The sequence below is a fragment of the Streptomyces sp. 147326 genome, assembly GCF_045000215.1.
Taxonomy (GTDB): domain Bacteria; phylum Actinomycetota; class Actinomycetes; order Streptomycetales; family Streptomycetaceae; genus Streptomyces.
Genome location: NZ_CP134201.1, coordinates 1,696,846 through 1,754,516, shown reverse-complemented (window position 1 = coordinate 1,754,516; position 57,671 = coordinate 1,696,846). Strand labels below are relative to the sequence as shown.

General features: G+C 71.1%; 50 protein-coding genes and 1 pseudogene (2 of these 51 only partly in view). 36 read left to right on the top strand and 15 right to left on the bottom strand.

Going from position 1 to position 57,671, the window contains the following annotated elements; genetic code table 11:
* Window positions 1-206 carry the end of a hypothetical protein gene (locus RIU97_RS07985; RefSeq protein ID WP_404954590.1) on the top strand. It extends 778 nt beyond the left edge of the window, so 206 of the gene's 984 nt are visible here — the last part of the coding sequence; its start codon lies beyond the left edge, outside the window; its stop codon occupies window positions 204-206.
* Complete coding sequence (locus tag RIU97_RS07980) at window positions 203-1,219, top strand: dimethylarginine dimethylaminohydrolase family protein (protein WP_404954587.1); 1,017 nt, start codon at window positions 203-205, stop codon at window positions 1,217-1,219. Before RIU97_RS07985 ends, RIU97_RS07980 begins: the two co-directional genes overlap by 4 nt.
* Here the strand turns inward: RIU97_RS07980 and RIU97_RS07975 are convergent, their stop codons facing one another.
* Window positions 1,220-2,377, bottom strand: coding sequence for a sulfatase (locus RIU97_RS07975; protein WP_404954585.1), 1,158 nt, complete (start codon window positions 2,375-2,377; stop codon window positions 1,220-1,222).
* 389 nt (window positions 2,378-2,766) lie between these two features.
* Between RIU97_RS07975 and RIU97_RS07970 the strand changes: the two genes are divergently transcribed.
* From RIU97_RS07970 to RIU97_RS07875, 20 genes are all read left to right on the top strand, one after another.
* A complete protein-coding gene (locus RIU97_RS07970) occupies window positions 2,767-3,699 on the top strand; it encodes a streptomycin biosynthesis protein (protein ID WP_404954583.1) in 933 nt (310 codons plus the stop codon).
* Window positions 3,700-3,801: 102 nt separating this feature from the next.
* On the top strand, window positions 3,802-5,478 hold the full coding sequence (locus RIU97_RS07965) for a B12-binding domain-containing radical SAM protein (protein WP_404954581.1): 1,677 nt from the start codon (window positions 3,802-3,804) through the stop codon (window positions 5,476-5,478).
* Entirely contained in the window at window positions 5,475-6,539 is a 1,065-nt protein-coding gene (locus RIU97_RS07960) for a sulfotransferase family protein (protein WP_404954579.1), read from the top strand. Before RIU97_RS07965 ends, RIU97_RS07960 begins: the two co-directional genes overlap by 4 nt.
* 41 nt (window positions 6,540-6,580) lie before the next feature.
* On the top strand, window positions 6,581-7,327 hold the full coding sequence (locus tag RIU97_RS07955; protein ID WP_404954577.1) for a class I SAM-dependent methyltransferase: 747 nt from the start codon (window positions 6,581-6,583) through the stop codon (window positions 7,325-7,327).
* A 39-nt stretch (window positions 7,328-7,366) separates the two neighbouring features.
* Window positions 7,367-7,840, top strand: coding sequence for a rubrerythrin family protein (locus RIU97_RS07950; RefSeq protein ID WP_404954574.1), 474 nt, complete (start codon window positions 7,367-7,369; stop codon window positions 7,838-7,840).
* On the top strand, window positions 7,833-9,830 hold the full coding sequence (locus tag RIU97_RS07945; RefSeq protein WP_404954572.1) for a methyltransferase domain-containing protein: 1,998 nt from the start codon (window positions 7,833-7,835) through the stop codon (window positions 9,828-9,830). The genes RIU97_RS07950 and RIU97_RS07945 overlap by 8 nt, the downstream gene beginning before the upstream one ends.
* Window positions 9,827-11,173, top strand: a complete 1,347-nt coding sequence (locus tag RIU97_RS07940) for a sulfotransferase (RefSeq protein ID WP_404954570.1) — start codon at window positions 9,827-9,829, stop codon at window positions 11,171-11,173. Before RIU97_RS07945 ends, RIU97_RS07940 begins: the two co-directional genes overlap by 4 nt.
* Window positions 11,170-11,643, top strand: coding sequence for an adenylyl-sulfate kinase (locus tag RIU97_RS07935; RefSeq protein WP_404954568.1), 474 nt, complete (start codon window positions 11,170-11,172; stop codon window positions 11,641-11,643). The genes RIU97_RS07940 and RIU97_RS07935 overlap by 4 nt, the downstream gene beginning before the upstream one ends.
* Window positions 11,643-12,578 carry a sulfate adenylyltransferase subunit CysD gene (gene cysD / locus RIU97_RS07930; RefSeq protein ID WP_404954566.1) on the top strand — a complete coding sequence of 312 codons (936 nt, stop codon included), beginning with the start codon at window positions 11,643-11,645 and terminating at the stop codon, window positions 12,576-12,578. The genes RIU97_RS07935 and cysD overlap by 1 nt, the downstream gene beginning before the upstream one ends.
* Window positions 12,578-13,828, top strand: coding sequence for a sulfate adenylyltransferase subunit 1 (locus tag RIU97_RS07925; protein ID WP_404954564.1), 1,251 nt, complete (start codon window positions 12,578-12,580; stop codon window positions 13,826-13,828). Before cysD ends, RIU97_RS07925 begins: the two co-directional genes overlap by 1 nt.
* A complete protein-coding gene (locus RIU97_RS07920) occupies window positions 13,825-15,243 on the top strand; it encodes an FAD/NAD(P)-binding protein (RefSeq protein WP_404954562.1) in 1,419 nt (472 codons plus the stop codon). The genes RIU97_RS07925 and RIU97_RS07920 overlap by 4 nt, the downstream gene beginning before the upstream one ends.
* Window positions 15,244-15,521: 278 nt before the next feature.
* Complete coding sequence (locus RIU97_RS07915) at window positions 15,522-16,628, top strand: ATP-grasp domain-containing protein (protein ID WP_404954560.1); 1,107 nt, start codon at window positions 15,522-15,524, stop codon at window positions 16,626-16,628.
* A gap of 39 nt (window positions 16,629-16,667) precedes the next feature.
* A complete protein-coding gene (locus RIU97_RS07910) occupies window positions 16,668-18,029 on the top strand; it encodes a sulfatase-like hydrolase/transferase (protein WP_404954557.1) in 1,362 nt (453 codons plus the stop codon).
* A 148-nt stretch (window positions 18,030-18,177) separates the two neighbouring features.
* Entirely contained in the window at window positions 18,178-19,545 is a 1,368-nt protein-coding gene (locus tag RIU97_RS07905) for a DUF6002 family protein (RefSeq protein WP_404954554.1), read from the top strand.
* A gap of 158 nt (window positions 19,546-19,703) precedes the next feature.
* On the top strand, window positions 19,704-20,792 hold the full coding sequence (locus RIU97_RS07900; protein ID WP_404954552.1) for an alpha-hydroxy acid oxidase: 1,089 nt from the start codon (window positions 19,704-19,706) through the stop codon (window positions 20,790-20,792).
* Window positions 20,793-20,873: 81 nt separating this feature from the next.
* Window positions 20,874-21,926, top strand: coding sequence for a beta-ribofuranosylaminobenzene 5'-phosphate synthase family protein (locus RIU97_RS07895; RefSeq protein WP_404954550.1), 1,053 nt, complete (start codon window positions 20,874-20,876; stop codon window positions 21,924-21,926).
* Between the two features lie 30 nt (window positions 21,927-21,956).
* Window positions 21,957-22,934: a phosphoribosylaminoimidazolesuccinocarboxamide synthase gene (locus RIU97_RS07890; protein ID WP_404954549.1), complete on the top strand. Its 978-nt coding sequence runs from the start codon at window positions 21,957-21,959 to the stop codon at window positions 22,932-22,934.
* Between the two features lie 103 nt (window positions 22,935-23,037).
* Window positions 23,038-23,457 carry an aspartate 1-decarboxylase gene (gene panD, locus RIU97_RS07885; RefSeq protein ID WP_404954547.1) on the top strand — a complete coding sequence of 140 codons (420 nt, stop codon included), beginning with the start codon at window positions 23,038-23,040 and terminating at the stop codon, window positions 23,455-23,457.
* Between the two features lie 107 nt (window positions 23,458-23,564).
* Window positions 23,565-24,542 carry a GlxA family transcriptional regulator gene (locus RIU97_RS07880; protein WP_404954545.1) on the top strand — a complete coding sequence of 326 codons (978 nt, stop codon included), beginning with the start codon at window positions 23,565-23,567 and terminating at the stop codon, window positions 24,540-24,542.
* A 111-nt stretch (window positions 24,543-24,653) separates the two neighbouring features.
* The gene (locus RIU97_RS07875) at window positions 24,654-25,406 is read left to right on the top strand and encodes an MBL fold metallo-hydrolase (RefSeq protein ID WP_404954543.1); all 753 of its coding nucleotides are present in this window, start codon (window positions 24,654-24,656) and stop codon (window positions 25,404-25,406) included.
* A gap of 61 nt (window positions 25,407-25,467) precedes the next feature.
* Here the strand turns inward: RIU97_RS07875 and RIU97_RS07870 are convergent, their stop codons facing one another.
* A complete protein-coding gene (locus tag RIU97_RS07870; protein ID WP_404954541.1) occupies window positions 25,468-27,057 on the bottom strand; it encodes a protein kinase domain-containing protein in 1,590 nt (529 codons plus the stop codon).
* A gap of 172 nt (window positions 27,058-27,229) precedes the next feature.
* Here RIU97_RS07870 and RIU97_RS07865 point away from each other — a divergent pair, with 172 nt between their 5' ends.
* From RIU97_RS07865 to RIU97_RS07845, 5 genes are all read left to right on the top strand, one after another.
* Window positions 27,230-29,173 (top strand): FHA domain-containing protein, encoded by a 1,944-nt coding sequence (locus RIU97_RS07865; protein WP_404954539.1) that lies wholly within the window; start codon window positions 27,230-27,232, stop codon window positions 29,171-29,173.
* Between the two features lie 151 nt (window positions 29,174-29,324).
* Window positions 29,325-30,161, top strand: coding sequence for an inositol monophosphatase family protein (locus RIU97_RS07860; RefSeq protein WP_404954537.1), 837 nt, complete (start codon window positions 29,325-29,327; stop codon window positions 30,159-30,161).
* Between the two features lie 71 nt (window positions 30,162-30,232).
* Window positions 30,233-31,651 (top strand): phytoene desaturase family protein, encoded by a 1,419-nt coding sequence (locus RIU97_RS07855; RefSeq protein ID WP_404954535.1) that lies wholly within the window; start codon window positions 30,233-30,235, stop codon window positions 31,649-31,651.
* Between the two features lie 39 nt (window positions 31,652-31,690).
* On the top strand, window positions 31,691-31,885 hold the full coding sequence (locus RIU97_RS07850) for a hypothetical protein (protein ID WP_404954533.1): 195 nt from the start codon (window positions 31,691-31,693) through the stop codon (window positions 31,883-31,885).
* A gap of 64 nt (window positions 31,886-31,949) precedes the next feature.
* Window positions 31,950-32,468: an O-acetyl-ADP-ribose deacetylase gene (locus tag RIU97_RS07845; RefSeq protein ID WP_404954531.1), complete on the top strand. Its 519-nt coding sequence runs from the start codon at window positions 31,950-31,952 to the stop codon at window positions 32,466-32,468.
* Between the two features lie 38 nt (window positions 32,469-32,506).
* Here the strand turns inward: RIU97_RS07845 and rph are convergent, their stop codons facing one another.
* On the bottom strand, window positions 32,507-35,134 hold the full coding sequence (rph, locus tag RIU97_RS07840; protein WP_404954527.1) for a rifamycin-inactivating phosphotransferase: 2,628 nt from the start codon (window positions 35,132-35,134) through the stop codon (window positions 32,507-32,509).
* Window positions 35,135-35,296: 162 nt separating this feature from the next.
* Window positions 35,297-35,779 carry an Lrp/AsnC family transcriptional regulator gene (locus RIU97_RS07835; RefSeq protein ID WP_404954525.1) on the bottom strand — a complete coding sequence of 161 codons (483 nt, stop codon included), beginning with the start codon at window positions 35,777-35,779 and terminating at the stop codon, window positions 35,297-35,299.
* A 141-nt stretch (window positions 35,780-35,920) separates the two neighbouring features.
* Here RIU97_RS07835 and RIU97_RS07830 point away from each other — a divergent pair, with 141 nt between their 5' ends.
* The gene (locus tag RIU97_RS07830) at window positions 35,921-36,931 is read left to right on the top strand and encodes a DMT family transporter (protein ID WP_404954523.1); all 1,011 of its coding nucleotides are present in this window, start codon (window positions 35,921-35,923) and stop codon (window positions 36,929-36,931) included.
* The gene (locus tag RIU97_RS07825; protein ID WP_404954521.1) at window positions 36,924-38,138 is read left to right on the top strand and encodes an aromatic amino acid transaminase; all 1,215 of its coding nucleotides are present in this window, start codon (window positions 36,924-36,926) and stop codon (window positions 38,136-38,138) included. Before RIU97_RS07830 ends, RIU97_RS07825 begins: the two co-directional genes overlap by 8 nt.
* A 71-nt stretch (window positions 38,139-38,209) precedes the next feature.
* Here RIU97_RS07825 and RIU97_RS07820 read toward each other — a convergent pair whose 3' ends face one another.
* A complete protein-coding gene (locus tag RIU97_RS07820) occupies window positions 38,210-40,708 on the bottom strand; it encodes a discoidin domain-containing protein (protein WP_404954519.1) in 2,499 nt (832 codons plus the stop codon).
* Between the two features lie 574 nt (window positions 40,709-41,282).
* On the opposite strand from RIU97_RS07820, the gene RIU97_RS07815 reads away from it, so the two are divergent.
* On the top strand, window positions 41,283-42,422 hold the full coding sequence (locus RIU97_RS07815) for a molybdopterin-dependent oxidoreductase (protein WP_404954517.1): 1,140 nt from the start codon (window positions 41,283-41,285) through the stop codon (window positions 42,420-42,422).
* A gap of 146 nt (window positions 42,423-42,568) precedes the next feature.
* Window positions 42,569-44,635 carry a SpoIIE family protein phosphatase gene (locus tag RIU97_RS07810; RefSeq protein WP_404954515.1) on the top strand — a complete coding sequence of 689 codons (2,067 nt, stop codon included), beginning with the start codon at window positions 42,569-42,571 and terminating at the stop codon, window positions 44,633-44,635.
* 94 nt (window positions 44,636-44,729) lie between these two features.
* Here RIU97_RS07810 and RIU97_RS07805 read toward each other — a convergent pair whose 3' ends face one another.
* Together RIU97_RS07805 and RIU97_RS07800 are read right to left on the bottom strand one after the other, a co-directional pair.
* The gene (locus RIU97_RS07805) at window positions 44,730-47,519 is read right to left on the bottom strand and encodes a SpoIIE family protein phosphatase (RefSeq protein ID WP_404954513.1); all 2,790 of its coding nucleotides are present in this window, start codon (window positions 47,517-47,519) and stop codon (window positions 44,730-44,732) included.
* A complete protein-coding gene (locus RIU97_RS07800) occupies window positions 47,516-48,511 on the bottom strand; it encodes a GlxA family transcriptional regulator (RefSeq protein ID WP_404954511.1) in 996 nt (331 codons plus the stop codon). The genes RIU97_RS07805 and RIU97_RS07800 overlap by 4 nt, the downstream gene beginning before the upstream one ends.
* Window positions 48,512-48,618: 107 nt before the next feature.
* Here RIU97_RS07800 and RIU97_RS07795 point away from each other — a divergent pair, with 107 nt between their 5' ends.
* Window positions 48,619-49,200, top strand: coding sequence for a cysteine hydrolase family protein (locus RIU97_RS07795; RefSeq protein ID WP_404954509.1), 582 nt, complete (start codon window positions 48,619-48,621; stop codon window positions 49,198-49,200).
* A gap of 73 nt (window positions 49,201-49,273) precedes the next feature.
* Here RIU97_RS07795 and RIU97_RS07790 read toward each other — a convergent pair whose 3' ends face one another.
* On the bottom strand, window positions 49,274-50,422 hold the full coding sequence (locus RIU97_RS07790) for a glycerate kinase (protein WP_404954507.1): 1,149 nt from the start codon (window positions 50,420-50,422) through the stop codon (window positions 49,274-49,276).
* A 206-nt stretch (window positions 50,423-50,628) separates the two neighbouring features.
* On the opposite strand from RIU97_RS07790, the pseudogene RIU97_RS07785 reads away from it, so the two are divergent.
* The 4 genes and pseudogenes from RIU97_RS07785 to RIU97_RS07770 all read left to right on the top strand — a co-directional run.
* A pseudogene (locus tag RIU97_RS07785) lies at window positions 50,629-50,808 on the top strand (BCCT family transporter); the annotation flags it as partial.
* Window positions 50,809-50,873: 65 nt separating this feature from the next.
* Window positions 50,874-51,068, top strand: a complete 195-nt coding sequence (locus RIU97_RS07780; RefSeq protein WP_404954505.1) for a hypothetical protein — start codon at window positions 50,874-50,876, stop codon at window positions 51,066-51,068.
* Window positions 51,069-51,086: 18 nt separating this feature from the next.
* The gene (locus tag RIU97_RS07775; RefSeq protein ID WP_404954503.1) at window positions 51,087-51,587 is read left to right on the top strand and encodes an NUDIX domain-containing protein; all 501 of its coding nucleotides are present in this window, start codon (window positions 51,087-51,089) and stop codon (window positions 51,585-51,587) included.
* A 36-nt stretch (window positions 51,588-51,623) separates the two neighbouring features.
* The gene (locus tag RIU97_RS07770; RefSeq protein ID WP_404954501.1) at window positions 51,624-52,052 is read left to right on the top strand and encodes a hypothetical protein; all 429 of its coding nucleotides are present in this window, start codon (window positions 51,624-51,626) and stop codon (window positions 52,050-52,052) included.
* Between the two features lie 15 nt (window positions 52,053-52,067).
* On the opposite strand, the gene RIU97_RS07765 is transcribed toward RIU97_RS07770, so the two are convergent.
* From RIU97_RS07765 to RIU97_RS07735, 7 genes are all read right to left on the bottom strand, one after another.
* Window positions 52,068-52,457: an SHOCT domain-containing protein gene (locus RIU97_RS07765; RefSeq protein ID WP_404954499.1), complete on the bottom strand. Its 390-nt coding sequence runs from the start codon at window positions 52,455-52,457 to the stop codon at window positions 52,068-52,070.
* Between the two features lie 116 nt (window positions 52,458-52,573).
* Window positions 52,574-53,098: a methylated-DNA--[protein]-cysteine S-methyltransferase gene (locus RIU97_RS07760; protein ID WP_404954497.1), complete on the bottom strand. Its 525-nt coding sequence runs from the start codon at window positions 53,096-53,098 to the stop codon at window positions 52,574-52,576.
* Window positions 53,099-53,108: 10 nt separating this feature from the next.
* On the bottom strand, window positions 53,109-54,593 hold the full coding sequence (locus RIU97_RS07755) for an AlkA N-terminal domain-containing protein (RefSeq protein WP_404954495.1): 1,485 nt from the start codon (window positions 54,591-54,593) through the stop codon (window positions 53,109-53,111).
* A 159-nt stretch (window positions 54,594-54,752) separates the two neighbouring features.
* Window positions 54,753-55,613, bottom strand: coding sequence for a CDP-diacylglycerol--serine O-phosphatidyltransferase (gene pssA / locus RIU97_RS07750; protein ID WP_366864076.1), 861 nt, complete (start codon window positions 55,611-55,613; stop codon window positions 54,753-54,755).
* Window positions 55,600-56,256, bottom strand: a complete 657-nt coding sequence (locus tag RIU97_RS07745) for a phosphatidylserine decarboxylase (RefSeq protein ID WP_030010161.1) — start codon at window positions 56,254-56,256, stop codon at window positions 55,600-55,602. Before RIU97_RS07745 ends, pssA begins: the two co-directional genes overlap by 14 nt.
* 186 nt (window positions 56,257-56,442) lie before the next feature.
* Window positions 56,443-57,648: an acyl-CoA dehydrogenase family protein gene (locus RIU97_RS07740; protein WP_327412601.1), complete on the bottom strand. Its 1,206-nt coding sequence runs from the start codon at window positions 57,646-57,648 to the stop codon at window positions 56,443-56,445.
* A gap of 2 nt (window positions 57,649-57,650) precedes the next feature.
* On the bottom strand, window positions 57,651-57,671 hold the 3' portion of the coding sequence (locus RIU97_RS07735; protein WP_326587072.1) for a MaoC family dehydratase. Its footprint extends 492 nt past the window's final position; 21 of the gene's 513 nt are visible here — the last part of the coding sequence; its start codon lies off the right edge, out of view — the gene reads right to left on this strand; it ends in the stop codon at window positions 57,651-57,653.

Here is a 57,671-nt window from a genome sequence, read left to right as displayed (position 1 = left end):
GGAGCTCGCGGGGCGTCCCGGAGCCCGAGTCCGTCCGGACGGAGCGGCTCGACGGGGGCGGAGTGCCGCGGCCCGACCCCGGGGCCGACGCGGCGGACGTCCTGACGATGCTCGACGACCACCGCGGCGCCCTTGCGGCGCCGGGCCAGGTGACGGTCACGGAGGAGATGCGCGTCCAGCTCCGCTCCCAGGGATACTCGGTATGAGTTCCCGTGCGGCGGACGCGTTGCCCAGCACGCTCGGGGGCGTCGGATGGACACCGCGTGAGACCACCCATGCGGCCGAGGTGGACGCCGGCCGGGTGTGGTCCCGCTGTGGATACCGCTCGGAGGTGGCGCCCCTGAGGACAGTGCTGCTCGCATGGCCGCCCGACAGCATCGCCGCGGTGACCGACGCGCGGGAGCAGCTGATGACGACCCCCGTGGACCTGGGGCGACTGCGGGACCAGACGGAGGCGGTGGCCGCGGCATACCGGAGCCACGGGGTGGACGTGCACGTGTTCCGGCCGCCCTCGGGGGCTCCACCGAATGTGATCTTCCAGCGCGACCTGTTCCTCGTCACCCCGCAGGGCGCGGTGGTGGGCAGGACCGCCTCCCGGCAGAGGAGGGGCGAAGAGCGGTACGCGACCACGGCTCTGGCCGGTGCGGGCATCCCGATCCTGCACACCGTCCGGGGCACCGGCACCTTCGAAGGCGCCGATGCCCTGTGGGTCGACGACCAGACCCTTGTCGTCGGTTGCGGGTTCCGCACGAACGGGAGCGGCGCGCGTGCCGTGGCGCAGGTACTGCGAGAGCAGGGGGCGGACGTCGTGCCCGTGCCGTTGGGGCCGGGGGTGCAGCACCTGCTGGGATCCGTCGTGTTCGTCGGCCACCGGCGGGCCGTGCTGCGGGCGTCGGCGGCGACCGAGCCCCTTCGGGAGGTGCTGCGGGCACGGGACTACGAGCTGCTGGAGTTCGAGGACGACGAGGAGGTGGTGTACGGCCGGAGTCTGAACGTGGTGACGCTCCGGCCCGGCAAGGTCCTCATGCCCGACGGCTGTCCACGAACCAGACGCAGGCTGGAGGCGAGGGGGCTGGAGGTGGTCGTCGTCGGGGTCGGTGAGTACGTGAAGGCCGCCGGTGCGCTCGGCTGCCTCACTGGCATTCTCGAACGTGATGACCGGAAGGATGCGACGAGGCAGGAGACCGCCGGTCACTGCCCGCCGAACGGGGAAGCGTAGTCAGCCGGTTCGGGGAGGCTGTGTCAGCGGGGTGCCCTGGTGCTCGTGCGGATCGGCCACGAGGTCGTACAGCTCGACGGTCTCGCTGCCGACGGTCCATATCACCTTCTGCCGTTCGTCGTCCCGGGCCAGTCGTACGGCCTTGAGCGGCAGCAGGTCCGGGTACTCGCCCGAGGCACGGCGTTCCTCGGGGTAGTAGGTCTCGCTGTAGGCCGGCCGTGAGGGGCCGCTGCCGGTGGTGAGGAACTCGCCCAGCGAGGCGCCGTCGGTTTCCTGCTCGGGCAGTTTCAACCGGTCGAGGACGGTGGGAGCGATGTCCACGAGTCTGACCTGGCTGCCGACCTCGGCGCCGCGTGCGATTCCCGGTCCGCTGACGATCAGCGGGACGTGCTGGGTGGTGTCGAACAGCAGGCAGCCGTGTCCTTCTTCATAGGGGTGGCCGAGCTCCCCGGAGTGATCGTTCGGGTACCAGCCGGCCAGGTCCTCACCGTGGTCGGAGAAGAGGACCACCAGTGTGTCCTCCAACGAGTGCCCCAAGTCCTCCATTTTTGACAGGAGTTCCTGGAGGTAGTGGTCGCTGTAGGCCACTTCGCCCTCGTAGGGGTTGTCGACCGGCACACCGAATTCCTCCGGCGGCTCGTAGGGCCAGTGGGCGTCGAAGAAGTGGGCGAACAAGAAGAACTCCTGGCCGGGTCGGAGTCCGGAGAGCCACTCGACGGCCCGGTCGACCACCAGGGGCGCCCGCTTCAGGGCCAGCCCCCGCATCTTCACGTCGCCGACGGTGAGGGGGTCGCTTCCGTCCGGGAGCCGGGGGATCTCGTCGTCGTAGAAGTCGAAGCCGCGGTCCAGGCCGTACCAACGGTTCAGGCCGGGGCAGGAGACCACGGCGCCCGTGGCGTGGCCGGCCTCCTTCAACTGCTGGGCGAGCGTCGGGACGTGCGGCTTCAGCTGCTCCCTGAACAAGTGACGGATGCCGTGCCCGGCGGGCTGAAGTCCGGTGAAGACGCTGGCGTGACTGATCGGCGTGAGGGGGGCCGACGAGATGGCCTGGCGGAATGTCACGCCGCGACGTCGAAGAGCCTCGATTCCCGGCATTCGGCCGGAGTACGCGACATCCGCGCGCACCGTGTCCAGCGAGATCAGCAGAACATTCGTCATGAACTCTTCTTCCAGGTCAGTTGTGGTCCGGTGGCGGTGTGAGCGGGTGTGACGCGGAAGCGCCCCGCGTTCTGGAGTGCGGTCGAGCCGACGGCGCGTCGGGGCGAATCCCGTACCCGCGCCGGAGGGCGGGGCTCCCCCATGCGGAACGGCCGATCAGCTGAGACGGGAGGGACGCCGGGGATAAGACATAGCGGCCATAGGCTTGGTGGCGTAACCTCCCTACCTGCTTCTCTAGTTGGCAGGCCAGCCGCCGTCAGGGCAATCTGGCGATCACCCTTGGCGGTAGCGCGTACTCAGGCAATGGGGACGATCCCGTGTATGTGGGGGACTAAGTGAGTAAAGATGGTGGCAAACTTCCGTGTCCGGACGGCGTCCACATCATTCCCGTGGGCTCCCTGATCACTGCAGACTCGCCGAGACTGTCGGGTGAGAGCCGGGAACACATCGACCTGCTCCTTTCCTCGGATGACGAATTACCGCCGATACTCGTCCACAGGCAGACGATGCGGGTCATCGACGGCGTGCACCGACTGCGTGTCGCCGTCCTGAGGGGCGAACGCGAGGTCCAGGTCCGGTTCTTCGACGGTGGAGACACCGAGGCGTTCATCCTGGCCGTGCAGTGCAACGTCAGACACGGATTGCCGCTCTCGCTGGCCGACAGGACCGCCGCCGCAGCACGGATCGTCACCACCTGTCCGCACTTCTCGAACCGATCGATAGCCTTCTCGACGGGGCTGTCGCCGAAGACCATAGCGGCCATTCGAAGGCGTGCAAATGGTGACCATCCCCAGTTGAACGCGCGTGTGGGCCGGGACGGCCGGATCCGGCCGGTCGACTCCTCCGACGGCCGCCAGCGCGCGGCCCAGGTGCTGGAGGAGGATCCGGACGTCTCGCTGCGGGAGCTCGCCAAAGCCTCCGGCGTTTCCCTGGGTACCGCCCGCGACGTCCGTGAACGGTGGCGGGCCGGTAAGGATCCCGTTCTCGCCGGCACCCGTCGTACGTCTGGCCGCAAGGCGAGCGAGGGGGCGGCCCACGTCGTCGCCGCCGGACGCCGGATGGTCGGACCCGGCTCCGACCCGGACCGGGCGGTTGCCCTGCAGAACCTCAAGAAGGACCCCTCCCTCCGCTTCTCGGACACGGGCCGGATGTTGCTCCGGATGCTTGACGCACAGGCCCCCCATGCGGAGAAACTGAAGGGACTCATCGCCAGTGTTCCGCCCCACCGGGCCGATGTGATCGCACAGTTGGCCCTGGATCTCGCGAAGTCCTGGCATGAGTTCGCAGAGGAATTGCGCAGCCGGGTCGCCGAATCCGCGTGATGTCGGGCGGGCGGCACCGGCCTTTACCCGACTTCGAGTCTGTGTCAGGCTCTCCGGAACCAATCCGCTGCCTGATGCAATTTCATCCGAGAGGGATTGTTCATGGCGCGTAAGTCCCTGGCCCTGGAACTCTATGTAAACGCCGACGACTCCGTCGATCACCGGTACATGCACCAGATGCGGGAACAGGACATCACCCCGGTCTCGACCGATCCGTCCCTTCCGCGCTTCACGCTCGTCGTCGGCCCGTCTCCGTTCACCATGCCGCGCGGCTGGGAGTTCTTCCTGACCTCGCCGTACGAAGGTGCGACATACATCTCCACGGTGCTGCACAACGCCGGCTATCCGGTCCGGATCGTCGACGTGCGGTACGACCTGGACCCGCTCCAGTCCGCGTACGACCAAATCGTCGGTCAGACCGATGTCATGGGGCTGTGCACCTTCGAGGACAACTTCCCCTTCTGTCGCGAGCTGATGGCGAAGGTGAAGGAGGCCGAGCCCGATGTGCCCATCATCTGCGGCGGGTCGCTCGCCACTTCCGTTCCGCACATCTTCATGGAGAGCACCGCTTGCGACGTAGCGGTGATCAGCGAGGGTGAAATCACCATCCTCGAGCTGATGGAGAGCTGGGCCGCGGATCGTTGGGAGATCGACCTTCCGAAGATCAAGGGAATTTGGTACCGGGACGGCGAAGGCAAGCACAAGCGCACTCCCGCCCGCGGGCAGATGATGGACCTCGACTCGCTGCCGCGCATGCGTCTGGACCTGTGGCCGCAGGCCAAGAGCCCGATGGGGCTGCAGCCGCAGATCATTTCCTCGTACAGTCGCGGCTGCAAGATGGACTGCTCGTTCTGCTACCGCACGACGCCGCAGGTCCGAGCCAAGTCGCCGGAGAAGATGGACCGCGACATGGCCTGGCTGAAGGACCAGTACAACATCGACTTCAGCTTCTTCGTCGATCTGACGTTCAGTTCGCACCGCGGCCAGACCCTGGAGATCTGCGACGTCATCAAGGACCACGACATCCGCTGGACCTGTCTGACGCGGTGCGCGGACATGGACGCGCCGAGGGCCACCGCGATGCGGGACGCCGGCTGCGACATCATCCTCTACGGGGTCGAGTCCCTGGGGAAGGACGTGCTGAAGGAAGCGCGGAAGGGCAGCAGTGAGAACCTGACCGTGAGGGCGATGAACACCACCTTCGACGCAGGCATCAGGTTCGGCTCCCTGCTGATCGTCGGGCTGCCCAACGAGAGCGAGGAATCGCTCGGCCACATGGTGGAGTTCGCCGAGACGTACAACCACGTCACCCGGGTCAAGTACCTTTCCGCCATGCCCGGCACCACCGTCTACCAGCAGGCCCTGGCGTCGGGCACGATCCGCTCGGAAATCGACCACCTGAACTGGCTCTCGGTCGAACAGGCCCTGCACGAGGACGAATTCCTCAACGTCAGCGGTCTGGCCGAGAAGTCCTGCCGGGACGCCTACAAGCGCATCTACGATGCCTACCAGCCCGGTCCCGTCATGGACTTCAAGCACTACCCGGAGAACTTCCAGTACTTCCATCCGCAGCCGGAGGACGGGCAGGAGCGTTCCACTTCCTACGCCGGAACCCAGTGGCGCAGCAGGTGGAGTTCCGCCGCGGGCCCCCTCGTGCCGACCTCAGACCGGTTCACACTGGACAAGACCGCCAGCCCCGAGGTGGCCGCGGCGGGCAGCAGCCTCATGGAATGCGGAGCGAAGCGCTTGCAGAGCAAGGTCCCCGCGAGCGCGCGATGACCGAAGGACCCACCGATCCCATTCTTCTCATCGGCACCGAGCGCTCGGGCTCCAATCTGCTCCGGTTGATCCTGGACGCGCACTCCCGGATTTCGGTCCCGCACCCGCCCCATTTCGTGCGCTTCCTCTCGCCGGTCCTCTCCACCTACGGAGACCTGGCCGTGGAGCGAAACCGCCGCAGTCTCGTCAAGGACGCCCTGGGGCTCCTGGACCGGCACATCCATCCGTGGCCCCACGCGATCGACGCCGATCGCGTGGTGGCCACGGCCCCGCCGACGCTCTTCGGTGTGGTGGCGGCGATCTACGACGAGTACCGGTTGGCGGAGGGCGCGCAGCGATGGGGGTGCAAGAGCACCTTCATGGTCGACCACGTGGACGAGGTGCTCGCGGACCGTCCGGGGGCCCGGTTCATCTGGCTGGTGCGGGAGCCGTACGACGTGGCGGCATCGGCGAAGCGCTCGGTCTTCGGACACTGCCACCCGTACCGCATGGCCGGACTGTGGCGGGACCAGCAGGAGCAGGCGCGCTCCGCTCTCGTCCGCTGGGGTCCGGGAGTCGTGCACCGGCTGCACTACGAGGACCTGGTCTCGCAGCCGGAGAAGGAACTCCGGGAACTGTGCCGTTTCCTCGGGGAGCGGTTCGAACCCGCGATGCTCCAGCACCACAGGTCGGCGGCGGCGCAGCGCACGGCGGCGCTGTCACGGTCCTGGAGCAGGGCCGGCCGCCCCATCGGGGTCGACCGGATCGGTTCCCACCGCACCGGCCTCACCGAGAGGGAGCGCCTCCTCGTGGACAAGGTGACGGGACCGCTCAAGCAGCTGCTCGGATACCCGGTCGACCCGAGGGCGCCGCACGTCCGCGACCCGTCACGCCTGGACGTCGCGGTCCGCTCGGCGGTGGCGCGTTGTCGGGTGGAGTACCGCTCCCTGCGCGAAGACGAGAACTACCGCCTCCGGCTCAGCCGGGACCTCTACGTGCGCCGACTGCGTGTGAGGTCCCTGGCGCGCAGGGCGCAGCCGGCCGGCCGGGCGGCCCATGACATCGCGCCGGCCGGTCGGTAGCGGAACGGACAGGGGCCGCCAGGTCCCGGAACGGAATTCCTGTGACCATTAGCCAAGACGACGTGACCGGGCACTTCTCCGCTCGGGCCGCCACCTACGACCGGTCGAGCTCCTGGTGCACGGACGAGGAACTGGGCCGTCTGGTTCTCGATGCCACCGGCCCGCGGGGCAGCGATCGGGTCCTCGATGTCGCCTGCGGCACAGGACTGGTCTCGCGACTGTTCAGCGGACGGGTGGCCGAGGTGGTCGGCGTCGACATCACACCGGAGATGGCGGAGCAGGCCAAGCCGCATCTGGACCGTCTGGTGATCGCGCCCGCCGAGCATCTGCCCTTCGAGGACGACGAGTTCGACATCGTGGTGTGCCGGCAGGGCATTCAGTTCATGGACCTGCCCGAGGCCGTCGCGGAGATGGTCCGGGTGGTCAGGCCGGGCGGGTCGGTCGTCGTGGTCAACCTGTGTGCGTACGGGGCCGACGACCGAGAGGAATACTTCGAAGTGCTCCGCCTGCGCAACCCGGTCCGGCGGCACTTCTTCCTGCCCGAGGACCTCCGCACCGTGCTGCACGACGCCGGATGCTCCGAGATCGAGCTGCGCCGGTACGTCTCGGTCGAGGACGTGGACGTCTGGTCGGACAACGGAGCGATCGGAGAGGACCACCGGGAGTCCATCCGCGCGGCCTATCGCAGGGCGTCCGGGGCGTTCCGCACCCTGCACGCCGTGCGGGAGGAGAACGGGACGTTCGTCGACCGGATGCTGTTCGTGGTCGCGGCGGGCCGTAAGCCCTGACGCCCGCACGGGATCCCCCCTCGCACGCCAAGGAGTTCAATGGTCCAGCCGAGTGACGGCCTCGCCGTCGACCTGCGCACCGTCCTCGCCGCAGAGGCGACGGCGGTGCAGCGCTACAGCTACTTCTCGCACATCGCCGAGATCGAGGGCCAGGGAGAGATCGCCCGGGCCTTCAGCGAACTGGCGGAGAGCATCGCATGCGTCGCCCACGGCCACATCGACGCGCTCCAGGGCATCGCAGACCCCCAGACCGAAGCGACCGTCGGTGAGACGCGGCTCAATCTCGCAGCGTCCATGGCCGACGTCCTGCACGAGGCTCACGAGGTCTACCCGCGGCTCGTCGCCACGGCGCACGAGAAGGGGCACCCCGACGTGGCGAGCTGGCTCACCACCCTCGGCAGTCTCAAGCGATCCCACCTCGCCAGGTTCCAAGGCATGCTGGCCGCCCTGGAGGCCCCGAGCCCCGCCGCGCCCGCGGCGGACGCCGCCACGAAGGGAGACGCAGATGACTGACGAACTGCTCGTGGCCGACGCGCGGACCGAACGGTACGACGCCTCCTCGATCGTGGTGTTCTCCGGCTTGGAAGCCGTACGCCGCACGCCGTCGATGTACATCGGCTCCACCGACACCGACGGGCTGCACCACCTCGTCTTCGAGCTGCTCGACAACGCCGTGGACGAAGCGGAGGCCGGACACTGCCGTGAGCTGTCGGTGGTCATCCGCCAGGATGGTTCCTGCCTGGTGGCGGACGACGGCCGGGGGATCCCGGTCGATCCGCATCCGGAGACCGGCCGGCCCGCCGCCGAGGTGGTCCTCACCACGCTGCACGCGGGCGGCAAGTTCACCGGCAACACGTACTCACGCTCCGCCGGTCTGCACGGAGTCGGCCTGTCCTGTGTCAACGCCCTGTCCGAGTCGCTGCGGCTGGACGTCTGGCGGGACGGGTCCCACCACTGGCAGGAGTTCTGCCGGGGAGAACCGAAGGCGGATCTCACCTCCGGCCAGGCCGACGACGCGGCCGGGGAGCGGCGGGGCACCACCATCACCTTCCGCCCCGACCCGCTGATCTTCCGGACGGGCGAGTTCTCTGCCGCGACCATCAGCACGAGGCTCGAAGAGGTCGCTTTCCTTCACCCCGGCTTCACCACGCGGCTCACCGATGAGCGCACGGGGCGGCACGACGAGTTCCGCTTCACCGGAGGCGTACGCGCCTTCCTCGAGCACCACAACCGGGACACCGTCACCGTCCACGAGGAACCTGTCGTGGTCACCGCCGGTACCGACGACGCCGCCTTCGACCTCGCCTTCCAATGGACCGAGCGGTACACCGAGGAGATCCGCGCCTTCGTCAACGGCGTGCGCACCGAGCAGGGCGGTGCCCACGTGGAAGGTCTGCGCACGGCACTGGCCGCGGTGATCAACCGGTACGCCGCCGAGCGGGGCATGCTGGACGCCCGTATCGGCGAGCGGATCACCACCGTCGACATCCTCGAAGGCCTGACTGCCATCGTCTCGCTGCGCATGGACACCCCCCGGTTCGATGGACAGACGAAAAGGCGGCTGCAGAGCCCGGAGGTCGGCAGGTTCGTCCAGGACGCGGTCGAGCGGGAGTTCTCCGCCCTGATGGCCGCGGACGAGGGCCTCGCCGGTCGCGTCGTAGCGCGTGCACTGGACGCGACGAGGGCCCGTATCGCCGCTCGCATGGCCGGCCGCACAGCCCGCTTCCAGAAGCGTGAACTGTCCATCGACTACGCGGTCTACCAGCGGCAGTTCGGTACCAGGTCGCGCAACTGGCACGAGTCGTGCAGCTGGCTGACCGACGAGGAGCTGCTCGCGCGGCACGCCGCGCTGTGCGCCGTGCCGCGCGACGCCAGGATGCTGGACGTCTGCTGTGGCAGCGGGGTCGTGGGCGCTTCCTTCAAGGACAAGGTCGGCGAGAGCATCGGCCTCGATCTGACGCCCGAGATGGTGGAGCTCGCCTCCACCCGGCTGGACCGGGTCGACCAGGGCACCGTGTACGACCTGCCCTATCCGGAAGCCAGCTTCGACCTGGTGGTCACCCGGGAGGTGCTGCACCTGCTGCCTCAGCCGGAGAGGCCGCTGTCGGAGATCTTCCGGGTGCTGCGCCCCGGAGGCCAGTTCATCGTCGGTCAGATCGTCCCGTACGCCGACGAGGACGCGTACTGGATGTACCGCATCTTCAAGAAGAAGCAGCCCCTGCTGCACCAGATGTTCAGCGAACCGGAGTTCCGTCAGCTGCTGCTCGGGGCCGGCTTCACCGATCTGGTGGCGGAGGAGTACAGGCTCTGGGAGTCGATCGACCTGTGGATCGACACCCACGAGACCACTCCGGCGGCCCGCCGGGAGATCCAGCGGCTTTACCACCAGGCACCCAAGGAGGTCCGCGACGTGCACCCCTTCGAGGTGCAGGCCGACGGCTCGATCCGCGACCAGTGGCGGTGGTGCGTCTACTCGCTCAGGAAGCCGGGTGGTGCCCGGTGACCCTCCATGTCCCCACTGCGGCACGGCCCGAAGTCGCCGGGCGACTGGCGGAGTTGCGGCGTCTGCGCGGGCCCGCCGTCGCAGATCCCACCACCAGGGTGCGCGAGGTGGTGGTGATCGCCAGTAGCTCCCGCGGCGGTTCCAGCATGGTCGCGGAGATGCTGCGTACATCGGTCTCGCTCCTGCACCTCCGGGGAGAGATCAACCCGTTCCTGCGCATGGTGGGGCTGGGGTATCCGGACAGTGGCGCGATGTCAGACCGCCTGGACGCGGCAGATCTCGCGGGACTGGGCCCCGAGCTGCGCGATGTGCTCGAGCGGGAACTCGCGCTGGAGATCGGAGTGGCCGCCCCCGACGGCACCGGCACGGCCGGGGACGAACAGTTCGCGCTCGACGTGGCGGCCCGGCTGGTCATGCAGTGGCCCGAGCTGCCCTTCGAACCACACGCTCTGTACGGCACCGTGCGCACCGTGCTGTCGCGGCACGCCCCGGCCGGCATCGCAGGCCTGTCGGGCCTGCACCGCTTCCACCTGGATCTCCTGCAGGAGCTCGGCCGCCAGGGGCTGATGGCCGACGGCTGGTTCTACGATCTGCCCCGACGGCTGCTCCAGGGGGCGATGGCCCGTCCCGCGCCCGCCGGCGCCCCGGGGGCGTCCCTGTTGGAAGAGCCGCCGTTCATCGTGCCCACCCCCTGGCGGCGGGCTGACTGCGAGGCCCTGGCGCAGCGGCCCTTGGTGATCAAGGCTCCCAGCAACGCTTACCGGTTCGGGTTTCTCCGTGCGCTCTTCCCCAACGCGCGGTTCCGCGTCGTCCATCTCACGCGCAACCCGGCCGCCGCGGTCAACGGTCTCCATGACGGCTGGCTGCACCACGGCTTCCATGCCCACCGAATGGACCGGCGCCTTGGGATCGCAGGCTACGTGGAAGGGCATCCGGACAACCAGTGGTGGTGGAAGTTCGATCTGCCGCCCGGATGGCAGGAGGTCACCGGCGCCCCGCTCCTGGAAGTCTGTGCCTTCCAGTGGCGCAGCGCCCACCAGGCGGTGCTCGACGACCTCGACGACCCGGCAGTGGCGCGGACGACCATCCGGTTCGAGGACCTGACCGGCGAGCCGGACCGGCGCCTCGCGACGTTCGAGGGGCTGGCCGACTGGCTCGGCATCCCCCTCGAGGGGGAGTTCCAGCGTGCAGTGCGTCAGGGCATCGGGCCGGTGGTCGCCACGCGGGAACCCCGCCCTGGGCGGTGGCGGGACCGCGCGGCGCGGATCGAGGCCGCACTCGACCCGCGGACGCTCGAGACTGCCGAGCGCCTCGGCTACACGGATCCGGCGGAGTGGACATGAGGGCCCGGTGGTACTGCACCTGCCGGCCCGGGACCACTGTGTGGCTCACTGGTGCGCCCGGCCCGGACAAGAAGGCCCTCGTCTGTGCCGCAGCCGAGGAGCTGGAGAAGATGCACCGCCGCGTCGAGGTCCTCGACGCCGACGGGCCGTGCCCGGACCGGGGCCGGACGGACCTCGACCGTAGGCTCGCCGCACGGCGGACCGGCCGGATCGCGCAGGTCCTGGCGGGCAGTGGCGTCACCGTGCTGGCCCTGGTGTCCGAACCGTCCGAGGAGGTCCGTGCTCAGGTGCGGAGTTGGCACGCCCGGATCGGCATAGCCTTTCTGGAGGTGCACGTGGCGTCCGGGGCTGCAAAGGCCCCCGATCCGCCCCGGCAGGCGGCGCCCGACCTGCTGATCGAGGCTCATCGGCAGTCGGTCGTGTCGTGCGCGGGCAAGCTGCGCGGGCTGCTGGTGGAAGGGGCGGCGTGATGCGTGAGGTCGCGGCCACCGACCGTGGGACGCACACTCGGTACGCGCTCTCGCACCTCGACGTGCTGGAGTCGGAGGCGGTGCACATCCTGCGGGAAGCCGCAGGGGAGTTCGAGCGCCCGGCGATTCTCTTCTCGGGCGGCAAGGATTCCATTGTCATGCTGCACCTGGCGCTGAAGGCCTTCGCTCCCGCCCCCCTGCACGTGCCGCTGCTGCACGTGGACACCGGGCACAACTTTCCCGAGGTCATCAGACACAGGGACCGTGCGGTCGGGCGGCACGGGCTGCGCCTGCACGTGGCCTCCGTGCAGGAGTACATCGACCGGGGGGAGCTGCGCGAGCGCCTCGACGGGACCCGCAACCCCCTGCAGAGCGTGCCCTTGCTCGACGCGATCGCCCGGCACCGTTTCGATGTGCTCCTGGGCGGGGGACGGCGGGACGAGGAGAAGGCACGCGCCAAGGAACGCGTGTTCTCGCTGCGCGACACCTTCGGCGGCTGGGACCCGCGGCGGCAACGGCCCGAGCTGTGGCAGCTGTACAACGGCCGGCACGCGCCGGGTGAACACGTCCGCGCCTTTCCCTTGTCCAACTGGACGGAACTGGACGTGTGGCAGTACATCGCCAGGGAGCGGATCGAACTGCCCGAAATCTATTTCGCGCACAGGCGAAGCGTCTTCCGCCGCGAGGGGATGTGGCTCGCAGCGGGCGGCTGGGGAGCCCCCCGGGACGGCGAGATCGTGGAGAGCAGAGTGGTGCGCTACCGGACCGTCGGAGACATGTCGTGCACCGGAGCGGTCGATTCCTCGGCGGACACCGTAGGAGAGGTCATCGCGGAGATCACCGCGTCCCGAGTGACCGAGCGCGGCGCAGGCCGTGCCGACGACCGGCTGTCGGAGGCCGCGATGGAGGACCGCAAGCGCGAGGGATACTTCTGATGACCGTCCACACCCTGCGGCTCGCGACCGCGGGCTCCGTGGACGACGGCAAGTCGACACTTGTCGGCCGCCTGCTCTACGACGCCAAGACCGTGCTGTCCGACCAGCTGGAAGCGGTCGAGGCGGCCTCCTCCAAGAGGGGGGATGGATTCCTCGATCTCGCGTTGCTCACAGACGGACTGCGGGCAGAGCGGGAACAGGGCATCACGATCGATGTCGCCCACCGCTACTTCGCCACCGTGCGCAGGAGGTTCATCCTCGCCGACACCCCCGGCCACGTGCAGTACACGCGCAACATGGCCACAGGTGCGTCGGACGCCGAGCTGGCCGTGATCCTGGTCGATGCCCGGAAAGGCATCGTGGAACAGACCCTGCGGCACGCCGCGATCGCCGGGCTGCTGCGGGTGCCCCATGTCGTGCTGGCCGTGAACAAGATGGATCAGACGGGGTACGCGCAGTCGGCGTTCGAGCGCATCGTCGAGCAGTTCACGGCTGAAACCGCCCGGTTGGGCATCCAGGGGATCACCGCGATCCCGGTCTGCGCGCTCGACGGGGACAACGTGGTGGAGGCCTCCGGCCGCATGCGCTGGTACAGCGGACCCACGCTGCTCGAACACCTGGAGACGGTTCCGGCCGGTAGCGACCCCGCAGACTCCCCGGCACGATTCCCCGTGCAATACGTCATCCGGGACGCGGGCCACCCCGGGTACCGGGGATACGCGGGCCGGATCGCCTCGGGTGTGCTGCGCGTCGGTGATCGGGTCGTGATACTTCCCTCCGGCCGCTCGAGCGCCATCGAGGACATCGACGTACTCGGCAGGCGCGTGGACGCCGCCTGGGCGCCGCAGTCGGTGACCCTCCGGCTCGCCGACGACTTGGACATCGCGCGCGGGGACATGATCGCACCTGCAGACGCCGCACCCACGGTCACACGGCATGTGTCCGCGATGGTCTGCCACCTCGACGACCGACCACTGCGCGTGGGACAGCGCGTACTGGTGAAGCACACCACCCGCACGGTGCGGGCCCTCGTAAGGGCGATCCCGTGGCTTCTGGACCTCGACAGCCGCTCCCGGCGGCCAGAGCCCGCCGAACTCGCCGCCAATGACATCGGGCAGGTCCTTCTGGACACGGCCGAGCCGTTGGTCCTGGACGCCTACGCGAGCTCGCGGCGGACCGGCTGTTTCGTGCTGATCGACCCGTCGGACGGCTCGACGCTGACCGCGGGCATGGCAGGCGGGGCGACATGACCGGGAAGCGCAGGACGCGTACCGTCGCGGTGGTGGGAGCCGGTGCGTCCGGCGCACTGACCACAGCCCGGTTGCTGGAGGCTGCCGAGGCGTCAGGGAGCAGTGTCCGGATCCGGCTGATCGATCCGTCGCCGACGACGGGGCACGGGGTCGCGTACGCGACCGCCGAGCCCAGGCACTTGCTGAACGTTCCTGCAGGCGCCATGAGCGCCCGTCCGGACCGGCCGGACGATTTCCGGGCATGGCTCGCCGACCGCCTGCGCAGGCCCGTCGAGGGCGGAGAGTACGTGTCGCGCGGGCACTTCGGGGTCTATCTGGACGAGCACTTGGCCGGCGTCACGGCGGGCGCAGAACGCGGCAGTGTGGTGAGACAACACGAACGGGTGGTCGAGATCGCCCGGGCGGCCGGCGGACTGAACCTGGTCTGCGCCTCCGGAGAGAGGATCCGTGCCGACGCCGTGGTGCTTGCCACGGGCTCCGCGCCGGCCGGAACGTCCAGGCCCGGCGACCCCTTCACCTCACCGCGAGTGATCCGGGACCCCTGGAGACCGGGCGCACTCGACGAGGTGCGGCCGGACGCCGATGTGCTGCTCATCGGAACCGGGCTGACCACGGTCGACGTCGCTCTCGCCCTGGCGCGGCCCGGACGGGTGATCCACGCGGTGTCCCGCCACGGTCTGTTGCCCCGGCGACACCGGCCGGCCCCCTCACCCGTCATTCACCCGCCCGCCTACGCGCACGCCACCGAACTGCGGGAACTGCGCCGCATGGTCCTGCGTCACGCCTCTGTCTGCCGACGTCTCCACGGTGACTGGCGGCCGGCCGTCGACGCGCTGCGGCCGTGCACCTCCGCCCTGTGGCAGCGGATGTCACTCGAGGACCGGCGCATCTTCCTGGAGGAGGACCTGCGTCTGTGGGAGGTGCACCGCCACCGGCTGCCGCCCCAGACCGCCGACTGGCTGGCCGGAGCCCTCGACCGCGGCATCGTGAAGGTCTATGCCGGGCAGGTCGACAGGCTGAACCATGCGAGCGGCCACGTACGTGCCCAGCTGTCCGGAAACCGATGGTTGTCCGTCGGTGCTGTGGTGAAATGCACCGGATTCCAGCACGACGTGTGCGCGTCCGGCGACCCTTTGATCCGCGGGCTGTTGAGAACCGGTCTCGCGCGCGCCGGGCCACTCGGCCTCGGTCTGGACTCGAACCCGGACGGCAGGCTGGTCCCGCCCAGCGGCGAGGAGCAGGCACCGATCTGGACCGTAGGCGCATTGCGGCGGGGAAATCTGTGGGAGACGACGGCCATTCCGGAGATAAGGGTCCAGGCTGCGAAGGTCGCAGCCCTGCTGGCGTCCCGGACCCCTACGTTTCCAACTGCTGTGGAACACAAGGGGAAATGTGTCGTCCCGACACCGCGGTGAGCGGAAGTGCGGTCCTTGTCGGCCGTTCGGCGGTCCGTTAACGTACCGCGCTACTGCATCTTGGTGAGGAGAGTAATTCCTTGAACAGGCGGGATCTCGGGACAGCCGCAGAGCTGGATTCCCCCGGGACGAACAAGCCGGCGTACGTCATGTGTCTTTGGCAGCCCAAGCTCGCCGAATACCTGCTTTCACGGGCTCGCGTCCATTTCATCCTCTTCGATGTGGAGCACGTTCCGCCGGACTCCAGTCTGCTGGCACGCGCGGAGAGTTTCCGCGTGGTGAGTGACTTCAACGCTCTGGAGGAGCTGGCCACGATCGCGGCGGACCTGCGCCTCATCGATCCGGCCATCGAGAAGGTGCTGAGCTTCGCGGAGCTCAGTCAACTGGGCGCCGCTTCGGTCTCCGCGATGCTGGGGCTGCCTGTGGATCCCGCCGGCCAGGTCGCGGCGCGGGACAAGCGCCTGATGAAGAAGTTCGTCCGGGAACACGCCGTGCGCACCGCGGAGTTCTGGTCCATCCCCGTTCCCGGGGACGCCGACGCCGTGCGCGCGGTCGCGGGCCAGGTCAGCTTCCCGGCCGTCGTCAAGCCTGCTGCTGGATCAGGCACGGAACACACCGTCCGGGTGGCGGATGCGGCGGAACTGGCGGCTTTCGCCGAGCGGTTCGCGGTGGTCCCCGGCCTGGACTCACGCCAGTTGATCGTCGAGGAGTTCATCGAAGGGACCGAGCTCCACATCGACGCCTTCTGGGACGGCGACGAGCCGACGTTCTTCCTCGTCTCCGAGTATCTGACGCCGACGCTCGACGCGATCAGCGGCGATGTCATCGACGGCAGCCGAGTTCTGAACCAGGAGGAGCACGGGGCCCTGTACGAAGAACTCCTGGCCATGAACAGGACAGTGAACCGTGCCCTCCGCCATGACGCGGAGCGCTCCGTGACGCACATGGAGGCCTTCCGCACCCCCTCCGGCGATCTGGTGTTCTCGGAGATCGCCACCCGGATCGGTGGAGCCTGGATCCCCGCCGTACTCTCGCAGGTACTGGGAGGGCAGGACGTCTGGGCAGCCATGGTCGACGCGCTGATGGACGGGAAGACGATCGAACCCCGCCCGACCGCGCCCTTCCTCGCGGGAGTCCACATCCGTGCGAAGCAGCCGGGCGTCATCACCGCGCTCCCGAGCGAAGAGGAGTTCCTGGGAACTCCCGGAGTCCTCGACTACGAGATCCGCTGCGACGTCGGCGACACACTGCTGATGGACTGCGCTTCGGAATGGTGTGCCTTCGTGGTCATCGGCGCCGATTCCCAGGAACAGCTGGACACCCGCATCAGAACGGCGACCCAGCGCCTGCGCGTGGAGACGCGCGCGCTCACGGAGTCCTCCTGACACGTTCCGACCGCGCACCGTGCCCCACGGAGGGATCCCATGTACGACCACATCGTGCTCATGTCCATCGACACTCTCCGGGCCGACGGCATCAGTGCCAACCCCTTACGGTTGTGGCCGGACACCTACCCAGGGCTCAGCGCGCCCGCCACACCGGTACTCGACGACCTCGTGGGTCAAGGCGCGTTCTTCGCCAACTGCGTGTCGGCGGCGCCTTACACCTCGGCGTCCCATGCCACCCTCCTCAGCGGAAAATGGCCGCTGAGGCACGGGGTCTTCGAGTTCTTCAACCGGACCCTCACCACCGAGACGCTCTTCACCCGCGCACGGCGCGCCGGATACGCGACGCTGCTCAAGAGCGACTTCCCGCTGATCCTCGGCCCGACACTGGGGTTCGACAGGGGAGTCGACACCTTCGTCGTCGAGGACGACGAGGCCTATCTCGCCTCCCTGGCCGCGACGTCCCGCTCGGTCAGCCTCGTTCACTTCGGCGGCGTCCACGTGCCGTACGGATTCCACAACCTCCGTTACGGCGGCGACGCGTACCGCACCAAGCTGACGAAGCTGGAGGCGGACCTCGGCCGGCCCGATCAGCTTCCCAAGGACCAGCTGATCGAGACCTACCGCGACGAGGAGGACCTGCGACACCTGCTGCGCTACAAGCGGATCGTCCAGGAGCTATGGCAGGCGGACCGGGCAGAGGAGATATTCGGCCTCTATCTGGAAGGCATCGAGCACTTCCTCGCGACGCGTTTCGCTCCGTTCCTCGAAAGACTGTTCGCGGCCACGGCAGGCCGTCGCACCCTTGTGGTCCTCTTCGGCGATCACGGCGAGGAGTACGGTGCCGACAGCTTCGGGCACTTCAACAGCGTGACCGAGGGCGTCCTGCGCGTGCCCTTGCTCTTCCTCGGTGACGACGTGGCCCCCGGGTGTCACACCGGGCGCGTCCGGACGGTCGACGTGATGCCCACGATCGCCGCGCTCATGGGCGATCTGCAGACCTCCCACCTCAAGCTGGACGGCGCCTCCTTGGCGCCGACGGTCCGCGAGGCGGCCCCCTATCCCGTACGGCCGGCCTTCGCACAGGCCTACGTGGCCGACACCGTCAGGTCCATCGACTTCCAGCAACAGCTCCTGAACAAGGAGGCGGGACCGGGCGGCCTGCCCCACCTGCTGGCCAAGGAAGTGGTCTGGGACCGGTCGTACCGGCTGACCCGCGAACTGGCCGATTTCAGCGACTACTTCGGCTCCGGTGGTCTCGGGCCGATCGAGCCGGTGGTGCGCCTGGAACGCTTCGACGAGGAGGAGAAGCCCCGGCCGTACGAGGACCCGACGGTGGAGGCGCAGCTCCTGGGGCTCCTCGCCGACTACAACACCCTGTCGGGCAACCCCAGGAGCTGAGGGCGGGCAGAGACGGGGAGCGGGGCGGACGGCCGCGGACGCCGGGACGGGCCGTCACCTCAGTACGTCCGCCGCGGACCGCGCGTTGCCCCGCCGAACCAGCGCAACCACCGAATCGAGAGCCGACCAGCCGAATAGGAGCCATGTCATGCCACTGGACGTCATCGAAAACGTCCTGTCCCGTTTCCATGGACGAATAGCAGCCTCTGTCGAGGACCTCCTGGCGGTGATGTCGAGCTGGCCCGTCGATCACTTCCAGCCCGCCTGGGAGCTCCCGGAGCGTACCCCTGCCCTCGATTCCCTCTTCGCGCCGGCGACGCTCGCGGCGTCCTCGCTCGGGGAGTACAAGGGCCGGCAACTCCTCTTCCTCGACCTGACCGGCAACCCCCGGACCCGCACCACCAAGACGTTCGGTTCGCTGGCCATCGTCGCCCGCGCACTCCGGCACATCGATACGACCGGCGAGCGGGTCATGCTGGTGACTCCGTCGTCGGCCAACAAAGCGGTCGCCCTGCGCGACGCGGTGCTGCGCGCCTACGAGGCAGGCCTCGCATCACCCGACAGCCTGCGTGTTGCCGTGGTGGTCCCCGATTCCTCGCTGCAGAAGATCTGGGACTCACCCCTGTCGGGCGATCCGGGTCTTGCCGAACCCAATCCCATCGCGCTGTACGACGGGCCCAGGAGCGAGGACGTCAAGGACATCACCACCGCGGCCGTCACCCAGGTCGCCGACGAGGTCCTGCAGGACACGGGCTTCCGGATCTGGTACTCCCTCGATCCGAGGAACTACATGCTGGCGGATGTGGTGCGCGCGTTCTTCGAGGAGGAGGCACTGCCGCCGGGTGACCGCACGCGCTGGCACGCGCACGCGGTGTCCAGTGGCTACGGATTCCTCGGGCACGATCTCGGCGCCCGGTCCCTGCTGCGGGAGAACCCGCAGCGTCGGGGAGACACCCGGTACCTGCTGGTGCAGCACCTGGCGACGCCCGACCTGATCCTCGGTCACCGGGCCGCCGCAGACGCCTACCAGGTGCCCGAGTACGCTCCGGAGCCGCAGACCGGGCTGTACCGGCAGGTTGGTGCGGGCCATCCGAACTTCCCGGCCGTCTGCTACTCCCCGACCGAACAGGTGGAGGCCACGTTCTACACTCGGCAGCCGGCCACGACACCCCTGATCCGGGACTTGATGACCCGGCACGGCGGCGACGGCCTCGTGGTGTCACTGCCCGAGTGTCTGGCCCGCTACCAGGAGGCCCGGCGTCTGTTGGCGGCCGGGGGCATGACCAGGTTGCCGCTCGACCCGAGGCGGCTGCGGGAGTGGGCGATGGTGATGGCGACGGTGGGCGCGTTGACCGCCATCGACCGGGGCCTGGTTCCGGAGGACGCCGAAGTGCTGGTGCACGGCTCGGGCGCCTATTCCGAAGGCGAGTACGAAACGCCGGACCCACGACAGCTGCACTCCGTGAGCACGGCCGACGACGTCGCCCTGCTGCTCGGCAAGGCCGCCCGCCGCTGATCCAGGGCACGGCCCGTGCGGTCATGCCGCCAACGAGAGGATGCCCCTCACCTTGAACAGCTGCTTCGTCAGACCGCACGGGTACGCCGTGCCGGCCGGCCCCGGTCGGCAGCACGGTCGGTACCGCCGACGGGCGCAGGGCGTGGACCGTGCCACCCTTGGCTGAGCCGTTGACCGACGAGTCGATCGCCGGGGCCCGCGCGGCGTTCCGCACGCTCGAGCAGGTGGAGCGGGCCGCTCGACGGCGGATGCCGGCGCCGGTCTGGGACTTCCTCGCTGGTGGCTCGGGCGCCGAGGACACGCTGCGCGACAACACGGCAGCCTTCGACCGCTGGCGTTTCCGGCCCCGCGCCCTGAGCGGGATGCGGAGCGTCGGCATGAGCAGCGAACTGTTCGGCAAAAGCATGGCTGCGCCGCTCCTGGTGGCTCCGTTCGCCCCGGACGGCCTGTTCCATCAGGACGGATTCAAGGCGGTCGCGGCCGCCTGCGAGGCGGCGGGGCTGGCCGCGGTCGCGCCGTCCTCGTGCTCCTTTCCGATGGAGGAAGTCCGGTCGGCGGGGGAGTCGGCCCGCTTCTTCCAGCTTCCACCGACCGAACCCGACGTGATGCGCTGGCTGATCGAACGGGCTGAGAAGGCCGGCTACGAAGCTCTGTTCGTGACGGTGGACCAGCCGGTGATCGGCTGGCGCGAACGGGTCAGAGCCGGTGACTTCACCTTCGACCAGAGCCTGACAGGCGCCAACTTCGCTGTGCCGGGTGGTCCCGGCCGTGCTCCGGTGCTGGGCTCGGGATCTCGGTGGCTCGACTGGACCTGGGAGACGCTGTCGAGCCTGCTGTCCCGGTCGTCGCTGCCGTTCGTGGTGAAAGGGGTGCTCACTGCCGAGGACGCCCGGGCTGCGGTGCGCTTCGGTGCGGCCGGGGTGGTCGTGTCCAACCACGGCGGCCGCCAGCTGCACAGTGTGCCGGCCACCTTGAGGCAGCTCCCCGAGGTCGTCGAGGCGATCGGAGGCAGTGTCCCGGTGCTGCTCGACTCCGGGCTGCGGCGCGGCAGCGACGTGGTCAAGGCGCTCGCGCTGGGGGCCGACGCGGTGCTCATCGGTCGTGCTGCGGCCCACGGCCTGGCGGCCGGTGGCGCGTCCGGCCTGCTGCGGACGCTCGAGCTGTTCATGGAGGAAATGACGACGGTGCTTGCGCTCCTCGGCCGCAATCCGCCGCAGCTGACACCCGAGGTGCTGCAGCCCTCGTGACGGTGCGCGGTACGGAGCGGCGGTCGCCCCGGGCGGAACCGGCGCGAACATCTTGAATTCACCGGATGGTGGGAGGGAAGAATGACCGAACCCATATCGCAGGAATGGGGCGTTCGCATTCGAACGGGGTGCCGCGTCAGTTTCACACTGATCGACCTGAACGGAGAGACCGGTCGCCGCAACGGCATGGCGTCCATGGCCTTGCGCTCGCCCGGCCTGGAGGCCTTCGTTCTGCCGCACCACACGATCGAGGTGGAGGCGGACGAGAACGGCTCCGCCCACCTGGAAGCCGTCACCGCCTTGATGCACCGCCTGCGCGAAGCATGGCAGGGTCCGCCGGCCAAAGCGGTCGTACGCAAGGGGCTGCCTCCCCATACGGGATTCGGTTCCGGCACCACGACCGCTGTGGCCGTCGGCCGGGCGTACGCGCAGTTCGCCGGCGTTTCCGTGGGCACTGCCGAGATCGCCAGGGCCGCCGGCCGGGCCGGCACCTCGGGTGCCAGCGCCAACTTGATAGAACGCGGCGGATTCCTGGTCGACGGCGGGCACCTCAACCCTGACGACTTTTCGGACGACCCGCGTCGCTATCTCGTCCCCAGCCGCTTCGCCGGCGGCGGGAAGAGGCCACCCGTGCTGGTCTCGGCCCCGTTTCCGGCATGGCCGGTCCTCGTCGTCATCCCGCACGGCAACCAGATGCACGGTGAGGCTGAACGCGAGTTCTTCGCCCGGACGCTGCCGATTCCGGCCGAGGAGGCCCGGCGCACGGCTCACGCGGTCCTGATGAACCTGGCCACTTCGGTCCTGGAAGCCGACTACACCGCCTTCTGTCGCGCCGTCAACTTCCTCACCTACGAAAGCCATTTCAAGCAGAAGCAGATCGACATGCAGTCGTCGCAGGTGAAGTTCCTGCTGGAGGAGGCGCGGCGGGGAGAAGAGGTCGACGCCATTGCCATGAGCTCCGAGGGTCCGTTGTGCTACGCGTTCACCCGGCGGCCGCAGGCCGCCGTCTCCTGGCTCTCGGAACTCCGTTCGGCGGGCATCGTGCAGGACTTCTGGTTCAGTGGCGCCCGCAACGTGCCCGCCGACATCGACTGGGTCCCGGTACTCGAGGACGGCCGGACCGTCATCGCTTGAAAGACGATCAACGAGCGTGAGGAGCAAGGGGTGCCGAAGAAGTTCTCGACGAAGAACCTGGTCGTCCTGGAGGAACCGACCTCCGACCGAACCGGCCTGGGCTGCTTCGAGTTCACCGATGAGTATTCGGTGTTTCACCACGGTAAGATGCCCGACCCGATTCCCGGCAAAGGTGAGGCCTGCTGCCGCATCGCCGCGTTCAACTTCGGCCTGCTGGCCCGCGAAGGGGTCCCCACCCACTTCCGTGGATTTCACGCTCCCAACCGCATGGACTTCGACCTGTTGAGAGTCGTGGATCCGCAGCGGCGGACGCTCGGACCGATGGACGTCAACCATCTCCTCCCCCTCCAAGTCGTCTTCCGCAACGTTCTTCCCGAAGGGTCCTCGGTACTTCGCCGCCTGCGTCTGGGCCGTCTGTCGGCGACCGACATCGGTCTCACCGAACCACCGGAGCCCGGCACGGTGCTGGCCCGGCCGGTCATCGAGTACACCACCAAGCTCGAGGAGATCGACCGGTTCGTCGACCGGGACGAGGCGGCGGGGATCAGCGGCCTGAACGCGGAACAGCAGGCCGAACTCGAAGAGCGCACACGGCTCATCGACGAGATCGTCACCGATCACGCGCGCAGTGTCGGGCTCGTGCTCGCGGACGGGAAGGCGGAGTTCGGGCGGGACGGCCAGGGACGGCTGGTACTCGTCGACCACGTCGGCTCACCTGACGAGGCCCGTCTGCTGCTGGACGGCGCGCACGCGGACAAGCAGGTGCTGCGGGATCACTACGCGGCTGACGGCCTGCAGACACAGGTCGAGGAATGGGTGGAGGAAGGGCGTCCTCGGTCCACCTGGCCGGCTCCGAAGCCCCTGCCGCCTGAGGTGGTGCAGGTGGTGGGCGAGATGTATCGCTCCCTCTGTGAAGTGTGGACGGGCACGCGGGTGTGGGGCGAGCGGGACCTGGACCTGGTGCTGCACCGGCTGGAGGCCGTCGGCGTCGGCCGGAACGAGTCCTGAAGGGCTTCGGGGCGGCTGACCGAACATGCGGCGCGGTCCAGACCGGAGAGACCGCCCTGGACCTGCATCGAGCAGGCAGTGAGCAGACATTCTTGGAGTTTCCATGCTTCGTACCATGTTCAAGTCCAAGATCCACCGGGCCACGGTCACCCAGGCCGATCTGCATTACGTCGGGTCCGTGACCGTCGATGCCGATCTGCTGGACGCCGCCGATCTGCTGCCGGGGGAGCTCGTCCACATCGTGGACATCGCCAACGGGGCCCGCCTGGAGACCTATGTCATCGAGGGCGAGCGCGGATCCGGCGTCATCGGGATCAACGGCGCCGCCGCGCATCTGGTGCACCCCGGGGACCTGGTCATCCTCATCAGTTACGCGCAGCTCGCAGACGCCGAGGCGCGGGTGTTCGAGCCTCGCATCGTCCATGTCGACGCGGACAACCGGATCGTCGAGCTGGGAACGGATCCCTCGGCCCCGGTGCCCGGTACGGACCAGGAGCGCAGCCCCCACGCGGTCGCTCTCTGAGCTGAGTCGGGAACCCTGCCCGCTGCGGCCCGGCAGCGGGCCGGCTGTCCGGATCTGAGACAACCTCGTCATTGCGGACATGCGCCGAAGGGCGAATGATTCGGTGCATGCCCGCACCGCGAAGAGTCGTCATCGTTGCGTTCCCCGGCGTCGAATTGCTCGACATCACGGGGCCCGCCGAGGTGTTCTCCGTGGCGACCCGCGTCGCGGGACCAGAGGGCGTCGGTTACCGGGTGCAGATCGCGACGGCCGCTGGAGGCGAGTTGCTCACCTCCAGCGGTGTGCGGCTGGTGTCCGACCTCACCCTGGAAGAGGTGGACGGCACGATCGACACCCTGCTGGTGGCCGGTGCGATCACCCAGGACGGAGAGAACGTCGAGGCGGTCATCGACGAGACGGTCAGCGCCTGGCTGCGGCGGGGAGAGCCGCGGGCCCGAAGGATCGGCTCGATCTGCGCCGGCGCCCATCTGCTGGCCGATGCGGGGCTCCTGACGGGCTCGCGGGCCACGACCCACTGGCTCACCGCCGCGAAACTGGCCGCCGACCACCCGGAGATCAGCGTCGAACCCGATCCCATATTCATCCGGTCAGGGCGGGTGTGGACCTGCGCGGGAGTCACCTCCGGGATGGACATGGCCCTGGCGATGGTGGCCGAGGACCACGGCCAGGCCACCGCGCTCGCCGCCGCCCGCGTGATGGTCATGTACGTGAAACGCTCAGGTGGGCAGAGCCAGTTCAGCGTACCGCTTTCCGTGCAGGCGCCCCCCGACGACCCGGTCGAAGCACTGTGCCGGTGGATCGCCGAGCACCCCCGCGAAGACCTCTCGACCGAAGCGCTCGCCACCCGGATGAATCTGAGCGCGCGGCACTTCTCGCGGCAGTTCGGCAGGCGTACGGGCAGCACTCCCGCCTCCTACGTCGAGGCTGCCCGGCTCGAGGCCGCCCGCAGGCTCCTGGAGGAATCGGACCTGAGCCTGCCGGAAGTCGCCGCGTCCAGTGGTCTCGGCTCGGTGAAAACCCTGCACCGTTCGTTCCAGCGCCAGCTGAGAACCACTCCCGCCGAGTACCGGCGCCGCTTCCGGTAGGCCGGTACGAGCCGCACCTCGCCCCGGCACACAAGGTCCCGCCCGGCCTCCGCGGCTCGCGGTGGACACCGGCATGCCCGAAACACGCTCCACCACACGAGGGAGAAGAGCATGTCTCACACGAAGGTCATCCCGATTCCGGTCCTGGGCAGGCACGCGGTCAACGCGTACTTGCTGCTGGGCCGGCGCCCCGTCATCGTCGACGCCGGCACGCCCGGCAGCGCCCGCAAGATCTACGATCAGGTCGCCGCACACGGCGTGGACCCCGCGGACATCGCGCTGATCGTCATCACGCACGGCCACATCGACCACTTCGGCTCCGCGGCCGAACTGCACCGGCTGACCGGAGCTCCCGTCGCCGGTCACATCGCCGACCTCGAACCCTTCCGCACCGGCCGGGTCCGCCAGCCGTACCTGCCCACCGGCCCCATGGGCCGCCTCATGAACCGCAACAAGAACCTCCACGTCCAGGCCGAATCCCTCGAACCGGACGTCCTCGTCCGCGGCGAGACGAGCCTCGACGACTTCGGCATCGCGGGACGCATCATGCCCACGCCCGGACACACCGCCGGTTCGGTCTCCGTCATCACCGACACGGGTGACCTCGTCGCGGGGGACCTGGTGGCCAACTCCTTCATGGGCCTCATACCGGGGAAGCCGGCCAACCCGCCCTTCCACGACGACCCGCTCGGCAACCTCGTCAGCTTGCGCGAGATGCTCGCCCTGAACCCCAGACGGCTGCACGTGGGCCACGGCACCCCACTCGACCCCGACCGCGTACGGCGCTGGGCGACCCGCGAACAGCGCCGCCTCACCAGCCTTGCCGCCCGGGGCCGTCTCACCACGCGGGCCCCGGCGGGGTGACCGGTGCCGCTGGTTCGGCGCAATGGTCGGCAACCACGCGGCCGACGCCGACCGGCCGGGATCAGCCGGTGCAGGTGATGGAGAAGGGGACCGGGTTGGAGGTGGTGCGGGTGGGGCTCTGGAGTTCCACGGCCATCCCCGTGGTCAGGGTGCCGGCCTTGGCGTAGGTCGTCAGCCGTACGGTGTCGTGCCCGGTGGGGTTGGCCTTGTCCCCGATGGCCAGGGTGCGCCAGTGCGGATCGACCACCGAGCCGTCGCCGGACACCCAGCGGTAGGAGATCAGGGTCGGCTCGGATGCGGTGAAGGTCGCGGTGAACGCCGGAGCCCGGCTCTCGGGGGTCGGACATCTGCCGGTGTAGGTGGTGTTCGCGCCCGCCACCGACATCCGTACGCCCGAAGCGGGGGCGGCGTCCTCGTCGTTGCCGTCGAGGGCGTGCACCAGCCCGGCGGCGACCAGTACGCAGACGGCCGCGCCGGCGGCGACGAAGGCCACCGTACGGCGCTTGCGGGGCGGGGCTTGGGGCGACGCGTGGGCGGACGACGCGTGCTCGGGCGACGCGTGCGCGAGCGGGGCGGGCGTCGCCGCCGTCGGGATCGCCGCCGCCGTGGAGACGGGGGCCGTGGTCGCGGCCGTTCCGGGCTCCGCGGGAGCCGGCAGGACGCGGGCGGCGGTGGTGGTGGCCTCCGGTTCGTGGGCGACGTCCCGCAGGGCCCCGGCGGCTTCGGCGGCGGGGGTCCGCTCGGCCGGCTCCTTGCGGAGCAGCCCGGCGATGACCGGGGCGAGCGGGCCGGCCCGGGTCGGCACCGGCGGTTCCCCGTCCACGACGGCCCGCAGGGTGCTCAGGGCGCTGTCCTGCCGGAACGGGGAGATCCCCTCCACGGCCGCGTACAGCATCACGCCGAGGGACCACAGGTCCGACTCGGGGCCCGAGGGGCGGCCCAGCGCCCGCTCCGGCGGCAGGTACTCGGGGGAGCCGACCACCTCGCCGGTCAGGGTCAGGGCGGTGCTGCCCTCGACCATGGCGATACCGAAGTCGCTGAGGACCACCCGCCCGTCGTCGGCGAGCAGCACGTTCGCCGGTTTCACGTCGCGGTGCTCCACCCCGGCGGCGTGCGCGGCGCGCAGCGCGCTCAGCACCTCCGCGCCGATGTGCGCGGCGTGGCGCGGGGTGAGCGGTCCCTCGGCGCGCAGCAGGTCGGCCAGCGACCGCCCGCGGACCAGCTCCATGACGATCCAGGGCCGGTCGTCCTCCATGACCACGTCGTGGACCGTCACCACGTTGCGGTCGGGTATCCGGGCCGCCGCCCACGCCTCCCGCTCCAGCCTGCTGTACATCCGCGCGATGTCGCCGGCCCGCAGGTGGGCAGGTGCCCGGACCTCCTTGACGGCGACCTCGCGGTGCAGGGTCTCGTCGCGGGCCCGCCACACGGTGCCCATACCGCCCTCGCCGAGCCGGGACAGCAGCCGGTAGCGGCCGGCGATCAGCCGTTCCCCGTCCGGTGCGCCCGGGGCGGCGGGGGTCGTGGCCGTGCCTGCGCCGGCGGCGGCGGCGGTGGCGGTGGCCGCGGTGGTGGCCGCGGTCGTGGCCGTGCCTGCGGTGGTGGCCGCGAGCGTGCCGTCCGTCACGGTCTCGGATTCCTCGTTGTGCATGGGGGCGGTTCTCCCTCTGATCGCCTGCCGACGCCAACATCACGTACGGCCCCGGACCCCCGGTTCAACGGAGTGACCGGAATTTTTCGAAAATGGTTGAACCGAACACGTTCGCGACGGCGTGTTGCTGTCGTACGAGGAGTCAGCGGGCGTCTTTTTCAAGGAGTGTGGAGTGCCTTCGGTCATCGTTGGGCGCACGGGTCCCTTTACCGGGCAGAGCGTGGTCCTGGGCGGCGAGCCCCTCAGCTTCGGGCGCAAGAGCGACAACGGCGTCGTGATCGTCAGTCCCAGTGCCTCCCGGCTGCACGCCGAGGTCCTTGACGAGGACGCCGGTTTCGTCCTCTACGACCGGGACAGCCGGAACGGCACCTTCGTCAACGACCAGCGCGTCACGCGGCATGTGCTGCGTCCGAACGACTGCATCCGGATCGGCGATGAAACGTTCCTCTACGAGGCCCAGGACGCCATGGAGACGGTCATGGACCTCTCCCTCCTGGACGTGCCCCGGCCGAGTGCCGCGGACCCCGGCACGCTGAGGGTCACCATCACCGGCGGCGGCCCGGTGGGCCTCGCCTTCGCCCTGGCGCTCGACGAGATGCTGCCCGGGCGGACCGCCATCACCCTCTACGACGGGCGCTGGACCAGGAAGGGCTCCTCGGTCGTCTGGAAGGACGAGACCCAGGGGAACTTCCGCCGCCAGCAGGTGGTGACCGTCCAGAGCCGGCAGTACCTCGCCCTGCCCGAGGAGGTGCTCGCCGCCCTCTTCGACGACGACGGCGCCTACTCCGAGATGTGGCCCGTCGGCCCGGACTCGGTCGACGGCCGCCCGCCCCGCAACATCCGGATCGCCCACATCGAGGACCGGCTGCTGGACCTGGCCAGCCGGAAGCCCTCGATCCGCCTGGTTCCCAGGCGTTTCGACGTGGCGGAGGAGCAGAACCGGATCACCCAGGATCACGTGCTGGTGGTCGCCGAGGGCGGCCGCTCCCGCACGCGGGAGCACTACGCCGACCGCTTCGGCGCGGCCGACGCCTCGATCTACTCCCTCGACGGCGAGCACCTCCAGGACGTCGTGCTGGGGCTGCGCGTCAAGTCGAAGCTGCCGGATCCGATGAGCGTGCTGCTCACCGTGTCGCAGAACCGCTTCCTGCTCAACTCGCTGCGCGGCGAGGGCTTCCTGAACATGCGGCTCACCCGGGAGGAGGTCAGGAACGTCATCGGCATCGACCCGGTCCGCCACGTCTTCGAGGAGTGCATCGCCGCCCGCCCCTGCCTGATGAGCCGGCAGGAGGAGGACAACGAGTTCCGCTGCCCCACCCACGGCACCCTCTTCCTGCCCGCCCTGCTGCGCGGTTCCCCGCTGTGGAAGGAGATCCGGCAGGGCCTCAGCCTGTTCGGGGTGGCCGAGGAGGACCTGTCCGCGATCACCTCGTTCCGGCTGGACATGGTGCAGCGCCCGCGGTTCACCGCACAGCTGCACCGCCCGACCACGACCACCCCCGGCACTTACGGCTTCCTGCTGGGCGACGCGGCCAACGCCATCCACTTCTGGCCGGGCCGCGGCCTCAACAGCGGCCTCGCCTCGGCCACTTCGCTGGCCCGCTCGCTCAGCCGCGCCTGGCGGGGCAAGCCGCTGCGGGACGCCGACTTCATCCGGCACGAGGCGGCGATGTCCATGCTCCAGTACCGGCACAAGAGCCGGGCCTGGAACGCCATGGTGACCACCGACGAACAGGGTGTCACCCGCGCCATCAAGGACATCATCGGGCGCAGCACGGAGGCCGGTCCCGGTGCCGGTGCCGGTGCCGGTACAGGTGCGGCTGCCGGTGCTGCCGGTGCCGCGGACGGGAGCGACCTGGAGGCGCTGCTGGACCGTATGGCGGGGATCCGCGAACGGCTGGCGCCCCGCATGCCCGGCCTGCCCGGCGACGGGGAACTCCGCTCCCACCTCGCCTCGATCGCCCCGGCCACCCTGCGCACCCTGCGGGAGAGCGGTGCCTGGGACACCCTGATCGTCGGCGGCGAGGAGGCCGACATCGACCTCTTCTACCAGTCGGACTCCCCGGTCTTCGTCCCCCGGCCGGCCGACCCCCGCAGCCCCTCTCCCGTCGGCTGACTTCCCCCCGGACGGGTCTGCGGAGCGCCGCCCCCCGGCAGGGGGCGGCGCCGACCGCGCCGACCCGGTTCACCCGCGGTACACCCGGAATCCAGCGGTCCGACGGGGATTGTCGGTGGGGTTTGCCGTGCGGGCGTGATGTGATGGGCACATGATCGATGAGTTCCTGACCCATGGCCTGCCGGATGTGGAAGAGGCCGTCCGCAAGGCGGCGGCGATCGAGATCATGCCGAGATTCAGGCAGCTCGCCGAGCACGAGGTCGTCGAGAAGAGCGGCCCCCACGACCTGGTGACCGTCGCCGACCGCAAGGCCGAGGAGCACCTCACGGCCTCCCTGACCCGCCTGCTGCCCGGCTCGGCCGTGGTCGGCGAGGAGGCCGTGCACGCCGATCCCACGGTGTACGAGGCGCTGCGCGCGGACGCCCCGGTGTGGATCGTCGACCCGGTGGACGGCACCCGCCAGTTCGTGAACGGCGACCCGGCCTTCTGCACCCTGGTGGCACTGGCCCTGCGCGGGGAGATCCTCGCCTCCTGGACCTTCGCCCCGGCGCTGGAGGAGCTGGCGACCGCCGTGCGCGGGCAGGGCGCGTACGTCAACGGTGAGCGGATCCACAGCGGTTCGCCGGAGGCCGGAGCCGCGCTGCGGGTCGCCATCGCCCACCCGCTTTACACCTCCGACGAGAACAAGCGGACGCTGGCCCGGCTGGACGTGCCCGGGGTGGCGGCCAGGCCGTGCGGTTCGGCGGGCCTGGAGTACCTGAAGGTGGCCCGCGGCGAGATGGACGCCCTGGCCTTCACCTGGCCCTCGGCCTGGGACCACGCGGCCGGGCTGCTGCTGGTCGCCGAGGCCGGCGGGGCGCAGAGCACGGTCGAGGGTGTCCCCTTCCGGGTGGACCGGGACAACGCGCTGCCGTTCGCCGTCGGGCGGGACGAGGCCACCGCCGTACGCATCAGGGAGCTCCTCCGAGGAGTCCAGGCCCCGTCCTAGGGGTGTCCGGCCCGGGTGCGGGGCGCAATATCCTGGAGGCGCAGGCGCCGCCGGAAACGAAGGAGTCGCAAGTGCCGTCGATTCTCGATGTGGTCGTGGTGGGGGCGGGGCCCAACGGGCTGACCGCCGCCGTCGAACTGGCCCGGCGCGGCTTCTCGGTGGCCGTCTTCGAAGCCGCCGGCACGGTGGGCGGCGGATCCCGGACCGAGGAGCTCACCCTCCCCGGCTTCCGGCACGACCCGTGCTCGGCGGTACACCCGCTCGGCGCCGGCTCCCCGGTCTTCGCCACGATGCCGCTGAAGCGGTACGGGCTGGAGTGGCTGCACGCCCCGCTGCCGATGGCGCACCCCTTCGACGACGGCACGGCCGCCGTCCTCTCCCGCTCGGTCGCGGAGACGGCCGCGTCCTTCGGGCCGCGGGACGCGGGCGCCTACCGGCGTCTCGTCGGGCCGTTCCTCGGCAAGTGGGACACCCTCGCCCGGGACTTCATGTCCCTGCCGAACACCGCGCTGCCCAGGGACCCCGTCACCCTCGCCCGCTTCGGGCTCGCCGGGCTGCCGCCCTCCACCTGGCTCCTGCGCCGCTTCCGCGACGAGCGGGCCCGGGCCCTCTTCGCCGGGCTGGTGGCCCACGTCATCGCGCCGCTCAGCGGGATCGGCACCGGCGCCGTCGGCCTGGTCTTCGCACTGGCCGCGCACGCGAACGGCTGGCCGATGGCGCGCGGCGGCTCGCAGTCCGTCTCCGACGCGCTCGCCGCCTACCTGCGCGACCTCGGCGGGAAGATCCACACCGGCTTCGAGGTCAAGCGGCTCGACGACCTCCCGCCGGCCCGGGCGTACGTCTTCGACACCTCGCCGACCGCGCTGGCCCGGATCGCCCGGCTGGGGCGCGCCTACGACGGCTACCGGTACGGCGCCTCCGTCTTCAAGATCGACTACGCGCTGGACGGCCCGGTCCCGTGGACCGCCGAGGAGCCGCGCCGCGCCGGCACCGTCCAGATCGGCCCGCGCACCCGCGACATCGACGCCGCCCTGCAGCTGGCCTCGGGCGGCCGGGCTCCCCGCAGCCCCTTCCTCATCACCGCGCAGCCCAGCCTGGCCGACCCCGGCCGGGCACCCGAGGGCAAGCACGTGTTCTGGGCGTACGGGCACGTTCCGGCGCGCTGGGACGGCGATCTCACCGAAGCCGTCGAGCGCCAGCTGGAGCGCTTCGCCCCCGGCTTCCGCGACCTGGTCCTGGCCCGTGCCACGGCCGGCCCGCCCCAGCTCGCCGCCCGCAACCCCAACTACGTCGGCGGGGACATCGCCTGCGGAGCCGCCTCGGGGCTCCAGCTGCTGCTGCGCCCGAAGATCTCCCTCTCCCCGTACACCACGGCCCACCCGGCCGTCTTCCTCTGCTCGTCGGCGACCCCGCCGGGCCCCGGGGTGCACGGCATGTCCGGCCACAACGCCGCCAAGGCGGTCTGGCGCCACCTGCGCCGGGACGCCTGACGCCGGCCCCGCACCCGTATTTCATGGCAGGAGGAAGCAGTGGCTCTCGGCAACAACACGGGCGACAGAGAAAGAGTGCTCTTCTTCGTCGACCTGTGCGTCGCGGCGATCATGGCGGTGTTCGCCGCGATGTTCGCGGCACGGGGTGAATGGATGCTCACCGCGGGACTCGGAACGGCGGCCCTCGGCTGCCTTTTCACCGCGGCGTTCAGGCATCGCAAAAGGCACGGCTAGACGGACGCGCGCCCCCGGCCGCCGTGACGGCCGGGCGGGGGCGCCGCTCGCGAAAGGACTCCCGATGGTCCGCATCACCCTGGTCCTCGGCGACATCACCGCCGAGAAGGCCGACGCGATCGTCAACGCGGCCAACTCCTCGCTCCTCGGCGGCGGCGGGGTGGACGGCGCCATCCACCGCCGGGGCGGGCCGGAGATCCTCGCGGCCTGCGAGGACCTGCGGCGCTCGCACTACGGCAAGGGACTGCCGACGGGCCGGGCCGTCGCCACCACCGCCGGCAGGCTCGCCGCCGGGCACGTCATCCACACGGTGGGACCGGTCTGGTCGCGCGAGGAGGACCGGTCGGAGCTGCTGGCCTCCTGCTACCGCGAATCGCTGAGGATCGCCGACGAACTGGGGGCCCGTACGGTCGCCTTCCCGGCCATCTCCACCGGCATCTACGGCTGGCCCATGGACGACGGGGCACGGATCGCGGTGGAGACGGTGCGGTCGGTGCGGACCGAGGTGCGGGAGGTCCGCTTCGTCCTCTTCGACGCGGCCGCCTTCGCCGCCTTCGAGTCGGCGCTGGCGAGCGCCGGGTAGCCGCACCGCCGGATCCCTTGCGGGGGCGGTGCGGTCGCTCAAGGCAGGATCTCGACGTACCCGCCGGTTCCGTGCACGCGGATCCGCTGCCCGTCCCGGATCCGCCGGGTGGCCCGCTCCACGCCCACGACGGCCGGCAATCCGTACTCCCGGGCGATCACCGCGCCATGGGTCATCAGCCCGCCCACCTCCGTCACCAGGCCCGCGATTCCCACGAACAGCGGCGACCAGCTGGGGTCCGTGAAGGTCGTGACCAGGATGTCGCCCGCTTCGAGATCGGCCTCCGCCATGTCGAGGATGACGCGGGCCCTTCCCTCGACGGTCCCGGCGGAGACCGCCAGGCCGACCAGGGCACCGGCCGGCACGTCGTCGCGCCGGTACGCCCCGGTGACGGCCTCACCGTCCGAGGTGAGCACCCGGGGCGGGGTGAGCGCGTGGTACGAGCGGAACGCGTCCTTGCGCTGCCGGATGAGCCGGCCGTCCACCTGGTGCGAGCGCACGACCTCGTGGAGTTCCTGGAACGTGAGGTAGAAGACGTCCTCCTGCTCGGGAAGGACGCCGGCCCGCACGAGGCGTTCGGCCTCCTCCAGCAGGGCCTGCTTGTAGACGAAGGAGCGGCTGACGATGCCGTACTTCGGGTACTCCCGGTACCCGATGAAGGTCCTGACCCGGTCGATCATCCGCTTGGCCTCGTCGGCCTTCCGGTCCCCGTCCGGCAGGGCCCGCAAGCGTGACAGCACGTCCTGTTCCTTCTTCCGCGCCTTCTGCCGCCCTTGCTCGAAGCGCCGCCCGGCGGCGCCCGGCTCGAAGTTCCTGACGTTGTCGAGGATGGCGGGCACGAGCGTGGTGGGGCGCTCGCGCCAGCGCGGCCTCGTGATGTCGATCTCGCCGACGCAGCGCATGCCGTACCGGTCGAGGTACGCCTCGATGGCGTCGCGCGCTTCGGTCCCGCCCGCGAGCTTCGCCAGCCCGTCCAGGAAGTCCTCGCCCTCCACGCCCTGAAGGAACGTCACCACCTCCGGATGCGGGCGGATCACGTCCGCGACGTCGAGCAGCGCCAGTCCCATCTCCGACGTGATGTTGTCCGGGGCGGACAGCGTGAGCGTGTCAGCCGCGTTCTTCTCGCCCAGCCATTCCCGCAGCTTGTCGTTGAGCCACCACGTGGCCTCCATCGCCGCCATGATCGCCTGGAGGTTCAGCGGATCACCGAGGACCCGCTTGTGCTCCTCGAAGGCCTCCAGCAGGAAGTCGAACAGCGCCGGTCCGGTCTTCGTCCGGATGTCGCGCTCCAGGGCGGCGACGGACGCCTGGCTGCGTTCGATCAGCCCGGTCACGATGGCCGGATCGGTCTCGATCGGGGCGGGCGCACCGTCGGCGGGCGCACCGTCGGCGGGCGCACCGCCGGCCGGCGGCCCGCCGGGACCGGCGTCCGGGAGCGAGGGGACGAAATCCTCGCGGTCGAGGACGGTCTCCAGCGCGTCCCTGACCAGCGGATCGCCCTTCCCCATGAGGTCCAGGAGCCCGGCGCGGCCCGCGGGCGAGGCGAGCCGCCGGGTGACGTCGACGAACAGCCTCCCCCCGGCCTCGTGCATCGGCGCCATGGCCGTCAGCTGCCACATGGAGGACCCCAGGGGCCTCATGGGGTCGGTCATCATCTGCTGATGGCCGACGGAGACGTAGACGTGGTTCTCCTGGTCACCGGCCTCGGGAACGGGGAACAGCGTGGTGATCGGCCGGCTCTGCACGATCTGGAAGCCATCGTCGGCCAGGCACCATTCGATGTCCTGCGGGCGGCCGAAGTGCGCCTCGATCCGCCGCCCGAGCTGCACGAGCCGCACGACCTGCGCATCCGTCAGCGCCGGCTGCTCCTGCCGCCGCGCGTCGACCGCCACTTCCTGCGTACCGCCGGCCGGCAGGGCGTGAACGGCCCGCTGTTTGGCGGCGATCGACCTGGCGACGACCTCGCCGTGTCGCACCGTGAAGACGTCCGGGTTCACCAGGCCGGAGACCAGGGCCTCACCGAGGCCGAAGCCGGCGTCCACGGTGGCGACCTTCCGGTTGCCCGTGACGGGGTCGGCCGTGAACAGGACGCCGGCCGCATCCGGGAAGACCATCCGCTGCACGACCACGGCCATGTGGACCGTGCGGTGGTCGATGCCGCCCCGCCGGCGGTAGGTCACGGCCCGCTCGGTGAACAGCGAGGCCCAGCACCGGCTGATGTGCCGAAGGACCGCGGCCGGCCCCACGACGTTCAGGTACGTGTCCTGCTGGCCGGCGAAGGAGGCCGTCGGCAGGTCCTCCGCCGTGGCGCTGGACCGGACGGCGTAGGCGGCCGGCTCGCCGAGCCGGGCGAGTGAGCGGGTGACCGCCGTCGCGAGATCGCCCGGGACGGCGATTCCCTCGATGGCCCGGCGGATCTCCGCGCTGAGCGAGCGGATCGACTCCCGGTCGTCCGGGTGCACGCGCGACAGCCGGTCGAGCCGGTCGTCGATCGACGGCACTTGCGCCATGATCCGCCGGAAGGCGTCCGTCGTCACGCAAAAGCCGGCCGGCACGCGGACGCCTTCGATCCGCGACAGCCCGCCCAGGTGCGCGCCCTTGCCGCCGACGATCGCGACCTGCGTCTCGTCAACCTCTGGAAGGTCCCGCACGTACTGGTCGATCATCGCGATACCTCCGCGGATTGTGGCCTCGGCCGACGATTCTGCGCGGTGACCCGGGTCTTGCGGCAAGCCCCCCAAGGCGCTATACGTTAAAAGAGGCAAGGAGAGGGCTCTCCTTGCCTTTGCTTTTGCCTTCCGTGGCCCGGACGGCAGGGAACGCATCCGTCACGGCGACCTCTTGGACGCGCCCGGGGTGGGCCGGGGGTAGGTCCTGGACTGTTTGACGCTGCCGTACGCGAAGCTCGACTCGATCGAGGCGATTCCGGGGATGGCGTGGATGCGGTGGCGCACCAGGGCCTCGTAGGCCTCCAGGTCCTCGATGACGACGCGGAGCAGGTAGTCGCTGCTGCCCGCCATCAGGTAGCAGTCCTGGATGTGCTCGATGACGGCGACGTGCTCCTCGAAGAGCCGCACCGCCTCCGCCGTGTGGCGTTCCAGGCGGATCCGCACGAAGACGGTGACCGGGAGCCCGAAGGCCACCTGGTCGACCATGGCCGTGTAGCCGCGGATCAGGCCCGCCTCCTCCAGCCGCCGGACCCGGCGCAGGCAGGGCGACGGGGAGAGCCGTACGCGGTCGGCGAGGTCCTGGTTGGACAGGCGCCCGTCGGCCTGCAATTCCCGGATGATCTGCAGATCGACTGCGTCCACGGCCCCTCCTTGGCAGATTCTGCCCCAAACGTATGTCCGAGAGACAGAACTGGCAATCGGCTGCCCCGCCCGAAGCCCTAGCGTTGCCCTGGAACGGAACGGACCGGACCGGTCCGAGTCCCAGAGGCTGGAGCAATTTCCTTGGTCGCGACGCACACCACCCGGGCGACCGTGCCTCCCGACGCGGCGGGCCCGCGGGCCGGACACCCCGGCCGGCGCGGGCTCTCCCCGAGGCTCCCGCGGCTCTTCCCCCGGCTCTCCCCGCAGGCCGAGGGCCTGCTCGCGCTGCTGGTGACCGTGGCGATCTGGGCGGCCTTCGCGCTCAGCGCCCGCGCCCTGAGCGCCTCCTCCCTGCTGCCGGCCGACGCGGCGCTGCTGCGCTTCGGCGTTCCCCTCGTCGTGCTCTTCCCCGCCCTGTGGCGGCGCCGCCGCCGCATCGCCGCGGTACGGCCCGGCGCCGCAGCCAAGATCATCTGCGGTGCGGGGGTGCCCTTCTTCCTCGCGGCGATGCACGGGGGCGCCCTGACCTCCGCCGCCTTCGTCGGCTCGATCGTCCCCGGCATGGTTCCGCTCTTCGTCTCCGCGATCATGATCCGCCGCGGGCACGGGGTGCCCCGCGGGACGCAGACGGCCGGGCTCGCGCTGATCGCGGCCGGCGTCGCCGCCCTCGTCTGGCGCTACGTCGTCCCGGTGGACACCGACGTGCTCGCCGGCTCCGGCATCCTCCTGGTCGCCAGCGGACTGTGGGCCCTCTACACGGTGGGCCTGCGCGAGGTGGACCTCGATCCCGTCGGATCGATCGGACTGCTGTGCCTGCCCTCCTTCGCCGTGATCGCGATCCTGGTCCTGACCGGTGTGCTCCCGACGGGCATCGCGCACGCGGCGGGCAGCGACATCGCGCTGTTCCTCGTGGTGCAGGGGCTCGGCGTCGGGCTGTGCGCCGGCCTGCTCTACGCCTTCGCCATCCGCAGGCTCGGCGCCGAGCGCAGCTCCGTCGTCGGCAGCCTCAGCCCCGTCGCCGTCGTCCTGCTCGCCGTTCCCCTGCTCGGCGAGACGCCGACCCTCGCCGTGCTCGTCGGCGTCCCCCTGATCACCGCCGGCGTCGTCCTCGCCAACCGCCGCCCCCGACCCGAGGTTCCCGCAGATGCTTGAGCTCCTCCCCCCGCCGCCCACCGATCCGCTGTGGGACCTGACCTACGAGTTCGGCAGCGACGAGCGGCCCGAACGGCTGAACCTCGTCCTCGGGGTCTACCGGGACCAGACGGGAACCACGCCGGTCATGGCCGCCGTACGCGAGGCCGAGATGCGCCTGGCGGAGCGCTCCGAGTCCAAGGAGTACCGCGGGCTCTCCGGGAACGCCGCCTTCAACCGCTCCCTGCTCGACCTGGTGCTGGGTCCGGACGGGCCGGCCGACCGGGCTGCTGCCGTCCAGACCGTCGCCGGTTCCGGCGCGCTGCGGCTGCTGGCCGATCTGGTCTGCCGGACCCGCCCGGGCACCACGGTGTGGATCAGCGATCCGGCGTACGTCAACCACCGGCCCATCCTGGAGGCCGCCGGGCTGAAGGTCCGTACGTACGGCTGGCGCGACGCCGAGGGCGGCTTCGACGCGGCCGGCGTCCTGCGGGAGCTGCGGGAGGCCCGGCGGGACGACGTGGTGCTGCTCCAGGGGTGCTGCCACAACCCCACGGGCGTGGACCCGCTGCTGGACGACTGGGAGGCGCTGGCCGAGTCGGCCGTCCGCGGCGGCTGGGTGCCCTTCGTGGACCTCGCCTACCACGGGCTCGGCGACGGCCTGGAGTCCGACCTGCTGGCCACGCGGATGCTGGCGGCGCGCGTACCGGAGATGCTGATCGCCGTCAGCTGCTCGAAGAACTTCGGCCTCTACAGCGACCGCGTCGGCTGCGCCATCGTGCTCGGGGCCTCGGCCCAGGCCGTGCGGCACGCCGAGACGGCCCTGCAGAACGCCGCCCGGACGCTGTACTCGATGCCGCCCGAACACGGTGCGGCGGTCGTCACCACGATCCTGGAGGACCAGGGGCTGAGGGCCGCCTGGCGCGCGGAACTGGACGTCATGCGCAGCCGGATCATGGCCAACCGGGCCGATCTGACCGCCCACCTGAGCGCCCTGGGCTGCGCCGAGCAGGCGCGCTCCCTCGCCCGGCAGAAGGGGATGTTCTCGATGCTCCCGCTCACCGCGCCGCAGATGCTCCAGCTGCGCAGGCAGTACGCGGTCTACGGCACGACCTCCGGGCGGATCAACATCGCGGGCATCCCGGCGCACCGCATCCCCTGCCTCGCCCGGGGCATCGCGGGGGTCCTCGGCACGGCCGACACGCTCCGGGCCGTGCAGACGGCGTAGCCGGGGAGGAGCGGTGCCCGGCCGGAAACGACGGCCGGACACCGCTCGGGATCGCCCGGGATCACCCGGGGTCAGGAGACGGCGAGGAACCTGGCGGTGCTCGGGACCCCCTGGGCGTCGAGGGCGAAGAGCATGTAGTTGCCCGGCAGGACCACACCGGTGTCGGCGGGAACGGACACCGTGTAGGAGTTGGTTCCGGCGGCCGTGGACACCAGGGGGACCCGGCGCTGGTCGTTGTCGGTGGAGTGGGTCGCGGCGGCGGCCCGCATCAGGACGAACGAGGCCACCGGCCCCTCGGTGCTCACCGTGAGCGAGGTGCCGGGCGCCGTCCTGGACGGCACGCCACCGGAGATGACGGGACGCGGCTTCGGCGTGCCGTCCGCGTTCAGCAGGTACGGCGGTGTGAACACCGCCCCGTCGGCGTGGTTGGTGGCGCAGTCGCCGCACAGGCCCCCGCCCCCGGAGAAGATCCGCCCGTCCGGCAGCAGGTTGGCCACGCTGTGGTAGTTGCGCGGCACGGCCATCGAGGCGAGCGGGGTGAAGGATCCGGTCGCCGGGTCCCACAGCTCGGGCGTCAGCACCGAGGTCGCGTCGCTGAACGGCACCGGATAGGCCTGCCCGCCGAAGACGGCCACCTTGCCGTCGGGCAGGACGACGCTGTTGCTGAAGGCGCGGGCGTGCTCCATGTCCCCGGTGCGGGCGGCCTGCGCCTGGCTGCCGGAGACGCTCACCGTGTAGGCGCGCCGGGTGGCCGGGCTGTCCTGGTAGGCGGGGGAGCCGCCCAGGGTGAGCAGCTTGCCGATGTCGTAGGAGACGGCGTTGCCGGTCATGGCGTCCTGGCTGTCGGCCCGGGTGCCGGCGGCGGTGATGCTGCCCTGGCCCGTGGTCGAGATCCAGTTCATCTGCTTGCTCGGACCCAGCTGCAGCACCTTGCCGCCCGAAGTGGCGTACAGCCACATGTGGTTGTCGGCCCGGTAGGGCCCGGCCGGGTCGGCCGTCAGCGCCGGGACGGCGGAGACGCCCGGGAGCTTGCGCCAGGTACGGGTGTCCGGCGACCAGGCCTCACCCGCCTTGTCGCCCGCCGCCCCGCTCCAGGAACCGCCCAGGACGAAGGCCTCGCCGGTGGAGAGCAGCGTCATGGCCTGGTAGCCGCGGGCGATGTTCATGCTGGTGGTGGCGGACCAGTCGTCGGTGGCCGGGTCGTAGACGCTCGCCTTCTCCGCGTTGCTGCCCCCGGTGACCAGCACCCGGCCGTCGGCCAGCATGGCGATGCCCGGACAGAACATGTCGTGGCCGGTGTTGTCGATGCGGCGCTGGGTGACCTTCCCGGTCTTCAGGTCCAGGATCGCGGTCTGGGTGTAGCCGCTGCTGCCGCCGAAGCGGTCGACCGCGTACGCCGACCAGGCCAGCAGCTTGTCGCCGGGCAGGGCGGCGGTGGCCACGGGCACCAGCGGGAAGCCGGTGATCCGGCCCCAGGAGCCGTGGACGGCCGGGCTGGCCGGCCCGCTCAGACGGATCTCGGCGGCCGAGGTCCACGGGCCGCGGGCGCCGGCCTCGCTCGTCACGGTCAGACGTACGTAGCGGGCGTGCTCGGCCCGGGTGAAGGTGGCGGTCTTGACGGTGTCGTCGTCCCGCCAGGTGCCCGAGGCCACCGGCGCGGCGAAGGTGAAGCCGTCGGTGCTGGTCTGGACGCTGTACGCGCCCGCCCGCCCGTTGGGCCCGTCCGCGCGCGGGTGGTAGACGAGTGCGGAGACGACCGAGGTGCGGTGCATGTCGATGGTGAGGGTGTGCGGCGGCGGGGTGGCGGTGCCGCTCCACTTGCTGTGCCAGAGGGTGCTGGTGTTGCCGTCGAGCACGTTGGCCGCGCGGCCGTTCTCGCCGGCGGTCTCCTCGTCGCTCGCGGTGGCCGTCCAGCCGGTCCGGGACAGGTCGACGGTGGCCGCCGGGGTGCCGGGGTCGCCCAGTACCTCGATCTCGGCGGCGGAGCTCCAGGGCCCGCGGCCGCCGGCCTCGGTCAGCGCCGTGAGGCGCACGAACCGGGCTCCCTGCGGGGCGAAGCCCAGCGTCTTGGTGCCGGCGTCGTCGGCGAGGGTGCCCGTGGCGACGGGGGTTCCCCAGCTCTGCCCGTCCGTGCTGAGACTGATGCCGTACTCACCGATGCGCCCGTTGGGCCCGTCCGCGCGCGGGTGGTAGACGAGTGCGGAGACGACCGAGGTCTGTCGCATGTCGATGGTGAGGGTGTGCGGCAGGGGAGTGGCGGTGCCGCTCCACTTGCTGTGCCAGAGGGTGTTGGTGTTGCCGTCGAGCACGTTGGCCGCGCGGCCGTTCTCGCCGGCGGTCTCCTCGTCGCTCGCGGTGGCCGTCCAGCCGGTCCGGTCGAGGACGGGAGCCGTGGGTTCCATCGCGTTCGCCGGCGCTATGCCGTGGTGCGGTGACTGCTTCGCCGTCTGCTGGTCCTGCGGGACGGGTGTGGGCCGGGGGGCCGGGGCCCGGCCGGCCGCCGTGCTGGAGACCCCGAGCCACGGGGTCAGGCCGATCAGCAGTGAGCCGAGGCCGAAGGCTATGAGCAAGTGGGAACGGCGTAACAGGCGTGGAAAGGCGAGGGAGCGCCTGGACTGCAATCTGACCTCCTGGGGCGACGGGACATGCCCCAGAGAACATAGGTCAGGTCAAACGCAACTCTCCCGAAAAAAGGGAGAGTTGGCGTGAAGCGACCTGGCCGGTGGAATGTGCGCGACGCGCACCGGACGCGGGGAGGAGGCGCGGAAGGCGCGCGGAGAACGCGCGGAGAACGTGCGGAGAACGTGCGGAGGGCGAGCGCGGAAGAGGCTCGGAGGATGGGCGGGCGCGGTCGGGCGCGGGACGGGCGCGCACACGACAGTCCCCGGCAGTTCCGTCGATTCCATGAGCCATCCGCCGTCGCCGATGGCTCCCCTGGTCGACAGATGCTGCCGGGGGCCTGGCCAGAGCCTGGACAAGGGTCACGCGGGCCTGAGGACGTCTCCAGAGGGAGGTGCGGCTCTATCCGGTTATCCGGTGTATTGATGAGTTTCCTCCCTATTCATCCGTAGTCAAGACCCTGCCGGAAGTACGCTGAAAGTAATCCGCGTCGCGCTCGGAACGAGCCCGACGGAAGGTGACGCGATGACCGCACGGCCGGTTTCACGAGGTGAGCGCGGGCCCGGTGCCACGGTCTGGGAGCCCGAGACCGTGACGGCCGACCCGTACAACGCCCAGACCCCCTCGGCCGCGCTCGCCGCGCCGGTCACGCCCGTGGGGGCCTTCTTCGTACGCGACCACTTCGGCATCCCGCGCACCGACCCCGCCCGGTGGCGGCTCCGGCTCGAGGGCGCCGCCGCCGCTCCCTTCTCCCTCGGTCACGCGGAACTCCTCGCGATGGAACACCGGGAGCTCGACGTCGTCGTGGAGTGCGCGGGCAACGGCCGCGGCCTGATGAGACCGCCCCCGCCCGGCCTGCCGTGGAGCCAGCAGGCGGTGGGCTGCGCGCACTTCGCGGGCGTGCCCTTCCACGCCCTCGCCGAACGGGCCGGGATCGATCCGGCAGCCGTGGAGATCGTCTTCACCGGAGCCGACTCCGGCACCGTGCACGGCCGCCCGACGCCCTTCGAGCGCAGCCTCCCGCTCGCCGTGGCCCTCCACCCGGACACCCTCCTCGCCACCCGCATGAACGGCGAGCCGCTGGCGCCCGAGCACGGGGCGCCGGTCCGCCTGGTGGTGCCCGGCCGGTACGCCGTCGCCGATGTGAAGTGGCTGGTCGGGGCGCGGGCCGTGACGCACGCGTTCACCGGCGCCTTCCAGACCGAGGAGTACCTCTACCTCGCCTCCCGCGGCACCCCCGAGGGACCCGTCACGACCGTGCGGGTCAAGTCGGTCATCACCGAGCCCGAGCCGGACACGGCCGTGCGCCGCGGCCACGAGACCCTCGTCCGGGGCCGCGCCTGGTCGGGCGGCGGGGTCCCCGTACGGAGCGTCGAGGTGCGGGCCGCGTACGAGGACGACGGGCCGGACCTCGACGGGGGCGCGGACGGCGACGGGGGCGCGGACGGCGGCCGGGGCTGGCGCCCGGCCGTGCTCGAACCGCCGGCGGGCCCGTACGGCTGGAGCGGCTGGTCGTACCGGTGGACGCCGCAGCGCCCCGGGCCGTACCGGCTGCTGTCCCGTGCCACCGACGCCCACGGCGACACCCAGCCGGCGCGGGCCCCGTGGAACGCCCGCGGCTACGGCTGCAACCCCGTGGCCTGCGTCGAGGTGGTCGTCGTATGAGCCGGAGGCGCGGACCGGCGGCCGGTCGCCCCGCACCCGCTCGGCCTGCGCCCCTCCGGGCTTCTCCACCAGATGCAGAGCCCCGCGCCCATGCCTCGGATAGGGTGAATCGGTAGGAATCAGCCCCCCGGGGTGAGGTCGGTGCATTGGACACGTACCAGTCGACGAGCGAGGTGCCAGAGCAGCCGGTGGCGGCTGTCGGGTACGCGGGCGTGCTCCGAGAGCTGCTGCCGATCGCCCTCTGGCGCGAGGACGCCGACGGCCGCATCATCGAGTGGTCGCTGGCCGCCCAGGACCTGCTCGGGCACCGGCCCGAGGACATCATCGGCCGCCCCGGCGCCGCCGTCCTCGTCCCCGAGGCCAACCGGGAGCTCGCCGACCAGCTGACCCGGCGCGTCCAGGCCGGCGAGACCGTCGTCGGCACCCTGCCCGTGCGCCACCGCGACGGCCACCGCGTCCCCATGGAGATGTGGATCGTGCCCGCCGTGGACCCGCAGGGCCGCATGGGCGCCATGCTCATCGCCGTGGAGACCTCCGAGGTCCTCCACATGCGGGACTCGCTGGCCGCCCTGCAGAGCCTCTTCACCCAGTCACCCATCGGCCTCGCCACCCTCGGCCCCGACCTGCGCTTCCTCCGGGTCAACGACGCGCTGGCCCGGATGAACGGCGTCTCCGCCGCCGAGCACCTGGGCAGACGGCTCACCGAGGTGGTGCCCGGGGTCAACGCCGTCGCCCTGGAGGCGACGATGCGGCAGGTCCTCGACCGCGGCACCGCGGTCGTCGACGTCCGCCGCACCGGGCGGACCCCCGCCGACCCCGAGCGCGACCGGACCTGGTCCTGCTCGTACGCCCCGCTGCTCGACGGCTCCGGCCGGGCCCTCGGGGTGATCGCCTCCCTCATCGACATCACCGACGGCCAGCAGGCACAGGCCGAGGCCGAACGGGCCCGGCACCGGTTCGCGCTGCTGGCGGAGGCCGGCACCCGCATCGGCACGACCCTGGACCTCCACCAGACCGCCCAGGAGATCGTGGACGTGCTGGTGCCGCAGCTCGCGGACTCGGCCGACGTACAGCTGCTCGAAGCGGTGCTGGGCCCCGACGAGGGCGTGGCGCCCGCCGCCTCCACCCGCGGTGTCCTGCGCCGCATGGCGGCCCGCTTCCCCGACCCGGCCGCACCCACCGCGAAACTCACCCCCGGCCAGACCTTCCAGATCCCCGTGGGCAGCCATTACGAGCGGATCGTCGCGGAGGGGCGGCCCATGAACCTCTACGTCTCCGACATCCCCGCCCTGATCACGTCCCCGCGCGCCGACGCCCTGCGCGCCTACCTCGCCACCCTGGGCTCGGCGCGGCTGGTCCCGCTCGTCGCGCGCGGCACGGTGCTCGGCGCGGTCACCGTGACGCGCACGCGCGAGCGGGAGCCCTTCGACGAGCAGGACTGCGTACTCGTCGACGAGCTGGTCGCCCGCGCGGCCCTCAACATCGACAACGCCCGGATGTACACCCGCCAGCGGCAGGCGGCCCTGACCCTCCAGCGCAGCCTCACCAACAGCGCGCTGCCCGAGGTCCCCGGCCTCGCGCTCACCGGGCGCTACCTGCCCGCCAGCGACCACGACGTCGGCGGGGACTGGTTCGACGTCATCCCCCTGCCCGGCGGCCGGACCGGGCTGGTCATCGGGGACGTCATGGGCCACGGGATCCACGCGGCGGCCGTCATGGGGCAGCTGCGCACGGCGGTACGGACCCTCGCGCGCCACGACGTGTCCCCGGCGCTGATGCTCGCCTCGCTCGACGCCGTGGTGGCCGACCTGGGCGAGGACGAAATGGCGACCTGCGTCTACGCCGTGTACGACCCGGCGTCCGGCGGCTGCGTCGTCGCCCGCGCCGGGCATCCGCCGCCGGCGCTGGTCGCCACCGACGGGACCGTCTCCTTCCTGGACGGACCGCCCGGCACCCCGCTGGGCACCGGCGGGCAGGACTTCCGCACCGAGGAGGTGCGGCTGCCCGCGGGGAGCCTGCTCGTGCTCTACACCGACGGCCTCATCGAGGCCCGGGACCGGGACCTTGACCAGGGCATGGACCAGCTGGCGCAGGCCCTGCGCCGGGTGGACCGGCCGCTGGAGGAACTGTGCGACGGGATCCTGCGGTCGCTGCTGCCGTGCGCCCAGCAGGACGACGTGGCGGTGCTGCTGGCCCGGACCCGGCCGGCGTGACGGGACGGCACGAGGGGCCGCACCCGGCACGCGTCGGCCACCGGCCACCTCACGGCAGGCCGGCTCAGCCCCGGCCCGGCGTGCCCCGCCGCGGTCACCAGGCCATGTTCTCCAGCGCGTCCAGGTCCGGCGGCCCCGGTTCCTGCGGCTCCCCGCCCCCGGTCAGGGGCAGCTCGGCCCAGATGACCTTGCCGCGCTCGGTGTAGCGGGTGCCCCACCGGTCGGCGTACTGAGCGACGAGGAACAGCCCGCGCCCGCCCTCGTCGGTGGTGGCCGCGTACCGCAGGTGCGGGGAGGTGCTGCTGCCGTCGGAGACCTCGCAGATGAGGGTGCGGTCGCGCAGCAGCCGGACCCGTACGGGCGCGCTCCCGTACCGGATGGCGTTGGTGATCAGCTCGCTGAGGATGAGCTCGGTCGTGAAGGAGACCTCCTCCAGCCCCCAGGCGGCGAGCTGCGCGGAGCCCGCGTTGCGCACCCGCGAGACGGCCGAGGGTTCGCCGGGCACCTCCCACTCGGCGATGCGGTCGGTCTCCACCCGACGGGTGTCGGCGATCAGCAGGGCGATGTCGTCGCTCGGCACCGGGAACAGCATCACGGCGAGCACGTCCGCACAGGCCTGCTCCGGGCTGCGGCCGGGCCGCGCCAGCGTCTCGCCCAGCAGGCGCAGGCCGGTGTCGAAGTCCCGGTCGCGGTCCTCCACCAGGCCGTCGGTGAACAGCGCGAGGCGGCTCCCCTCGGGCAGCGTGAACTCGGTGGCCTCGAAGGGCATGCCCCCCACACCGAGCGGAAGCCCGGTCGGCAGTTCGGGGAACTCCACCTGTCCGTCGGGGCGGATCAGCGCGGGTCCGGGGTGCCCGGCGCTGGCCATCGTGCACCGCCCCGAGACCGGGTCGTAGACCGCGTAGAGACAGGTGGCACCGGTGACCGCGGCGGGCTCGGGCACCCCCTCCGGGTCGTCCCCGTCCTCGTTCGCGCCGCCCCCGGTCTCGTTCTGGTCGATCCGGTTGATCAGCTCGTCCAGGTGTCCGAGCAGCTCGTCGGGCGGCAGGTCCAGGGTGGAGAAATTGTGCACGGCGGTCCGCAGCCGGCCCATGGTGGCCGCCGCGTGCACCCCGTGCCCGACGACGTCGCCGACGACCAGGGCCACCCGGGCGCCGGGCAGCGGGATCACGTCGAACCAGTCCCCGCCCACCCCCGCCTTGGCGGGCAGATAGCGGAAGGCCACCTCCACGGCGTTCTGCTCGGGCAGCACCCGGGGCAGCAGGCGGCGCTGGAGGGTCACGGCCATCGCGTGCTCGCGGGTGAAGCGGCGGGCGTTGTCGATGGAGACGGCCGCGCGTGCGCCCAGCTCCTCCGCGAAGGACAGGTCCTCCTCGTCGAAGGCCTCCGGGGTGTCGGCCCGCCAGAAGTTGGCCATGCCCAGGACCACGCCGCGCGCCTGGAGCGGTACGGAGATCAGCGAGTGGAGTCCGTAGTCGAGGGCCTCGCGGGTCCCTTGCTCGTCCTGGGCCCGCCAGCCCATGGCCGCGTTCAGGTCGGCCGCGAGCACCGCGTGTCCGGCGTCCAGGGCGGCCGCCATCGGGGCCGTGGGCACGACGAACCGGATGACGTCGCCGGCCGGCTGGAGCGGCGTGTCCGTGCGGATACCGGTGATGGCCGCCCGGCGCATCTCGGAGTAGGTGCCGGAGGTCAAGGAGGGCTCGTCCCCCCGCAGCACCGGCTCCAGCAGTTCCACCGTGACGAAGTCCGCGAAGCGCGGGACCGCGACCTCCGACAGCTCCTCGGCGGTCCGCACCACGTCCAGGGTGGTCCCGATCCGCACTCCGGCGTCGTACAGCAGCTGTAGCCGGCCGCGGGCCACCTCGGCCCGGCCGGACACGGCGGCGAGCTCGGTGGAGTCGCGCAGGGTCACGACGCTGCCCGTGGACATGCCCCGGTACTGCTTGGTGGGCCGTACGTTGACCGCGAGCAGCCGGTCACCCGCCAGGTGCACCTGGTCCGTCACGACCCGGCCGGAGACGAGCAGCTCGGTGGTGCGCGGGTCGAGCCCGAGGTCGGCGACGGCGCGCCCCTCGGAGTCCGGCGTCAGGTCGAGGAGCCGGCGGGCCTCGTCGTTGGCGAGGACGAGCCGGTCGTCCGCGCCGATGATGAGCACGCCCTCGCGCACGGCGTGCAGCACGGCCTCGTGGTGCTCGTTCATCCGGGTCATCTCGGCGGGGCCCAGGCCGCGGGTCTGGCGCCGCAGCCGGCGGCTGACCAGGGCGGCGCCCGCGGTGCCGAGCGCCAGGCCGCCCGCGGCGGCGCCGAGCAGCAGCGGGAGCTGGCCCTCGACCACCATGGAGACGTTCTCCACCTCGATGCCGGTGCCGACCAGGCCGACGACGACGCCTTCGGCGTTCCGTACGGGGACCACGGACCGGACGGCGTCGCTCGGCTCGCCCGTGAAGGTCTCCGTGAAGGACTGGCCGGCGACGGCGCGGCTGAGGTCGCCGGTGGCCCGCCGGCCGATCAGTTCCGGGCGCGAGTCGGTGTAGCGGATCCCGTCGGTGCTCATCACGGCGATGAAGTCGACGCCCGAGGCCCGGCGGGCGGCCTCGGCCAGCGGCTGGAGCGTGGGGGTCGGATTCCGCGACGCCAGGGCCGCCGCGAGACCGGGGGAGTGGGCGAAGCCCTCGGCGACCGCGAGCGAGCGGTGGCGCGCGTCGCGCTCGCTGTCGTACCGGGCCTGGATCACCAGGGCCACCGCGGCAGCGGTGATCAGCAGCAGCACGATCACCGCCTGGAGGGCGAAGACCTGACCGGCGACACTGTGCGCCCCGAGGGACGGGCGTGCCCGCAGGCGCGAGCCCCACCCGGTCGGCTGGCGACCATTACGTCCGGTCATGAGCCCTTTCTAACACTGTCCGGAGGGTTTGGAGCGGCTGCGGGGGCGGCGGCGGCCGCACGATACGCACGGGGACCGAGGCCGACGTGCGAGGTGAAGTGCTGGCGGAAGGTGACCTCGCTGGCGAAACCGGCCCGCCGGGCCACCTCCGGCACCGGGTGGTCGGTGCGCTCGAGCAGCTTGCGGGCCGCGTCCAGCCGGTGGCCCAGGAGCCAGCGGTGCGGGGTGGTGCCGGTGGCCGCGGCGAAGTGCCGGGCGAAGGAGCGCGGGGACATGCCGGCCCAGCGGGCCATGGTGGCCACGGACAGCGGCTCGTGCAGGGAGCGCAGGGCCCGCTCCCGTACGGCGGCCAGCGCCTCGGCGGTCCGGTCCGCGGCCGGCACGGGCCGGTCCAGGTACTGGGCGTGGCCCCCGGTGCGGAAGGGGCCCGTCACCATCGAGCGGGCGATGGCCGCGGCGGCCTCGGCGCCGTGCGCCTCCCGGACCAGGTGCAGGCAGAGGTCGATCCCGGAGGCCACCCCGGCGGAGGTCCACAGCCCGCCGTCCTCCACGTAGAGCGGGGCGTCCTCGACCACGACCTCCGGATGGCGGGCGGCGAGCTGCGGCGCCAGCCACCAGTGGGTGACCGCCCGGCGGCCCTCCAGCAGCCCGGCCTCCGCCAGGACGAACGCTCCGGCGCACAGGGCGGCGATCGGCACGCCCCGGCCGTGCGCCTCCCGCAGGGCCGCGAGGACCGGCCCCGGCGTCGGATCGGACGGTTCGGCCAGGGCCGGTACGACGATCAGGTCGGCCGAGGCCAGCCAGTCGAGCCCCCGGTCGGGGGCCAGGGTCAGCCCGCCGGGCAGCGGGATCGGGCCGGGCTCCGCGGCGCACCGGCGCAGCTCGAATTCGGGCACCCCGGCGCGGCTGCGGTCGGGGCCCCAGACCTCGGTGATGACGGCGAGGTCGAAGCTGCGGATACCGGGCTGGACGGCGATGGCGACGCGGCGCATCGGGCCAGTGTGCCAGCACGGGCGAGGCTGCCACCCTGGCAGGATCTCATCGGTCCGGGACCTCGCAGCCGCTGTCGGGACCACGGCCCGGCGGACAGCATGGAGCCATGACACAGACCGCGATCGAGATCGCCCCGAACAGTGCCCTCCTGGTCATCGACGTGCAGAAGGGTTTCGACGACGCGTCCTTCTGGGGGCCCCGCAACAACCCGGCCGCCGAGGACAACATCGCCGCCCTGATGGACGCCTGGCAGGCCGCCGGCCGTCCGGTGGTCCTCGTCCGGCACGCCTCCGTGCAGCCCGGCTCCGTCCTGGCGGCGGACCAGCCCGGCCACGCCTTCAAGGACCTGGTCGAGAAGCGGCGCCAGGGGGCCCTGGTGATCACCAAGACCGTGAACTCCTCCTTCTACGGCACTCCGGACCTGGCCGACTGGCTGAAGGCCCGGGGCATCGGCCAGCTGGTGCTGGTCGGCATCCAGACCAACATGTGCGTCGAGACCACGGCCCGGATGGCGGGGAACCTGGGCTACGAGGTACTGGTCCCGCTCGACGCCACCCACACCTTCGACCTCGCCGGGCCGGGGGGCCTGAGCCTGACGGCGGACGAACTCGCCACCGCCACCGCGGTGAACCTCCAGGGCGGCGGCTTCGCCCGCGTGGTGACCACGGCCCAGCTCCTCGCGGCGTAGCACCGCGGCCGGAACGGCTGAGGGCCCGGACCCCGGGTGGGGGGTCCGGGCCCTCAGGGGCCTGGTGGCGGGGTCAGAGGACGTCGGCGGCGATGTTGGCCGCGACCCGCTCCAGCAGGGGACCCGCGTTCGGGATGGACTTCGCCGGGTCCGGCTCCAGGTCCGTGAGCGGGTACGCCTTGCGGATGCCGGCCGCCTCCAGGGCATCCTGGGTCAGCAGCAGCCGGCCGCAGACCGCCACCACCGGCTTGCCCGCCGCGCGCGCCGCGGCCGCGACGCCCGCCGGGGCCTTGCCGTGCAGGGTCTGCTCGTCCAGCGAGCCCTCACCGGTGATGACGAGCGTGGCCCGCTCCAGGGCCGGGGCGAAGCCCAGCACCTCCAGCATCAGCTCGATGCCGGGACGGAACGTGGCGCCGAGGAGCAGGGCGCCGTAGCCGATGCCGCCCGCGCCGCCCGCACCCGGGAGCACCGCGCACTCGGCGGCCTTCGCGCCGATCGACTTCTCCAGCACCGCCGCGAAGTGCGCGAGCGCCGCGTCGAGCGTCGCCACGTCCTCGGGCGAGGCGCCCTTCTGCGGGCCGTAGACCGCCGGCGCGCCCTTCGGGCCGGTCAGCGGATTGTCCACGTCGCTCGCGAGGACGAATTCCACGTCCGCGAAGCGCGGGTCGACGCCGGACAGGTCGGCCGAGGCCAGGTCGGCCAGCGCGCCGCCGCCCGGACCGACCGGTTCGCCGTTCGCATCCAGGAACACGGCGCCCAGCGCGGCCAGCATCCCGGCGCCGCCGTCGGTGGTGGCGCTGCCGCCCACGCCGAAGACGATCGAGCGCGCACCCGCGTCCAGCGCGGCCTTCAGCAGCTCGCCCGAGCCGTACGTGGTCGCCGTCAGCGCGGCGAAGGTGCCCGCCGGCAGCAGCTGCAGCCCGGAGGCCTCCGCCATCTCGACCACCGCGGTGCCCTCGCGCAGCGCGAAGGCGGCCGTGACCTGGTCACCGAGGGGTCCGGTGACCCGTACCTCCCGGCGCTCGAAACCGGCCGCCACGGCGGCCGCGACCGTACCGTCGCCGCCGTCCGCGACGGGGAGGGTCTCGATCTCCACGCCCGGTACGGCCGAGCGAAGGCCGGCCGTCACCCGCTCCGCGACCTGAACGGCCGTGAGCGAGCCCTTGAATTTGTCCGCGGCGATGAGCACGCGCGCGGCCTCAGTTACTGCTCCGTCCGTCACCTTGCTATTCCCTTGCTATCGAACAGTGCAGTCGCGCCGCCATGAGCTTATCCGGAGGATCCTCCTATGCCCATGAGTGGCCTGGGCCACACCCGGCGCGCCATGCCCCTAAATACGGATATACGCCTGCATAGCGTGGCCGCATGAGCGCCGAATCACTGGAACGGCCACGTCCGGACCCCCCGGACGCGGACTCCGGCGGCCCCCTGGCCCCGCCGCCCGCCTCCGGGGCGGCCCCCCGCACGGGCGCCGCCGCCCTCGCGGCCATGGAGTACTCCTTCTTCCACTGGACCCTCACCCCCTGGGCCGTCGGCATCGCCGGCCTGGCCCTCGCCTACGCGACCTTCCGCAAGGGCCGCGGCAACCGGGTGGCGATGCTCCTGGTCATGACCTCCTTCGTGACCAGCGCCGACTCGGCCTCCCTGGTCATGGGCTGCTCTGCAGGGCCCTGGTGAAGGAGCTCCGCGAGGACCCCGGCGCCGGACCCGCCCGCCACCACGCCCTGCACGGCATGCGGGACGCCGTGCGGGCCATGGTCGGCGACGCCCTCACCGAACAGGGGCCCGACCGCCACCCGCGGCTGCGGCGCGTCGCCGGGTCCAGGGGCCGGGACCGCGAGGACGGGCCTGGCGGCTCCGGGGCGTGATCTCGGTAGGGTGGCGGCGTGACCACCACGGATGACTTCGCCACGTACATCGCGAGCCTGCCCAAGGTGCTGGCCGGCGCGGCCGCCCTCTACCGGGACGCCGAGGGCAGGGTCCTGCTCGTCGAGCCCAACTACCGCGAGGGATGGACCCTGCCGGGCGGCACCGTCGAGTCGGACGAGGGCGAGTCGCCGCGCACCGCCGCCCGCCGCGAGAGCGCCGAGGAGATCGGCCTCGACCTCCCGCTCGGCCGGCTGCTCGCCGTCGACTGGTCCCTCGGCGACGGCCGCCCGCCGCTGGTCGCCTACGTCTACGACGGCGGCGTGCTCGACTCCGGACAGCTCGCCTCGATCAAGCTCCAGGAAGAGGAGCTGATCTCCTGGCGGCTGGTCGAGCCCGCCGAACTCGCCGCCCACCTCCCAGGATCGCTCGGCCGGCGCACCGAAGAGGCGTACCGGATCCTGCAGTCGGGCGAGGGCACGGTGGAACTGGAGAACGGCCGCCGACCGGCGGTTTCGTAAACACGAGGCTTACTTCGAGCAGGACAGAATCAGCTGATGATCACGATGTACGCCTGGCCCAGCACCGCAGACGGGCCCGACGCCCTTCCCATGGTCCACTTCACCACCGACCAGCAGTCCGCCGGCGAGGTGACCCCGGAGGGGATGCCGGTCTGGATGTTCGACACGGCGATCCGTGAGGGCGGCTGGTCCAGGTTCACCGACTTCGACGGCTGGTCGGTGCCCGCCACCGAGTGGCGGGCCCTGTACCGGCGCGAGGACGACCTGCTCGCCGTGAGCGGCCCCGGCTCCTGCGAGGGCTGGTACGAGGGAAACCTGGGGGCCGACGCCGAATGGGTGGCGGCGGCCGCCGCCCAGCAGAGCGTGGTCCTGCTCGCCGCCCCCGTCCAGCACCCCTCGCTCTACAGCTACGCCGTGGAGGCGGGCGCCGCCTTCGCCCTGCTGGTCCCGCTCCTCGTCGTCTGACCCCGCAGGGGCCGGTCAGGCCAGCAGCTTGGCCTTGGCGCGGTCGAACTCCTCCTGGGTGATGTCGCCCTTCTCCTTGAGGGCGGACAGCTTGTGCAGCTGGTCGGCCGCGCCGGCGCCGGGGTCCGCCGCCTGCTGGACGTAGTTCCGGAAGGCCGCCTCGTTCTCCTGGACCTGCTTCATGTCCCGCTCGCCCATGCTCCTGCCCCGGGCGATGAGGTAGACGAACACGCCGAGGAACGGCAGCAGGAGCACGAAGATCAGCCATCCCGCCTTCGCCCAGCCGCTGAGGCTGTGGTCACGGAACAGGTCCGTGATGACCTTGAAGAGCAGGAAGAACCACATGATCCACAGGAACAGCCACAACATCGTCCAGAAGAGGTTGAGAAGTGGGTAGTCGTCCATGCCCGGCTCCGATCTTGTAGCGGTCCCTCCTTCATACGCCCGCCGCACCGGCTGCGCATGCGGAGCGGGCGCCGTCAGGTCGGAGACCGGGACCGGGACCGGGGCCGGGCCGGGGGCTAGACCAGCTGGTCCTGGAGCGGCTGCCCGGACTCGAAGGCCAGCAGCCGCACCTTCCGGTCGAGCCCGCCGCCGTAGCCGGTCATGCCGCCCGAGGCGCCGATCACCCGGTGGCACGGCACGATGATGCCGACCGGGTTCTTGCCGTTGGCCAGACCCACCGCGCGCGAGGCGTTCGGCTTGCCCAGCCTGACCGCGAGCTCCCCGTACGACCAGGTCTCGCCGTACGGGATCCGTACGAGCTGGTCCCAGACGCTGCGCTGGAAATCGGTGCCCTCCAGACGCAGCGGCAGGTCGAACGCGGTGAGCTCCCCGGCGAAGTACGCGGCCAGCTGGCGCTCCACTTCGGGGAAGGGCTCCTCGGTGGCGGCGACCCGCTCCCCGAAGGACTCCTCGGCCGGCCGGTGGCGCTGCTCCGTCATGTAGAGGCCGCTGAGGACGCCGTCCGTGGCGACCAGGGTGAGCGGGCCGTAGGGGCTGTCGACGACGGCGTGCTGCTTTCCGCTGTTCACGGTGGTTCGCATGGTGTGCTCCTCAGACGGGCAGGTGGTTGATCGGGTGGGCGTCGGTGGCCCACAAGTACTGGACGGCGTACGCGCGCCACGGCCGCCAGGCGGCCGCGCGGGCGGTCAGCGCGGCGGGGCCGGCCGGCAGCCCGAGCCCCTGCGCCGCCCGCCGCACCCCCAGATCGGACGGCAGGAACGCGTCCGGGTCGCCGAGCGCCCGCATCGCGATGATCTCGGTGGTCCACGGGCCGAAGCCGGGCAGCGCCGAGAGCTGCGCCCGCGCTTCCTCCCAGTCACTGTCGAAGCCGAGCGGCAGCGAGCCGTCCGCGAGCTCCGAGACCAGCGTGGTCAGCGTCGTGCGGCGGCTGCGCGGCAGGGCCAGGGAGTCCGGGTCCAGCGCGGCGAGCGCCTGCGGGGAGGGGAAGAGGTGCGTCAGCCCGCCCAGGGGGTCCTCGACGCGCTCCCCGTGCGCGGTCACCAGCCGGGCCGCGTGCGTACGCGCCGCCGCGGTGGACACCTGCTGGCCCAGGACCGCCCGTACGGCGAACTCCTGCGCGTCGACCGTACGGGGGACCCGGCGCCCGGGGGCCTTGTCCACGAGCGGGGCCAGCAGCGGGTCGGAGCGCAGCTGCTCGTCTACGGCCTCCGGGTCGGCGTCCAGGTCGAGCATCCAGCGGCAGCGGCTGATGGCGATGGTGAGGTCGCGCAGGTCGGTCAGGGCGAGGCGGCAGCCGATGTGGTCGGGCTGCGGGGTCAGGGCGACGACGCCGGTGCCGTGGGGGAGGCGCAGGGTGCGGCGGTACGCGCCGTCGCGCCACTCCTCGACGCCGGGGACCGCGGTCGCGGCGAGGTGCCCGAAGAGGTTGTCGGGGTTCAGGGGGGCCCGGAACGGCAGCCGCAGGCTGATCGTCCCCGGGATCCGGGGCGGATCGTTCTTGTGGCGGCCGGCCTTCACGGCCCGCTCCCGCAGCTCGCTCGGGGACAGGGCGAAGACCTCGCGGACCGTGTCGTTGAAGGTGCGGATGGAGGAGAACCCGGCCGCGAAGGCCACGTCGCCCATGGGGAGCTCGGAGGTCTCGATGAGCAGCCGGGCGGTCTGCGCGCGCTGGGCCCTCGCCAGGGCGAGCGGTCCGGCCCCGAGCTCGGCGTTGAGCTGCCGCTCCACCTGGCGGGTAGAGTACCCGAGCCTCGTCGCGAGCCCCGGCACGCCCTCCCGGTCGACGACCCCGTCCTGGATCAGCCGCATCGCCCGCGCGACGGCGTCGGCCCGTGCGTTCCACTCCGGCGAGCCGGGGCTGGTGTCGGGCCGGCACCGCTTGCACGCCCGGAACCCGGCCTGCTGGCAGGCGGCGGCGCTGGGCAGGAAGGTCATGTTCTCGACCTTCGGCGGCACGGCGGGGCAGCTGGGCCGGCAGTAGATCCGGGTGGTCAGCACGGCGGTGAAGAACCAGCCGTCGAAGCGTGCGTCCTTCGACTGCACGGCCCTCACGCAACGCTCTGTATCGGTGTGCATGACTCCAGGATCCGGTGTGCCGATGCCTGCGGCTGGCGGTTTTCCGACATCAAGGCTATGGCCCGGCGCGGCGGAACGTGCCCGTGCGGCGCCGCGGCTGGAACGACAAGAGGGCCCCGGATGCCCTATGGCATCCGGGGCCCTCTTTCACAGCTGAGCTCAGCGCAGCGTCGCGGCTCGGGCTTCCCGCCTGTTGTGGCGGAACGTGTTCGCCCGGCGGGTCGTCGCGAACAGCGGAATGGTCGCCGCCATCGCGATCTGCAGGGCGCAGCCGGCCTGCAGCAGGAGCTGACCGCCCGGGGCGTCGAAGGCCCAGGCCGCCAGCAGCCCCATCGCGCTGATGATCCAGCACAGCATCGCCACGGCGAGAACGCCCCGCGGCTTCGGGTACTCGACCCGGCTCACCATCAGCCAGGCCACCCCGATGATCGCCAGCAGGGTCGGGACGAACGGCAGCTCCAGCAGCACGATCGAGACGACCGTCAGCGCGCCGAAGGGGCTCGGCATGCCCTGGAACATGCCGTCCTTCATCGTCACGCAGCTGAATCTCGCGAGTCGCAGCACCACGGCGAGCAGCACCACGATCGCGGCCAGCGCCGACATCTTCTGGTGCGCGTCCACGGCGACCATGCCGTAGACGAGCACGAAGTAGGCCGGGGCCAGGCCGAAGCTGATCAGGTCGGACAGGTTGTCCAGCTCGGCACCCATCGGCGAGCTGCGCAGCTTGCGGGCCACGATGCCGTCGAAGAGGTCGAAGACCGCGGCGAGCAGCATCAGTATCACTGCCGTCGCGGCGCTGTTACGGGCCATGCCCGACTCGCCACTGCCGGTGAGGTGCGGGATGAGGATCCCGGTGGTGGTGAAGTACACCGCCATGAATCCGCACGTCGCGTTGCCGAGCGTGAGGGTGTCCGCTATCGACAGCCGCAGCGAGAGCGGCATGTCGTCCTCGGCGGACTCCTCCTCGGCGGGTTCGGGCACCCAGCCGGCGGCCGGAGTCTCAGGGTCAGTCACGGTCAATTCGTGTCACCCCCGCGGTGGTGGCCTGACCGACCTCGACCGCGACCTCGACACCCTCGGGGAGGTAGATGTCGACGCGGGACCCGAAGCGGATCAGACCGATGCGTTCGCCCTGCTCCACCTTGGTGCCGGCCGGCAGGTACGGGACGATGCGACGGGCGACGGCGCCGGCGATCTGCACCATCTCGATGTCGCCGAGCTCGGTGTCGAAGTGCCAGACAACGCGCTCGTTGTTCTCGCTCTCCTTGTTGAACGCCGGGACGAATCCGCCGGGGATGTGCTCCACGGACGTCACCGTGCCCGCGAGGGGCGCGCGGTTGACGTGGACGTTCAGCGGGCTCATGAAGATCGCGACCCGGGTCCGTCCGTCCTTCCACGGCATGATGCTCTGCACCACACCGTCGGCGGGGGAGATGACACGGCCCTGAGCGATCTCACGCTCGGGGTCGCGGAAGAACCACAGCATGCCCGCGGCGAGCGCGGTGGCGGGCACGGCCGCCGCGGCCCAGCGTCCGGACTTGCGGGCCCGGGTGAGGCTGAGCGCCGCGGTGGCGACGGTCGGCAGAAGCCACGGCGATGCTCCGCGCGCGAGGCGTACGCCAAGGAGGCTGTCGCGAGGTGCAGAGGTTTGGCTGTGGGGCATGGATGACCTTCGTAGCGGGTGATTGCCGCGCCGCAAACAGGGGGACGGGACGGCGGCTTTACTGGAATGCTATCGGTTGCACGCAACAACTGGGCAAGCCAGAAGCCGAGTCGATGACCGTCGGCCAGTGACTGGTAGTGACCCTTTCGCGACGAACCCATGGATGATTCGCCGCAAAAGGGACTTTCAGCCCTGGAGTCGGTACTCCTCGAGCAGGCGTCGCCCAATGATCATTTTCTGGATCTCGGCGGTACCTTCACCGATCAGCAGCATCGGAGCCTCCCGGTAGAGACGCTCGATCTCGTACTCCTTCGAGAACCCGTATCCGCCGTGAATGCGGAAGGCGTCCTCGACCACCTCCTTGCAGTACTCGGAGGCGAGGTACTTCGCCATCCCTGCTTCGAGGTCGTTTCGTTCCCCGGAGTCCTTTTTGCGTGCTGCATTCACCATCATCGCATGGGCGGCTTCGACCTTGGTAGCCATCTCGGCCAGCTTGAACTGGATGGCCTGGTGCTCGGCGATGGCCTTGCCGAAAGTGTGACGTTGCTGGGCATAGGAGACACCCAGTTCGAACGCACGCTGAGCGACGCCACAGCCACGCGCCGCCACGTTCACGCGGCCGACCTCGACCCCGTCCATCATTTGGTAAAACCCTCGGCCCGTCTGGCCTCCGAGGACCCGATTGGCCGGAATGCGCAGTCCGTCCATGATGAGCTCGGTCGTGTCGACGCCCTTGTAGCCCATCTTGTCGATCTTGCCCGGGATGGTCAGACCGGGACGGACCTCACCGAAGCCCGGCTCCTTCTCGACGAGGAAGGTCGTCATCGACTTGTGGGGCGCCGTGCCCTCGGGGTGGCCTTCGTCACTTCGGACGAGGACGGCCACCAGAGTGGAGCTGCCGCCGTTCGTCAGCCACATCTTCTGGCCGTTCAGGACGTACTCGTCGCCGTCCTTCACCGCCTTCGAGGAGATGGCCGACACATCGGAGCCCAGCGCCGGCTCGGACATCGAGAACGCGCCGCGCACCTCGCCCAGCGCCATCCGGGGGAGGAAGTAGTCCTTCTGCTCCTGCGTGCCGTGCTGCTTGAGCATGTACGCCACGATGAAGTGGGTGTTGATGATGCCCGAGACGGACATCCAGCCCCGCGCGATCTCCTCGACGCACAGGGCGTAGGTGAGAAGCGACTCACCCAGGCCGCCGTACTCCTCCGGGATCATCAGCCCGAAGAGGCCGAGCTCCTTGAGACCGTCGACGATCTGCTGCGGGTACTCGTCGCGGTGCTCCAGCTCGGTCGCGACCGGGATGATCTCCTTGTCGACGAACTCCCGGACGGTCTTCAGGATCTCCCGCTGGACGTCCGTGAGCCCGGCGGTCTGGGCGAGTCGGGCCATGGCTACTTCTCCTGGGTCTTCAG

Coding starts and splice junctions, on each gene's coding strand:
- RIU97_RS07980 (WP_404954587.1), top strand. CDS start 203: ATGAGTTCCCGTGCGGCGGACGCGTTGCCCAGCACGCTCGGGGGCGTC.
- RIU97_RS07975 (WP_404954585.1), bottom strand. CDS start 2,377: ATGACGAATGTTCTGCTGATCTCGCTGGACACGGTGCGCGCGGATGTC.
- RIU97_RS07965 (WP_404954581.1), top strand. CDS start 3,802: ATGGCGCGTAAGTCCCTGGCCCTGGAACTCTATGTAAACGCCGACGAC.
- RIU97_RS07960 (WP_404954579.1), top strand. CDS start 5,475: ATGACCGAAGGACCCACCGATCCCATTCTTCTCATCGGCACCGAGCGC.
- RIU97_RS07950 (WP_404954574.1), top strand. CDS start 7,367: ATGGTCCAGCCGAGTGACGGCCTCGCCGTCGACCTGCGCACCGTCCTC.
- RIU97_RS07945 (WP_404954572.1), top strand. CDS start 7,833: ATGACTGACGAACTGCTCGTGGCCGACGCGCGGACCGAACGGTACGAC.
- RIU97_RS07935 (WP_404954568.1), top strand. CDS start 11,170: ATGAGGGCCCGGTGGTACTGCACCTGCCGGCCCGGGACCACTGTGTGG.
- cysD (WP_404954566.1), top strand. CDS start 11,643: ATGCGTGAGGTCGCGGCCACCGACCGTGGGACGCACACTCGGTACGCG.
- RIU97_RS07925 (WP_404954564.1), top strand. CDS start 12,578: ATGACCGTCCACACCCTGCGGCTCGCGACCGCGGGCTCCGTGGACGAC.
- RIU97_RS07920 (WP_404954562.1), top strand. CDS start 13,825: ATGACCGGGAAGCGCAGGACGCGTACCGTCGCGGTGGTGGGAGCCGGT.
- RIU97_RS07910 (WP_404954557.1), top strand. CDS start 16,668: ATGTACGACCACATCGTGCTCATGTCCATCGACACTCTCCGGGCCGAC.
- RIU97_RS07905 (WP_404954554.1), top strand. CDS start 18,178: ATGCCACTGGACGTCATCGAAAACGTCCTGTCCCGTTTCCATGGACGA.
- RIU97_RS07895 (WP_404954550.1), top strand. CDS start 20,874: ATGACCGAACCCATATCGCAGGAATGGGGCGTTCGCATTCGAACGGGG.
- panD (WP_404954547.1), top strand. CDS start 23,038: ATGCTTCGTACCATGTTCAAGTCCAAGATCCACCGGGCCACGGTCACC.
- RIU97_RS07880 (WP_404954545.1), top strand. CDS start 23,565: ATGCCCGCACCGCGAAGAGTCGTCATCGTTGCGTTCCCCGGCGTCGAA.
- RIU97_RS07875 (WP_404954543.1), top strand. CDS start 24,654: ATGTCTCACACGAAGGTCATCCCGATTCCGGTCCTGGGCAGGCACGCG.
- RIU97_RS07870 (WP_404954541.1), bottom strand. CDS start 27,057: ATGCACAACGAGGAATCCGAGACCGTGACGGACGGCACGCTCGCGGCC.
- RIU97_RS07860 (WP_404954537.1), top strand. CDS start 29,325: ATGATCGATGAGTTCCTGACCCATGGCCTGCCGGATGTGGAAGAGGCC.
- RIU97_RS07845 (WP_404954531.1), top strand. CDS start 31,950: ATGGTCCGCATCACCCTGGTCCTCGGCGACATCACCGCCGAGAAGGCC.
- rph (WP_404954527.1), bottom strand. CDS start 35,134: ATGATCGACCAGTACGTGCGGGACCTTCCAGAGGTTGACGAGACGCAG.
- RIU97_RS07825 (WP_404954521.1), top strand. CDS start 36,924: ATGCTTGAGCTCCTCCCCCCGCCGCCCACCGATCCGCTGTGGGACCTG.
- RIU97_RS07815 (WP_404954517.1), top strand. CDS start 41,283: ATGACCGCACGGCCGGTTTCACGAGGTGAGCGCGGGCCCGGTGCCACG.
- RIU97_RS07805 (WP_404954513.1), bottom strand. CDS start 47,519: ATGACCGGACGTAATGGTCGCCAGCCGACCGGGTGGGGCTCGCGCCTG.
- RIU97_RS07800 (WP_404954511.1), bottom strand. CDS start 48,511: ATGCGCCGCGTCGCCATCGCCGTCCAGCCCGGTATCCGCAGCTTCGAC.
- RIU97_RS07795 (WP_404954509.1), top strand. CDS start 48,619: ATGACACAGACCGCGATCGAGATCGCCCCGAACAGTGCCCTCCTGGTC.
- RIU97_RS07770 (WP_404954501.1), top strand. CDS start 51,624: ATGATCACGATGTACGCCTGGCCCAGCACCGCAGACGGGCCCGACGCC.
- RIU97_RS07765 (WP_404954499.1), bottom strand. CDS start 52,457: ATGGACGACTACCCACTTCTCAACCTCTTCTGGACGATGTTGTGGCTG.
- RIU97_RS07760 (WP_404954497.1), bottom strand. CDS start 53,098: ATGCGAACCACCGTGAACAGCGGAAAGCAGCACGCCGTCGTCGACAGC.
- RIU97_RS07755 (WP_404954495.1), bottom strand. CDS start 54,593: ATGCACACCGATACAGAGCGTTGCGTGAGGGCCGTGCAGTCGAAGGAC.
- RIU97_RS07745 (WP_030010161.1), bottom strand. CDS start 56,256: ATGCCCCACAGCCAAACCTCTGCACCTCGCGACAGCCTCCTTGGCGTA.
- RIU97_RS07740 (WP_327412601.1), bottom strand. CDS start 57,648: ATGGCCCGACTCGCCCAGACCGCCGGGCTCACGGACGTCCAGCGGGAG.